49 protein-coding genes, 1 pseudogene and 1 riboswitch (1 of these 51 running past the window's edge) are annotated in these 57,671 nt (G+C 32.3%); of the genes and pseudogenes, 8 read left to right on the forward strand and 42 right to left on the reverse strand.

What is annotated here, in order from left to right:
• Positions 1 to 74 precede the first annotated feature (74 nt).
• The 6 genes from I6U48_RS05715 to I6U48_RS05740 form a co-directional block, all read right to left on the reverse strand.
• Complete coding sequence (locus tag I6U48_RS05715) at positions 75 to 587, reverse strand: GNAT family N-acetyltransferase (RefSeq protein WP_218319448.1); 513 nt, start codon at positions 585 to 587, stop codon at positions 75 to 77.
• A 721-nt stretch (positions 588 to 1,308) separates the two neighbouring features.
• Positions 1,309 to 2,322 (reverse strand): ABC transporter substrate-binding protein, encoded by a 1,014-nt coding sequence (locus I6U48_RS05720; RefSeq protein ID WP_218319449.1) that lies wholly within the window; start codon positions 2,320 to 2,322, stop codon positions 1,309 to 1,311.
• Entirely contained in the window at positions 2,322 to 3,062 is a 741-nt protein-coding gene (locus I6U48_RS05725; RefSeq protein ID WP_218319450.1) for an ABC transporter permease, read from the reverse strand. Before I6U48_RS05725 ends, I6U48_RS05720 begins: the two co-directional genes overlap by 1 nt.
• Complete coding sequence (locus tag I6U48_RS05730; protein ID WP_218319451.1) at positions 3,059 to 3,811, reverse strand: ABC transporter ATP-binding protein; 753 nt, start codon at positions 3,809 to 3,811, stop codon at positions 3,059 to 3,061. The genes I6U48_RS05725 and I6U48_RS05730 overlap by 4 nt, the downstream gene beginning before the upstream one ends.
• A 6-nt stretch (positions 3,812 to 3,817) precedes the next feature.
• Positions 3,818 to 4,477: a thiaminase II gene (gene tenA, locus I6U48_RS05735; RefSeq protein WP_218319452.1), complete on the reverse strand. Its 660-nt coding sequence runs from the start codon at positions 4,475 to 4,477 to the stop codon at positions 3,818 to 3,820.
• Between the two features lie 86 nt (positions 4,478 to 4,563).
• A riboswitch (TPP riboswitch) is annotated at positions 4,564 to 4,672 on the reverse strand.
• A gap of 73 nt (positions 4,673 to 4,745) precedes the next feature.
• The gene (locus I6U48_RS05740) at positions 4,746 to 5,204 is read right to left on the reverse strand and encodes a hypothetical protein (RefSeq protein WP_218319453.1); all 459 of its coding nucleotides are present in this window, start codon (positions 5,202 to 5,204) and stop codon (positions 4,746 to 4,748) included.
• Between the two features lie 62 nt (positions 5,205 to 5,266).
• Here I6U48_RS05740 and I6U48_RS05745 point away from each other — a divergent pair, with 62 nt between their 5' ends.
• The gene (locus tag I6U48_RS05745; RefSeq protein ID WP_218319454.1) at positions 5,267 to 5,566 is read left to right on the forward strand and encodes a hypothetical protein; all 300 of its coding nucleotides are present in this window, start codon (positions 5,267 to 5,269) and stop codon (positions 5,564 to 5,566) included.
• Positions 5,567 to 5,587: 21 nt separating this feature from the next.
• Here the strand turns inward: I6U48_RS05745 and I6U48_RS05750 are convergent, their stop codons facing one another.
• From I6U48_RS05750 to I6U48_RS05800, 11 genes are all read right to left on the reverse strand, one after another.
• The gene (locus I6U48_RS05750; protein WP_218319455.1) at positions 5,588 to 6,985 is read right to left on the reverse strand and encodes a diguanylate cyclase; all 1,398 of its coding nucleotides are present in this window, start codon (positions 6,983 to 6,985) and stop codon (positions 5,588 to 5,590) included.
• Between the two features lie 42 nt (positions 6,986 to 7,027).
• Positions 7,028 to 8,053, reverse strand: a complete 1,026-nt coding sequence (cheB, locus tag I6U48_RS05755; protein WP_218319456.1) for a chemotaxis-specific protein-glutamate methyltransferase CheB — start codon at positions 8,051 to 8,053, stop codon at positions 7,028 to 7,030.
• A 46-nt stretch (positions 8,054 to 8,099) separates the two neighbouring features.
• The gene (locus tag I6U48_RS05760) at positions 8,100 to 10,343 is read right to left on the reverse strand and encodes a hybrid sensor histidine kinase/response regulator (RefSeq protein ID WP_218319457.1); all 2,244 of its coding nucleotides are present in this window, start codon (positions 10,341 to 10,343) and stop codon (positions 8,100 to 8,102) included.
• 17 nt (positions 10,344 to 10,360) lie between these two features.
• Entirely contained in the window at positions 10,361 to 12,409 is a 2,049-nt protein-coding gene (locus tag I6U48_RS05765) for a methyl-accepting chemotaxis protein (protein ID WP_218319458.1), read from the reverse strand.
• An 18-nt stretch (positions 12,410 to 12,427) separates the two neighbouring features.
• The gene (locus I6U48_RS05770; protein ID WP_218319459.1) at positions 12,428 to 12,910 is read right to left on the reverse strand and encodes a chemotaxis protein CheW; all 483 of its coding nucleotides are present in this window, start codon (positions 12,908 to 12,910) and stop codon (positions 12,428 to 12,430) included.
• Positions 12,897 to 14,363 (reverse strand): CheR family methyltransferase, encoded by a 1,467-nt coding sequence (locus tag I6U48_RS05775; protein WP_218319460.1) that lies wholly within the window; start codon positions 14,361 to 14,363, stop codon positions 12,897 to 12,899. The genes I6U48_RS05770 and I6U48_RS05775 overlap by 14 nt, the downstream gene beginning before the upstream one ends.
• Before the next feature lie 206 nt (positions 14,364 to 14,569).
• A complete protein-coding gene (locus I6U48_RS05780; protein ID WP_218319461.1) occupies positions 14,570 to 16,582 on the reverse strand; it encodes a methyl-accepting chemotaxis protein in 2,013 nt (670 codons plus the stop codon).
• Positions 16,583 to 16,766: 184 nt separating this feature from the next.
• Complete coding sequence (locus tag I6U48_RS05785; RefSeq protein ID WP_218319462.1) at positions 16,767 to 17,798, reverse strand: threonine aldolase family protein; 1,032 nt, start codon at positions 17,796 to 17,798, stop codon at positions 16,767 to 16,769.
• Positions 17,799 to 17,924: 126 nt separating this feature from the next.
• Positions 17,925 to 21,131: a carbamoyl-phosphate synthase large subunit gene (gene carB / locus I6U48_RS05790; RefSeq protein ID WP_218319463.1), complete on the reverse strand. Its 3,207-nt coding sequence runs from the start codon at positions 21,129 to 21,131 to the stop codon at positions 17,925 to 17,927.
• Positions 21,132 to 21,143: 12 nt separating this feature from the next.
• A complete protein-coding gene (locus tag I6U48_RS05795; protein ID WP_218319464.1) occupies positions 21,144 to 22,193 on the reverse strand; it encodes a carbamoyl phosphate synthase small subunit in 1,050 nt (349 codons plus the stop codon).
• A gap of 316 nt (positions 22,194 to 22,509) precedes the next feature.
• Positions 22,510 to 22,875 (reverse strand): hypothetical protein, encoded by a 366-nt coding sequence (locus I6U48_RS05800; protein WP_218319465.1) that lies wholly within the window; start codon positions 22,873 to 22,875, stop codon positions 22,510 to 22,512.
• 241 nt (positions 22,876 to 23,116) lie between these two features.
• Here I6U48_RS05800 and I6U48_RS05805 point away from each other — a divergent pair, with 241 nt between their 5' ends.
• The 5 genes from I6U48_RS05805 (at position 23,117) to I6U48_RS05825 (ending at position 29,323) form a co-directional block, all read left to right on the forward strand.
• Entirely contained in the window at positions 23,117 to 23,383 is a 267-nt protein-coding gene (locus I6U48_RS05805) for a hypothetical protein (RefSeq protein WP_218319466.1), read from the forward strand.
• A gap of 258 nt (positions 23,384 to 23,641) precedes the next feature.
• Positions 23,642 to 23,980, forward strand: a complete 339-nt coding sequence (locus I6U48_RS05810; RefSeq protein ID WP_218319467.1) for a hypothetical protein — start codon at positions 23,642 to 23,644, stop codon at positions 23,978 to 23,980.
• Entirely contained in the window at positions 23,973 to 25,190 is a 1,218-nt protein-coding gene (preA, locus tag I6U48_RS05815; protein ID WP_218319468.1) for an NAD-dependent dihydropyrimidine dehydrogenase subunit PreA, read from the forward strand. Before I6U48_RS05810 ends, preA begins: the two co-directional genes overlap by 8 nt.
• 202 nt (positions 25,191 to 25,392) lie before the next feature.
• Positions 25,393 to 26,562: a hypothetical protein gene (locus I6U48_RS05820; protein ID WP_218319469.1), complete on the forward strand. Its 1,170-nt coding sequence runs from the start codon at positions 25,393 to 25,395 to the stop codon at positions 26,560 to 26,562.
• Positions 26,563 to 26,761: 199 nt separating this feature from the next.
• Positions 26,762 to 29,323 (forward strand): winged helix-turn-helix domain-containing protein, encoded by a 2,562-nt coding sequence (locus tag I6U48_RS05825; protein ID WP_218319470.1) that lies wholly within the window; start codon positions 26,762 to 26,764, stop codon positions 29,321 to 29,323.
• Positions 29,324 to 29,560: 237 nt separating this feature from the next.
• On the opposite strand, the gene I6U48_RS05830 is transcribed toward I6U48_RS05825, so the two are convergent.
• The 3 genes and pseudogenes from I6U48_RS05830 to I6U48_RS05840 all read right to left on the reverse strand — a co-directional run bounded on the left by I6U48_RS05830 (position 29,561) and on the right by I6U48_RS05840 (position 33,885).
• Positions 29,561 to 31,120, reverse strand: a complete 1,560-nt coding sequence (locus I6U48_RS05830; protein WP_218319471.1) for an ABC transporter substrate-binding protein/permease — start codon at positions 31,118 to 31,120, stop codon at positions 29,561 to 29,563.
• 418 nt (positions 31,121 to 31,538) lie between these two features.
• Positions 31,539 to 32,255: pseudogene (locus I6U48_RS05835) on the reverse strand (amino acid ABC transporter ATP-binding protein); the annotation flags it as partial.
• 37 nt (positions 32,256 to 32,292) lie between these two features.
• Complete coding sequence (locus tag I6U48_RS05840; RefSeq protein WP_218319473.1) at positions 32,293 to 33,885, reverse strand: ABC transporter substrate-binding protein/permease; 1,593 nt, start codon at positions 33,883 to 33,885, stop codon at positions 32,293 to 32,295.
• A gap of 236 nt (positions 33,886 to 34,121) precedes the next feature.
• Here I6U48_RS05840 and I6U48_RS05845 point away from each other — a divergent pair, with 236 nt between their 5' ends.
• Positions 34,122 to 34,382, forward strand: coding sequence for a hypothetical protein (locus I6U48_RS05845; RefSeq protein ID WP_218319474.1), 261 nt, complete (start codon positions 34,122 to 34,124; stop codon positions 34,380 to 34,382).
• 101 nt (positions 34,383 to 34,483) lie between these two features.
• Here the strand turns inward: I6U48_RS05845 and I6U48_RS05850 are convergent, their stop codons facing one another.
• From I6U48_RS05850 to I6U48_RS05885, 8 genes are all read right to left on the reverse strand, one after another.
• Complete coding sequence (locus I6U48_RS05850) at positions 34,484 to 34,735, reverse strand: hypothetical protein (RefSeq protein ID WP_218319475.1); 252 nt, start codon at positions 34,733 to 34,735, stop codon at positions 34,484 to 34,486.
• A gap of 71 nt (positions 34,736 to 34,806) precedes the next feature.
• The gene (locus I6U48_RS05855) at positions 34,807 to 35,658 is read right to left on the reverse strand and encodes an FAD binding domain-containing protein (protein ID WP_218319476.1); all 852 of its coding nucleotides are present in this window, start codon (positions 35,656 to 35,658) and stop codon (positions 34,807 to 34,809) included.
• Positions 35,658 to 36,131 carry a (2Fe-2S)-binding protein gene (locus I6U48_RS05860; RefSeq protein ID WP_218319477.1) on the reverse strand — a complete coding sequence of 158 codons (474 nt, stop codon included), beginning with the start codon at positions 36,129 to 36,131 and terminating at the stop codon, positions 35,658 to 35,660. Before I6U48_RS05860 ends, I6U48_RS05855 begins: the two co-directional genes overlap by 1 nt.
• Positions 36,128 to 38,485 carry a xanthine dehydrogenase family protein molybdopterin-binding subunit gene (locus I6U48_RS05865; protein ID WP_246615219.1) on the reverse strand — a complete coding sequence of 786 codons (2,358 nt, stop codon included), beginning with the start codon at positions 38,483 to 38,485 and terminating at the stop codon, positions 36,128 to 36,130. Before I6U48_RS05865 ends, I6U48_RS05860 begins: the two co-directional genes overlap by 4 nt.
• The gene (locus I6U48_RS05870) at positions 38,460 to 38,708 is read right to left on the reverse strand and encodes an acyl carrier protein (protein ID WP_218319478.1); all 249 of its coding nucleotides are present in this window, start codon (positions 38,706 to 38,708) and stop codon (positions 38,460 to 38,462) included. The genes I6U48_RS05865 and I6U48_RS05870 overlap by 26 nt, the downstream gene beginning before the upstream one ends.
• A 159-nt stretch (positions 38,709 to 38,867) precedes the next feature.
• Positions 38,868 to 39,890: a GNAT family N-acetyltransferase gene (locus tag I6U48_RS05875; RefSeq protein ID WP_218319479.1), complete on the reverse strand. Its 1,023-nt coding sequence runs from the start codon at positions 39,888 to 39,890 to the stop codon at positions 38,868 to 38,870.
• A 36-nt stretch (positions 39,891 to 39,926) separates the two neighbouring features.
• On the reverse strand, positions 39,927 to 41,039 hold the full coding sequence (gene hisC / locus I6U48_RS05880) for a histidinol-phosphate transaminase (RefSeq protein ID WP_218319480.1): 1,113 nt from the start codon (positions 41,037 to 41,039) through the stop codon (positions 39,927 to 39,929).
• Between the two features lie 2 nt (positions 41,040 to 41,041).
• On the reverse strand, positions 41,042 to 42,322 hold the full coding sequence (locus I6U48_RS05885) for an ATP-binding protein (protein ID WP_218319481.1): 1,281 nt from the start codon (positions 42,320 to 42,322) through the stop codon (positions 41,042 to 41,044).
• A gap of 376 nt (positions 42,323 to 42,698) precedes the next feature.
• Between I6U48_RS05885 and I6U48_RS05890 the strand changes: the two genes are divergently transcribed.
• Positions 42,699 to 42,902, forward strand: a complete 204-nt coding sequence (locus I6U48_RS05890) for a hypothetical protein (protein WP_218319482.1) — start codon at positions 42,699 to 42,701, stop codon at positions 42,900 to 42,902.
• A gap of 84 nt (positions 42,903 to 42,986) precedes the next feature.
• On the opposite strand, the gene I6U48_RS05895 is transcribed toward I6U48_RS05890, so the two are convergent.
• The 14 genes from I6U48_RS05895 to I6U48_RS05960 all read right to left on the reverse strand — a co-directional run.
• Positions 42,987 to 43,289 carry an STAS domain-containing protein gene (locus tag I6U48_RS05895; protein WP_218319483.1) on the reverse strand — a complete coding sequence of 101 codons (303 nt, stop codon included), beginning with the start codon at positions 43,287 to 43,289 and terminating at the stop codon, positions 42,987 to 42,989.
• Positions 43,290 to 43,607: 318 nt separating this feature from the next.
• Complete coding sequence (locus tag I6U48_RS05900) at positions 43,608 to 43,910, reverse strand: STAS domain-containing protein (RefSeq protein WP_218319484.1); 303 nt, start codon at positions 43,908 to 43,910, stop codon at positions 43,608 to 43,610.
• Between the two features lie 41 nt (positions 43,911 to 43,951).
• Positions 43,952 to 44,353 (reverse strand): ATP-binding protein, encoded by a 402-nt coding sequence (locus I6U48_RS05905; RefSeq protein WP_218319485.1) that lies wholly within the window; start codon positions 44,351 to 44,353, stop codon positions 43,952 to 43,954.
• Positions 44,350 to 46,263 carry an MFS transporter gene (locus I6U48_RS05910; RefSeq protein WP_218319486.1) on the reverse strand — a complete coding sequence of 638 codons (1,914 nt, stop codon included), beginning with the start codon at positions 46,261 to 46,263 and terminating at the stop codon, positions 44,350 to 44,352. The genes I6U48_RS05905 and I6U48_RS05910 overlap by 4 nt, the downstream gene beginning before the upstream one ends.
• Positions 46,253 to 48,376: a SpoIIE family protein phosphatase gene (locus tag I6U48_RS05915; RefSeq protein ID WP_218319487.1), complete on the reverse strand. Its 2,124-nt coding sequence runs from the start codon at positions 48,374 to 48,376 to the stop codon at positions 46,253 to 46,255. The genes I6U48_RS05910 and I6U48_RS05915 overlap by 11 nt, the downstream gene beginning before the upstream one ends.
• A 16-nt stretch (positions 48,377 to 48,392) precedes the next feature.
• Positions 48,393 to 49,331 carry a D-alanine--D-alanine ligase family protein gene (locus I6U48_RS05920; protein ID WP_218319488.1) on the reverse strand — a complete coding sequence of 313 codons (939 nt, stop codon included), beginning with the start codon at positions 49,329 to 49,331 and terminating at the stop codon, positions 48,393 to 48,395.
• 90 nt (positions 49,332 to 49,421) lie between these two features.
• Entirely contained in the window at positions 49,422 to 49,931 is a 510-nt protein-coding gene (locus I6U48_RS05925; RefSeq protein ID WP_218319489.1) for an RNA polymerase sigma factor, read from the reverse strand.
• A gap of 390 nt (positions 49,932 to 50,321) precedes the next feature.
• Positions 50,322 to 50,579: a hypothetical protein gene (locus I6U48_RS05930; protein ID WP_218319490.1), complete on the reverse strand. Its 258-nt coding sequence runs from the start codon at positions 50,577 to 50,579 to the stop codon at positions 50,322 to 50,324.
• 101 nt (positions 50,580 to 50,680) lie between these two features.
• Entirely contained in the window at positions 50,681 to 51,634 is a 954-nt protein-coding gene (locus I6U48_RS05935) for a GNAT family N-acetyltransferase (protein ID WP_218319491.1), read from the reverse strand.
• A gap of 79 nt (positions 51,635 to 51,713) precedes the next feature.
• Positions 51,714 to 51,974 (reverse strand): hypothetical protein, encoded by a 261-nt coding sequence (locus tag I6U48_RS05940; protein ID WP_218319492.1) that lies wholly within the window; start codon positions 51,972 to 51,974, stop codon positions 51,714 to 51,716.
• Positions 51,975 to 52,011: 37 nt separating this feature from the next.
• The gene (locus tag I6U48_RS05945; RefSeq protein WP_218319493.1) at positions 52,012 to 54,195 is read right to left on the reverse strand and encodes an NHLP bacteriocin export ABC transporter permease/ATPase subunit; all 2,184 of its coding nucleotides are present in this window, start codon (positions 54,193 to 54,195) and stop codon (positions 52,012 to 52,014) included.
• A gap of 57 nt (positions 54,196 to 54,252) precedes the next feature.
• Positions 54,253 to 56,418, reverse strand: coding sequence for an NHLP family bacteriocin export ABC transporter peptidase/permease/ATPase subunit (locus I6U48_RS05950; RefSeq protein WP_218319494.1), 2,166 nt, complete (start codon positions 56,416 to 56,418; stop codon positions 54,253 to 54,255).
• A gap of 22 nt (positions 56,419 to 56,440) precedes the next feature.
• Entirely contained in the window at positions 56,441 to 57,028 is a 588-nt protein-coding gene (locus I6U48_RS05955; RefSeq protein ID WP_218319495.1) for a hypothetical protein, read from the reverse strand.
• A 134-nt stretch (positions 57,029 to 57,162) separates the two neighbouring features.
• Positions 57,163 to 57,671 carry the 3' end of a stage V sporulation protein D gene (locus I6U48_RS05960; RefSeq protein ID WP_218319496.1) on the reverse strand. 1,252 nt of this gene lie beyond the right edge of the window, so only the last 509 of its 1,761 coding nucleotides appear in the window; the start codon falls outside the window, past its right edge; it ends in the stop codon at positions 57,163 to 57,165.

A 57,671-nucleotide genomic window follows, 5' to 3' on the forward strand; every position in this document is an offset into this window, starting at 1 on the left:
ATTCTATGGTATATATATAAATAATTGAAATTTTTATATATATACCATAGAATTCTTTTTAAAAATTGGTTCCGCTAAAGGATATTGTTGTTAACATATCGCACATCAACTAATTGCTTCTTCATAATTTCACAAGTACATTCGTCATTATTACAAATAAATCCATTAGATTCATAAAAATTTCTTGCGTTAATATTTTCTTTCAACACCCATAAATAACAACTTTTATAACCACTTATTTTCATATCAATTATAGCAGCCTGTAACAATTTTTGTCCGTAGCCTTTTCCAAAATAGCCTGGAAGTAAATAAATAGACACTATTTCTCCCCAATCAGCAAATTTATCATCTCTTGCTTTACCATAGGCAACACATCCTACTGGTAATTCATTTTCACAGATAAGTTGTGCTGTTATTATATTATTTTTTATCCGATTTTCAAAAGATGAGACCCAAAAATCAGATTTCAATTCATCTAAATATTTCTGTGGCACAATACCTTTATAGGCATGCTTCCAACTTAAAGCATATATATTACTAATTGTATTCACATCATTCAAAGTTGCTTTTCTTATTTTTACATCCATTTTTTACCTTATTTCAAGCCTTTTAACATCTTCTATTTCACACTTATTTACAATTATCTATTTGTTAATTATATACCATATAAGTTCATAACTGCAAATATTTCACACAGACTGCTCATCTAGTCCTAAAATCATTTAATCAGATGAACACGTCCAAAGCTTATAAAACAAGCCTACCTTCAATTTTAACGCTCTATATATAAATCGTTAAAATCTATTTAATTCTCTCTATTATAAACATTAATATTCTTAATACATGTTAATCACAAAAACAATAGATTGATATTTAACCAAACTAATGTTTATAGCTAACGATTTATACATGGGCTAATAACAGACACTTGACTTATACGCAGGGAGATATTGACATTCTGGAAGGCACATTTAAATACTTTTGTTATAAGTCTTAGTCCATAGAATAATCAACTATGATTGAAGTATAAGATAGCTTTCTGAAATATAGAGAATGAAACTAGAAAGTTGACCTATCCGCAGAGAGGTGTTAGCAAAACTGAAGGCACATATAAAAACTTTTTAATTAATCTTAGCGAAGTATTTTAGAAAATCTAAGAATCTCTGATGTGTCTGAGGTACGAGTTTATCAGAGATTCTTAGATTTTCAAAATACTGAGCTTTAGATTAATTAAAAGTTTTTATAGTGCTGAAGTTTGCTAACATCTCTCGGAGGATAAGTCAACTTTCGACGGTACTTCTCTATATTTTACTTAGCTTCGTCTAAGTTTACATAGCAGTCTTCTGCTTTAACGTCTCCCTTTAACATTCCTTTGTCTTGAAGCCATTTTATATTATTTTCCCAAACCTTCTTATCTTGATACAAGAAAGCTTCATCCTTTGATTCCATCTTCGGAAGAAGTACATTCATGCTTTGTTTTTCTACAGCTTCTATAAGAGGAAAGTTGTCCTTTTGCTGGTTATTTAATAATATCTTCAAGGATTTGTCTGGATTATTCTTGGTAAATTCAAATCCTTTTTTAGCAGCCTTCATAAACTTCTTAAGAACCTCTGGTTTATCTTTTAAAGTCTTGTCGCTTGTAACGAAGACTTCTTCATAATAGTTAGGTACCCCATATTTAGATGGATCAAAATAGTTCACTGGATGTCCTTCATGCTCTAAAACAGGAACTTCGTGGTTTATAAGTCCTCCTGTAGTTGCATCAACTTTTTTTGTTGTCATTGAAGAAAGTAATTCAAAACCTACATCTATTGATTTGATTGAACTTGGATCTCCTCCATCTGCTTTTATCATACTTTTAACATATTCCATATTTAAAGGATTTCCTGAATATCCAATAGTCTTTCCTGACAGGTCTTTTGGTGTATTAATATTTTTTTCTTTTAAAGCTATAACTACATTCAATGGTGTATGTACTATTGCTCCAATAGATTTTACTGGAACTTTTTCATTAGCTCTTGCCATTACTATGTCTGGTTGATAGTAAATGCCTATAGTTGCTTTGTTTGCAGCTGTTAATGTTAGTGGGTCTGTTGCATTTGAAGGATATTTAATATTTACTTTCAAGCCTTCCTCTTTAAAGTATCCATTTTCAATAGCTGCATATATGAAACTATGTATTGCATTTGGATACCAATCTAATACTAAATCCACCTCTTCTAATTTTTGTGTACTACTGCTAGCTGCTTGTTTACTTGAACAGCCTGTAACAAATAAAAACATAAATACTAGAACTAATGATAAATACTTAAATTTTTTCATTACTCATTCCTCCATTTTATTATTTTATTTTCTAATATATTAATTATGACAACAAGAATTATTGTTACAAAGGACAAAATTACAATTGGAGCAAAAACTGCTGCTCCATCTAATTGAGTCATCATTCTTTTGCTGAAATATCCAAGTCCCGATTGAGCTCCAAGCCATTCACTGATGGCAGCACCTATCACACTAAGAGATACTGTTATTTTTAACGCTGAAAAAAAATATGGCATTGCTGAAGGAAGCTTTAATTTAATAAAAATATCTTTTTTACTTGCCCCATAAGTAATTAAAAGCTCTTCCATCTCTCTTTTAGTAGAACGGAGACCGTCATATACATTTATGGTTATAGGAAAGAAAGTCATAAGTACAGTGGCCAATACTTTGCTCCAAATACTATACCCAAACCATAGTACAAATATTGGAGCTAATGCAGTAATAGGTATAGTTTGAGTTACTACAACAATCGGATATATTGCCTTTTCTATACTTTCACTTAAATTCATTGCTACAGCTAAAGCTACTCCTAAAACTATTGATAGAATAAGTCCTATAAAAGTGACTAGCAATGTGGCTGGAAGATGTATAAGAAATAGGTCTTCCCTTAATATCCAAATCTTTTCCAAAATCTTACTAGGTGATGGAAGTATATACATTGCATCTATATATCTTGCAATTCCCTCCCAAATTATAAAAAATATAATTCCTACTATAATTGATGATTTATATTTTTTCATAGCTCAACCCTCTGTTTCAATTCGCTTACAAGCTCTTCTTTTATATCCAATATTTCACCTTTGCTTAACATATGCCTATCTCTTGGATATCCTAACGGCACTTCCACCTCTTTTAATTTAGTTATAGGCTTCTCAGAAACAACAAATATTTTATTTGATAAAAATAGTGCCTCCTCTACATCATGAGTTATAAACAATATTGTTTTTTTAAGTGAAGACCATTGATCAAGCAGCCATTCCTGCATAGAGATTTTAGTTATAGCATCTAGTGCACTAAAAGGTTCGTCTAAGAGCATAACCTCAGCTCCAGTAAGTAAGGTTCTAATAAAAGACACCCTTTGTTTCATACCTCCAGATAAATCCTTGGGATAACTATTTTTATATTTTTCTAAGCCAAAAATCTTTAAAAATTCTTCTGCTTTATCTTTAGCCTCTTTCTTATTTTTGCTGCTTATCTCCATAGGCAGTGAAGCATTTTCTAATATAGTTCTCCATGGTATTAGCAAATCACTTTGAGGCATATATCCTACACATTTATTTAAACTATTAATATTATCATTGTTAATAAAAATATCTCCACTAGAGACTTGTTCAAGTCTAGAAATCAGTCTAAATATAGTGCTCTTCCCACAACCACTTGGACCTATTATACTTACAAATTCACCTTTATCCACATGAAAGTTTAAATTTTCTATAAGCATTCTAGACTCATTTTTATATTTAAAGTTTACATCACAAAATTTCAACATAAAAAATTACATCCCCTTGTTATAAGACATTTCCCAAAACATATATTCATATTTGCTCGTATTTACAAATACTTCTATTAATTTTTTCTTTTCTTTGTCTGATATATCTTCTCCAAGATTATCCACCAAATCTATAAGCCATTTAGTACATTCCTCATATTCCTTTGAAATATATCCACTTATCCATTCTCCATAAAACTCATGCTCTGTAGCTCCAGGATTTTTGCTTAAATTTCTTCCAATTTCTAAATAGCTCCACATACATGCTAGTAATGAAACTGAAACCTCTGCTAGTCCCCCTATCTGAGAAACTGCAAGCATATAATTAGTATAGGAAATGTTGTCAAGTGAAGCTTTAGTGTTTTTAATTTCTTCTGCAGTGATTCCAAGTCTTTTCATATAAGAACGATGAATACTCATCTCACCATTTAATATACTGTCTACCATACTGGAAAAACCCTGCATAACCTCTTCACTATCTGCTTTAACTATTCCTAAGGCATAGACCTTTGCATAATCTAAAAGATAAATATAATCCTGAATCATATAAAACTTAAACTTATCTACCTCTAAAGTACCGTCACCTATTCCTTTTACGAAAGGATGATTATAATAGGATTCCCAAATATCCTTAACGTTTTCATACAGACTTTCCGAAAATTTCATTTTATTTCCTCCTCAGTGCAAAAATAAAAAGGTACAAACCAACTAGAGGTTTGTACCTATATTTTTTTAAATATATGCACATCAATAAAATGTGCAGAACCTCTTCCTACGCTGGTATTACCCAGATCAGGTTATAGGGTCAAAGAATTGCATTCTTAATCTCAGCTGGTAACACCAGCCCCCCTGGGATAGTATTAAATTTTAAAATGTTATGTTTCTCTACAAGTCCATATTACTACAATACAACAATAACGTCAATAAAATATCATTATATAATTCGCAGCTGAGCTTTTATTGAGTAAGAATCCATCCTTATAATTACAATACTGTAAGAGTAGTTATTTATTATATAATCTAAAGCATCATTATATTTTGAAGCAAGAGTATCTAAACTCTCTCCCTTCTTACTTATAATTCTATATAAATTATTTACTTTTTCTATGTTTAAGTGATCCCATTCTTTAACCTGAAAATTTTTATTGTGTATTTTAAAAATTATTCCTCTAGATTCTACTATCCTTAATAATGAGTTAAGTGATATATTAGCTTCTTCTTCCTCTTCCTTAATCTTTTTCTGCAAACACATGAGTTCATTAAATCTTTCTAATCCCTTTTGTATTTTGACCTGGAGTTCTCTATTTTTATTGTTTAAATCACTTATTTCTTTATTTTTTAAATCATTATATTTATTTGTGAACTTAGATAACAATTCATCTTTTTCGCTCATATTTTCCTCCTTGTCTTAATACATAAAATTAGTATAAAATAATTTCATGGGAGATGTTAGTTATGAATAAAATTTATTTAAACATAATAAGAAACTTAAAAATTCTAAAAAAACTAGTAATATCTATCATAAATTATTTTATTACTTTCTTTAAGAGAAAAAAGACTATAGATAATATGTATAGTAGTATTATAAAAGACAAAGCATTAGAAATCAAAACTTTAGAAGAAGAATTTAAAAATATAAATAACAAAAATGCTTTATTAGAAAAAGAAATTGTAGGCCTTGAAAAATCACTGATTAAAAAGAATTCTCTTATTTTAGGTTTACAGGATTTGCTAACAAAGAGAGTAGACAATTAATTTCATATTAAAAACTTCACACTAAAGAGATTTCTTGTTCTGCAAAATATAATCTTCTCCTCTGGATTTTTGATTTTTATTTTCATACATTAGTCTATCTGCTTTACTCATTAGTTCGTTAATAGTTGTTACACTCTCTGGATGAAAATATGCAGCACCTATACTCATAGATATATTGAATGAATATTTCTTGGTACTATTAAATTCTCTTTGTTTATTTAAAAGCTTGGTGGTGAGTTTTGGTATATCTGCTTCCTCTGCATTCATTGATAAAACTGCAAACTCATCTCCTCCTATTCTTGCAATAACGTCTTGATCATTGAAGGTTTCTCTTAGAATTGTTGAAGCGCCTTCTAAAGTAAGATCGCCCTCATGATGGGATAAGTTATCATTGATATATTTCATACCATCAATATCAATAAAAAACAATAGCATTCCCTTCTTATTGCGTTTTGCAAAATTAAGTTTATATTCAGCTAAATTAAAAAAACCTCTACGGTTATATAGTGCTGTAAGTTCATCAGTTACAGATTGTATTTTTAATCTCTCTCGAAGTTCTGCTTTTTCAGTTATATCTCTGACAGATAGAAGATACGCATCTCTTCCTTCCCAATCTGTATCCGAAATACACACTTCTCCAATAATACTACTGCCATTTGCACAATTTATGACTACCTCTTTAACACACTTTTCTATAGAATTAAAATCGACTATATCAAATATTAAATCCCTATAATTTTCACCAAATAACCTCTTAGCTGCAGAATTCAAATAGAATATTTCTTTATCATAATTAAGTATAACTAAAGCATCCATATTACTCTCTAATGCTGTCCTATAATTTTTTTCAAGTCTCTTTATAGTATCAAAAGCCTTTTTTAATTCATTATTTGCATTTTGAAGTTCCTTTGTTTTCTGTACAGCATTATCAAAAGTTGAGAGAAGCAAGTCCACTATTTGTATCCTTTCCGAATTGATAAAATGCTTTTCTCCTGCAAAAAATACTTCAATACCTATCTCACTTACTTTGCTTTTTCTTAGTTCCATGTTAATGAGCATATGTTGTATTCTTGAAAGTAGAAAACTTTCATTGTATGGCTTGGTTATGAAATTGTCTGCCTTAGCTTTAAGCCCAGTGATAACATCAATAGGATCTGACAATGCGGTTAATAAAATAACCGGAATATGTTTGAACCTGTTATCCTCCTTTATCTTTTTACACAACTGATATCCGTCCATTTTAGGCATAAGTATATCCGTTATTACTAAACCTGGCATAAATCTATCAATATATTCTAAAGCTTGCAAGCCATCATTTGCAATTATTACTTTGTAATTATTACTTTCCAGAGTGAATTTCAGCTTTTCAGCTTGTGTAATACTATCCTCAACAACTAAAATTTTTACATTTTCAAACATCTTGTATTTATCCTCCTCTATATAGGTAACAATCATTCTAAATTATAGTTTTCCAAATAACTCTGCTATTTTATCTGGAGACAAAACATAGGTTGCTGCATTGAGTTTTACTGCTTCCCCTGGCATACCATAGACTACGGAAGTTTCTTTATCCTGCGCTACCGTTATAGCTCCTTTATCTCTTAAAACCTTCAACTCCCTAGCACCATCACTTCCCATACCTGTAAGAAGTATATTCAAGGAGTCTTTACCATAATAATTAGCAATAGATTTAAATAAATATGAAACCGCTGGTTTTAGATTATTTTCTTTTTCAGTATCACTTAAAAATATTTGTCCATTGCTTCTTATACCCATATGAAATCCATCTGGAGCAAAATATATATGTCCTGGTAATGCTTTCTCTCCTTGAGTAGCTACATGTATAGGCTGTTTAGTCGTTTGTGAAAGCCAACTTACAAGTTCATTTATAAATCCAGGTGCCATATGCTGTACAACAAGTATAGGAATATGAATATTCTCAGGAATTTTAGAAAAAATATTCTGAAGTACAGGTGGCCCTCCTGTTGACACTCCTATGGCTGCTATCCTTATATTGGACAAGGTGTTTTTTACTTTATTTAAAGGTTTAGTATTAACATCTTTTGGTCTTAATTTTCTTCTTACAACCTTTACTTCTGACATTATCTTAACCATATTAATAATTTCCTGAGATGACCTTCTAAATCCATCTTCCGTTGCAACAATAGGCTTCTCTATAACAAAAAGTGCACCTGCTTTCATTGCTTGGAAAGTTGTATCCACATCTTTACAATTAAACAGTGCAGTTATTACTATAATAGGTGTGGGATATACTTCCATTATTCTTCTTGTTGCTTCAAAGCCGTTCATTCCAGGCATATTTATATCCATAGTTATAATATCCGGTTTATTTTTCTCTAAGAATTTAACCGCTTTTTCTCCACTATTAACTACTCCAATTACTTGAATATCATTATCAGAATTAAGTATATTAATCATTAATTCCTGAATAAGAGGGGAATCATCAACTACAAGTACTTTAATCATATTTTTCACTCCTGTATAAAGGCTTTATAATAACTAATCCATAATATTATATTAATCTTTTTACAATTTCCAATAAATTACTTTGTTGAAAATCACTTTTTATAATATAAGCGCTTGCCCCAACATCTATACCTCTTTCTTTATCCTCTCTTGATTCAAGAGAGGTAACAAGTATAACAGGTATTTCTGTTGTCTCGTTATCGCCTCTTATTTTTGATGTTAATTGAAATCCATCCATTTTAGGCATTTCTACATCCGTTATAACAAGGTCAAATCTCTCAGATTTTAATAAGTTCCACCCTTGAAGTCCATCTACTGCAGTTTTAACTAAGTATCCTTGAGTTTCTAAAATATTTTTTATTAGAGTTCTTGACGTAATGGAATCTTCTACCACTATAATAGATTTCTTTTCGCCACCATCTTCATTTTTATCTTTAATAATATCTAAAGACTTATTTCCAATTTTAACACAGGTTTTTATTAAATCCTCCACATTCAATATAGGAACAACTTGTCCCGACCCCAAAATAGTTGCTCCAGAGATATTCCTAACTCGTTTTAATTGCTTATTAAATCTTTTTACAAGTATCTCTTGCTCTACTATTATGTCATCTGCACTAAAAGCTATACTCCTTTCAATACCGCCAACTATTAACAGGATTATCTCTTCTTTCGAACTATCCTCATTGCTGTTATCTCTTATCTCTAAGGCATCCTTTAAATTAAAAATAGGTATAATTAATCCATTAAACAATATTGTAGGTCTATTTTCTATTACTCTTATTTCGTCCTTCTTTATTCTAAGAACCTTTTCTACATTACCAGTGGGTATTAAAAAAATTTGCTTTGAAATTCTTATAAGTATTCCCCTATTAGTAGACATCGTTATCGGCAATACTATAGTAAATTTAGTTCCTTTTTGTCTTTCAGTTACTACATCTAAGAACCCTCTAAGCTTTTGTACCTTTTCGTACACTATAGCAAGTCCCAAGCCTCTTCCTGATATGTCAGTTATTATATCACTAGTAGAAAAACTAGATTTAAAAATTAGCATCTTTGCAATTTCATCATCAATATTTCTAGCTTCTTCTTCTGTTAAAAATTTCTTCTTAACAGCCTTCATTTTAATTTCATTAATATCAATTCCTGCTCCATCATCAGAGATTTCAATTTTTACTCTATCACTACTTATTTGAGTAATATTTAAACTTATTTTTCCTTTAGTTTGTTTTCCATGTCTGTGTTCTGGCTTTTCAATTCCATGATCTATACAATTTCTAATTATATGCATAAGCGGATGCTTAATTTCTTCAAGGATACGTCTATCAACTTCTATCTCTATTCCATTAACTACAAATTCTATATCTTTTCCAATTTCCTTAGACAAATCTCTAATCATTTTAGGAAACATTTCTATTATATAGGAAAATGGGAGTAACATAATATCTTTTATATCTTCTATAAAACTATCTGTCATCAATTCTATAGTTTTTGCATCACTTTCTGCACATTTCAACAGAGTATCTACACTATTCTCCAATTCTCTTATGTATTCATTTGCATTTTTCTTTTTCCACAAATCCAGTAATCCTTTTATATTTCTAATCTCCTTAGATCTTTGAAAGGCTGAAAGTTTTGCGTACAATAATTCTTCTCCTTGAATAAGTAATGAATCTAGTTTATCTTTTGGAACCTTTATAACCTTATTATTTTTATCATCTAAAATTTTTATTTCTTTATCTTTATGTACTTGTATGTCATTATTTATATTAAAATTATCGCTTATTACTATATTTTTATCTATTGCTTTTTCATTAAGTTCTTTAGGTATACTAAAATACCTACTTTTATCTTTATTTCTATCAATAATTTCTGTACTGCTATTTTCAGCCTCACTATGTTCTATCTTTTCTAAATTCTCTATGATATTGGAAATATCCTTAATCTCGTAATCAGGCAATGAAAGAATATCTTCTATGGTATTAACCGCATCATTAAATCTATCAAACATTTCTGTATTTAAATTCAATTTTCCTTTTTTTATGCTGGAAAATATACTTTCGAGTTTATGGCAAATTGTTTCTATTTCTCTTAAATTTACTGCCCTAGCTGCTCCTTTTAAACTATGAAATTCTCTATATATAGTTTCAATTATAGCTGTCTGCTCTTCTGTATTATATTTATTCTCTAATTCCAGCAATGATAAGAAAATGCTTTTTAAATGATCATGTGCCTCTATATTGAAAGTTGAACGAAGTCTTTTCAAAAATTCAGCATCATTTGTACTCATTACTATCCTCTCTTTCTTTAAACCTGATATTTTTCAGTTAGTGCCTTAAGCCTATACCCCATATCTTGTAAATTTTTAGCAGCATCCTCCAACTGCTTCATACTATCAACATTTTGAACACTCGCCTCATTTATACCATCCATTGCTATGGCTATCTGATCCATTCCAATTAATTGTTGTTGACTAGATGCCTCTATCTGCATAGCGGCTTGTGCAGACATATTTATATTTTCTGTAAGTTTTCTTATAGCATTTCCTGCTTCTGAGGCCTGTTTCATTCCCATTTCAGCAAGTTTTATTCCTTTTTCTGTTGTCATAACAGCATTACTTGCAGCCTTCTGTATGTCTTTTAGAATATTTCTTACTTGCTTTGTTCCCTGTTTTGACTGCTCAGCTAGATTTCTAATTTCCTGTGCTACTACAGAAAATCCTTTTCCTTGGTCTCCTGCTTTAGCTGCTTCGATTGAAGCATTCACCGCTAAAATACCAGACTGTTCTGAAATGTTGTCTACACTTTCTATAAGTTCACTTATATTCTGACTTTGTTCACTTAAAACTATTATACTTTCTGCAATCGCCTGCATCTGGAAGTTGATAGAATTCATACCTTCTAAAGTTTCCTCTGTAGCCTTATCTCCTGCCTTGGATATCTCAAGAGACTGTCTTGCACTATTCGAAACATTTTTTGTTTTTTCACTTGATACATACACGGTTTGCTTAACTTCTTCTACCGTTGCTGTAGTTTCACTTACTGCCGAAGAAGTCTCCGTAGCTCCTGAAGTAACCTGCGTAAGAGAAGCAGTAATTTGACTTACAGAAGATGCGATTACATTTGCTACATTAATAATTTCTTTCGTTTGTTCCCTAAGGTTATGTATCATATTGCTAATTGTGTTTGTTAAAATTCCAATTTCATCTGAACGCTTTACCTCTGGTAAATCAACATTTAAATCTCCCATAGATATTTCATTGGCAACTTTGGACATCTTTATCATAGGTTTTGCAATATTTGACGCTATGCCAACTGAAACTATGATTATCACTGCTACTGCTGCTATTAATATAAACATCATTGCAATTTTTAATTTATTTACTGGTTCATAAGCTTCAGATTGATTTATTTTAACTAAAACTCCCCATTTAAGACTGTCTATATTTAATGGAGTATATGCTACAATAGACTCAGTATTATGATAGTCGCCATAAGTTTCAACATTAGTCTTACCAGCTAGTACTTCATCTGCACCTTTAGTTCTTATTTCTTTTAAAAGAATAGTAGATTTTGCTGCTTTTATTTTTTCATCGCTTTCCGAACTTAAAAATCTAGTATTACTTCTTGCTTTATAATCTGAACCAATCAGTACTACTTCTCCACTTTCTCCAATATTTAGAGACTCCCATTTATTATTATTGGACACAATTTCATCTATCTTATTTGTTCCTAGTTTAAAAATCAAAACTCCTATATTCTCATTACCTTTAAAAATTGGTGCAGCTATAGATGCAATAGGTTTACTGTTAGATGGGCTGTAAATCTCATAATCCGTAATACATACGAAATTTTTATCGCTGCTATTTCTTGCATTTTCAAAGGCCTTTGCCACATTTGTATTTTTATATGGTCCATTCAAAAGGTTTGTCCCATAATCTGATTCTTTCAATGTTGAGTATAATATATTTCCTGTCTTAGAATCTACAAGTAGTATATCTCCCGCCTCTAACTTGTTAACAAAACCAACAAAGGCAGGGTTATACTTTTGATATATATTATTATAGTTACTATTTTGAATATCCTGAATTTGACTTAACTCGTTCATAGCATCTATAGCCATTGGTTCCTGTGCCATATATGATACTCTGTTTAAACCAGAATTTAAATAATCTTCTACTTCTTTTTTCTTTGTATCTCTTACAAAACTTAAACGCTGAATAGCATCCTGCTGTAAAAATTTTCTTGAATTATTATAACTTAATCCTGCTATAATAAGAGCTGGTATAATAGAAATTACCAAAAAACATATAATTAGCTTTGTTCTTAATCCATTTATAAATTTTAATTTTATCATAGTATATGTATCACTCCCTTAAATTACTTCCTCATCAACAATAATCTTTTCATCCAGCATTATATTTTTTATATCTAAAACAATGCTTCCCGCTCTTGTTATGCCTTTAAAATACTTTGAGTTAAAATTCATTGCTGCTAAAACATTTTTTTGTATCTCACTTAAAGAAATTAAATTACATGCTAAAATGCTGTCTGCTATAATTCCTAATTCTAGGTCATTTACTTTTACTACAATAACTTTTTTTACCTTATCCACTTCTACTAACTTTGTAGTAAAGCCTAGGAAATTTCTAATATCTATAACAGATATTATTTTTCCTCTAAAATTTATTATGCCTATTATAAATGCTGGTGTACAAGGAAGCTTAGTAACACTTTTCACTGAATGTACCTCAACTAAATATGGAATTTCCACCGCATATTTTTCATTACATTCACTGGTATTCACCCCAAATTCTAGAACCTCTATATAATTCTCTTCTATTTTAGCTTTCTCCATATAGACCTCCGCTATAAGATACGTTATCAATAATTTGCTTTAACATTCCCACTGTCATCTCTTCTGAACATGGAACTATATCTTTTTCCTCAAAGTTTTCAAGTAATGCTCGTACATTTTCAAAATTTTTAAATGCTTCCTTAAGCTTTTTCTGTTTTAAGTTTAAGTTTCCAAGGTTAAAATATGCCATAATAAAGCTTGAATCTAAAAAAACCGCTTTTTTTAACGCCTTAACAGCCTCCCCAAAGTTACCTAACTCTTGCTCTATGTTTGCAAGCAATTGATAATAAACAGGATTTATCTTATCTTTATCTATTGCCTTTTTGCACCATTCAAGTGCTTCTAAGAGTTTCCCCTCATTTGCAAATGAGCGACACAAATCTTCAACCTCTCGTGCATTCATATCATTGTCTTTATAAGACTTAATTTCTGAAATTATCGCTGTAGGCTCTAGTGATATATCATTATTTCTATAATCTTTTTTCATCTCATTTTCTACTAATTTCAATAATAAACTATATTTGTTATCTTTTGCATTGTTATATTGCTTTAAGTATAAAGTTTCTAAAGATACATTCTTACTATTATATTCTAGTGATATGGATTGTTTAATATTTTTATTATATAAAAAAGTATTTTCTATGTTTTTTGATGTAAAAGAAGAATTATTAAAATATAAATTCTCAGTGGGTGCTCCTATAAGCCAACCTCCATCTACAGTTATATTGTAAAACCGTTTAATTATTTGGTTTGCTAAGGATTCGCTAAAATACATAAGTACATTCCTACAAAATATAATATCAATATTATTTAGTATCTTATTATCTAATAAATAAGTATCCTTAGCTAAATTCAAATTATAAAACTTCACAAGCTCCATTACATCATCGTTGATCTTATAGTGTTTATCGTCTATGATTTTAAAATACCTATTTTTAAAATTTAAATTCGTGCCTCTAAAAGACCATTCGCTGTATATTCCCTGTCTAGCTTTGTTAAGAAAATTTTCATTTATATCAGTAGCTATTATTTCAATATTCCAGTTCTTATAATCTGGAATAAGTTCTTTTATTAATATAGCTATAGAATAAGGTTCCTCACCTGATGAACAACCAGCACTCCAAATTTTCATGCTTCTACTAAAATTTTCTTTTATCCTTATCATATTTGGAAACAAATTTTCTCTCAATATTCTAAATAGATTTTTATCTCTAAAGAAATAAGTTTCCCCAATAGTAAGACAAGTAGCCAAATTAATAATGTCTTTATTAGATAACTGATTTAGAAGTATCAAATTAATATATTCTTCTAAATCAATATTTTTTTGCTTTGAAGCATTTGCTAAAGCTCTTATAACATCATTGCCTCTTTCTTCTGTGAAATTTAATCCTAGATTTTTTTCTATAAATCTACTTATGATCTTAAGAGTTTTCTCTGAAATATTATTAATCATTTTTACCCTCTATAACTAATTAAACTTTTCTGGTTCTAAAGTTAAAACAACTTTAGTATTAAATAGAACAACTAAATTTATAATCCTATAACACTATATATTATATCTTATGTAAAAATTTATACAAACACATTTTTGTAATAAAATGCTGTCTAAAACACTCTTATGTCGAAACCTAAAAGCGTGGTTACTCACCACGCTTTTACTTAATTCAACTTAAATTTGTCTATTTCTTCTTTTAAATGTTCTGAAAGCTCTTTAAGCCTTACTGCATAATTTAGATAAGATTCTATATTAGCATTTACTTCCTCTACTGAAGCTGAGACTTCTTCTGTCGAAGCTGCGGTTTCTTCACTTACAGCAGATATGTTGTAAATTTGAGCTACTACAGACTGTTTATTGGCATTCATTTCTGTAGTAGAGTTTTTCGTTTCTTTTACCTTATTACTTAGAGAGCCTATGGATAATATTATTTTATTAAACACTTCCTCGGCTTCCTTAACGACTCTTTTCTGACTTTCTACTACCTCTTCTGTTTTATTCATAGCTTCTACAGCTAGTTTGGACTTTCCTTGAATTTCTTTTATTATACTGTCTATCTCCCTTGCCGAATCCATAGATTGTTCTGCAAGCATTCTTATTTCTTCTGCAACAACTGAGAAACCTTTTCCCGCCTCTCCTGCTCTAGCTGCTTCTATGGCTGCATTTAAGGCTAAGAGATTAGTTTGTTCCGTTATCTGTGCTATAGTTTCAGTTATAGAACTAATTTTCTTTGTACTTTCATTAACTGCTCCTACAATTTCACTTACTTGGTCTGTAGCCTTTTCAGTATCCTTAGATTTTACATTTAAAATAGTTATTATATCTAGTCCCTTATTTCCTAAATCATTAGCCTCTATTGATACCTTCTCCATATCTTTAGTAGAATTCGTTATAATACCTATTCTCTCTGCCAATTGGTTTATTTCCTGTGAGCCTTCCTCTGAGCTCTTAGCCTGTTCCAAAGTACCCCTTGCTATTTCTTCAACAGTTAATGCTATTTGACCAATGGCCTGTGCTGTCTGCTCTGTCATATTAGCTAAAGTACCAGCTGAGTCTAAAACTTCTTTTGATGAGTCACCGGCATCTTCAAGTAATCTAGACACATTTTCCTTCATACTATTAAAATCTTCCGCGAGTTCTCCAATTTCATCTTTAGAATCTATGCTAACTCTATCCGAAAAATCTCCTTCAGCAGCCTTTTTAATAGATTCTTTTAATTTCTTTATATTATTAGATATTCTCTTACTAAATAATAGGGATATTATGCTTGCAACCGCAGTTGACAATAACACCATTATTAGGGTTATATTTCTTATTGAATTTGTATCATCGATTAATTCTGACTTAGGGATTATAGCTATTACTTTCCATCTAGTTAGCTCATTAGTAGAAAAAGCTGCATATTTGAGTTCATTGTTATATTTATATTCTGAAAACCCTTCTTTATTTTGAGAAACAGACTTCCATAAATCTAATTTTAGCATTGAATCTGTTCCTATTAAACTTTTGTCTTTATGAGCTATAACTATACCCGAACTGTTTGTAATTGCTATGTATCCTAATTTACCTATTTGTTTGCTAGATATTTTATCTGACATTTTATTCAAATCTATATCTACAGCTACTACTCCTACTATCTGTCCGTTTTTTTCAACAGCTCTAGAAATAGATATTACTGGTTTTTTAGTACCAGTATCTATATAAACCTCACTTACGACACTCTTTCCTTTATTATTTAATGCGTCCTTGTACCATGGTCTAGATGTTGGATCAAAGTCTGCGGGTAATTCAGTTTTAGGGTATAAATAAAATTTTTTGTCACTGGCTCCAAAATAAACTGATTTTAAATCTTCATTGGAGCTTTTTATATTTTCAAGCATATAGTTTAAAAAAGGTGTGTGTTCTGGATTTGTCTGTATATCCGTAAAATTTATGTTAGTAGCCATCATATTTACTTGTCTTTGCATACTATTAAAATAATTATCTATGCTATCATTTAGAAGCAAGTTGCTCTCCATCGAGTCTCTTCGGAACTTGTCCATTAACACATTGTAAGTTTTGTAATAGGATGCTCCACCTAAAGCTGTTAAAGGTATAATTGTAAACAATAAAATCGCAATAAATATCTTAGTCCCTAGGCTTTTCAAACTTATTTGTTTTTTCGACATTTCGCCCATTCTTATTCCTCTTTTCGCTATATTATTCACAATAATGTTATCATCTAGTTAATCAGTTGTAAATACAAATCAGACTAATTTTAGATTTATTTTAACCATAGTTTTTCCAACAGAATAGAGAACTTTTCTCTGATTCTAACACCCAGAAAAAAGTTCTCTATATACAATAAACGTTTAAAAACAACTAATAAATTCCTAATTTTTTCAAATTTTCAACAAACTCTAAAGCATTTTCCTCTTTAGTTGCCCATGAAGTCACCAGGCGAATAGCAGAATTATTTTCATCTACTTTTTCCCAAATAGAGAATAAATATTTTTCTTTAAGTTTTTCAATTATCTCATTTGGAAAAATCGGAAACACCTGATTAGAAGGAGAATATGTTAAAAACTTATATCCAGCTCCACTTATGCCATCCTTTAATAAATCAGCCGTTTTGTTTGCTTGCTTCGCTAAATCAAAATACAAATCATCCTTAAAAAGCTCTAAGAATTGTATTCCTAAAAGTCTTCCTTTTGCGAGTAATGCACCCTTTTGTTTAATATGAAATCTAAAGTCCTCTTTAAGGGAATCTTTGCATATAACAAGAGCCTCTCCAAATAGAGCTCCATTTTTAGTCCCACCAATATAAAAGGCATCCATTAGTCTACCTAAGTCTGAAAGTTCTATATCATTTTCTTTTGCACATAGTGCTGAGCCTAGTCTTGCACCATCCATGAATAATATAAGTTTGTTTTCCATGCAGAATTTACTTAACTGTTCTAATTCACTCTTAGTATAAATAGTACCAATTTCTGTAGAATTAGAAATGTATACAAGCTTAGGTTTTACCATATGCTCATCACTATGTAATTCTAAAACAGGTTTTATATCTTCTGGTCTTAACTTTCCATCCTCAACTTCTATAGAAATTACCTTATGCCCTGTTGCCTCTATAGCTCCTGTTTCATGTACCAGTATGTGTCCAGTATTTGCGGCGATAGCAGCTTCATAAGGTTTTAGGAAAGCTGAAATCACAGTAAGGTTTGTTTGCGTACCTCCAACCAATAAGTGGACATCAATATCCTCTTTCTCTATTCTTTGTTTTAAAACTTCAGCTGCTTTTTTGGTGTAACTATCTTCACCATATCCTACGGTTTGCTCCATATTTGACTGCACCAAAGCATCTAATATTCTTGGATGAGCTCCTTCACTGTAATCATTATTAAAACTGTACATTCTAATAGACCTCCTTTTTAAATAAAAATACCTCTTTACACATAATTTTACCACTCGGCTTTAACTTTGTGTAAAGAGGATTTGTAAATTCTATTATTTAATTATTTTGTATATAAAATCAGTTCACTAATTAGCTAGATCAAATACATCTAACTTTTTGCTCTTTATATTCTTAGCTTTAACATCTATCATAGCTTTAAGGGTATCTAAAGCTGTTATTACCCCTATATTTCTCTCTACTGCAGCTCTTCTTATAAGGAATCCATCTCTTTTAGAGTCATTTCCCTTAGTTGGAGTATTGACTACTAAATCTACTTCCTTATTTTTTACTACGTCTATTATATTAGGATGATCCTCTGCAAGTTTTCTAACTTCTGTAACCTCTATATCTGCATTTCTTAAAAGCTCAGCTGTCTTTGAAGTTGCAATAAATTTAATTCCTAATTTATGAAGCTGTTTTGCCATAGGTAGGAATTCTTGTTTATCATGATCATTTACAGTTGCCAATATAGTAGCTTTTTCTTTATGAGTAAACATATTAGCACCTACAAAACCTTTATATAAGGCTTCTTCTATTGTTTTTCCAACACCCAATACTTCTCCTGTAGATTTCATTTCAGGTCCTAGTGATATTTCAACGTTTGGTAGTTTTTGCGTAGAGAATACAGGCACTTTTACAGATACTAGTTCAGGCTCTTTATAAATATCTATTCCATAGCCTAAATCCTTCAGCTTTTCTCCAAGCATTACTTTAGTTGCTATTTCTACTATCGGAACTTTACTTACCTTACTTATATATGGAACAGTTCTTGAAGCTCTTGGATTAACTTCTATAACATAAAGTTCACCTTTAAACTCTATGAACTGTATATTTATCATTCCTTTTATGCCTATACCTAGTGCAAGCTTTTTAGTATATTCTAATATCTTAGCTTTCATATCAGTACTCACATTTTGACTTGGATACATAGTTATACTGTCTCCTGAATGCACTCCTGCTCTCTCTAAATGTTCCATTATTCCTGGTATTAATACATTTTCTCCGTCACATATAGCATCTACTTCTATTTCTCTTCCCATTAGATATTTGTCAATTAGTATAGGATTCTTCTTATCCTTCTGGAAGGCATTGGATAGGTAATATACAAGTTCTTTTTCATCATAGGTTATTTCCATACCTTGACCTCCAATTACATATGAAGGTCTTACAAGCACTGGAAATCCTAGTTTTTTGGCTTCTTCTAAGCCTTCTTCTATATTCCATACACCTTTACCCTTAGGTCTTGATATACCTAATTTTTCAAGTAATTCATCAAATTTTTCTCTGTCTTCTGCCATATCTATTTGATCTGCAGTAGTTCCAAGCGTTGCTATATTTTTTTCTTTAAGGAATTCGGCAAGCTTAATAGCTGTCTGTCCTCCAAATTGAAGTATTACTCCATCTGGGTTTTCCTTCTCTATTATATTCAATACATCTTCTTCTGTAAGAGGTTCAAAATATAATTTATCTGATATATTAAAGTCTGTACTCACTGTTTCAGGATTGTTATTTACTATTATAGTTTCTACTCCTAATTTTCTAAGAGCTATTACACAGTGTACTGAAGCATAGTCAAATTCTATACCTTGCCCTATTCTTATTGGACCTGAACCTATAACTATAACTTTTTTCTTATCTGAAACCTCTACCTCATCATAAGTTTCATAGGTTGAATAATAGTATGGTGATAATGCTTCGAACTCTCCTCCACAGGTATCAACCATTTTAAAAACAGCTTTTATTCCCCATATGTTTCTAAGCTTATATACATCATCTGGTGATACTTTAAGCATATCTGCTATTCCTTTATCTGAGAAACCTTTTCTTTTTAATTTATATAACCATTCTTTATCTAAATCACCTATCTTACTAAGCTTTAATCTTTGTTCTTCTTCAACTATCCATTTGAACTTGTTTATAAAGAACATATCTATTCCTGTTATTTCGGCAATTTTGTCTAATCTATAATCACGTCTAAGCATTTCTGCTAAGGCAAACATTCTCTCATCATCTGGAGACATAACTCTTTCCTTTAATTCTGACATGCTCAATTCTATGAACTTTTTATGTTCTAGAGAATATTTTCCTATTTCTAAAGATCTTATTCCCTTTAAGAAAGCCGCTTCAAAATTACTTCCTATGGCCATTATTTCTCCTGTAGCCATCATTTTTGTTCCCAGTTCTCTATCTGCTCCCTGGAATTTATCAAAAGGCCACTTTGGAATTTTAACTACCACATAATCCAGTGATGGTTCAAAGCAAGCATAAGTCATTTGTGTAACTGCATTTTTTATTTCATCTAGGCCATAACCTAAAGCTATTTTAGCTGCTACCTTAGCTATTGGGTAACCTGTTGCCTTTGATGCAAGAGCTGAGGAACGGCTAACTCTTGGATTTATTTCTATAACTGCATATTCAAAGGAATGTGGATTTAATGCAAACTGTACATTACATCCTCCTTCTATTCCTACAGCATTTATTATATCTATAGATGCACTTCTAAGCATTTGATATTCTTTATCTGATAGAGTTTGACTTGGTGCAACTACTATACTATCTCCTGTATGAATACCAACTGGATCTATATTTTCCATATTACATACAGTAATACAATTTCCGAAGCTGTCTCTCATTACCTCATACTCTATTTCTTTCCATCCCTTAACACTCTTTTCTAGAAGCACTTGTCCTATAGTACTTAGCTGAAGTCCGGATTCTAATATTTCATTTAATTCTTCCTCATTATCAGCTATTCCGCCCCCTGTTCCCCCTAGAGTATATGCTGGTCTTACTATAACTGGATAACCTATTTTATTTGCAAAAGCTCTACCGCTTTCTATATCAGTTATTATTTCACTTTGTATAACAGGTTGCTCTATTCTATTCATCATATTTCTAAAGAGCTCTCTATCTTCTCCCTCTTTTATAGATTCGATAGAAGTTCCTATAACTTTAACACCATATTTTTGTATTATACCTTTATCATAAAGCTCTACAGCTAAATTTAGTCCAGTTTGTCCTCCCATTCCTGCAAGAAGGCTGTCTGGTCTTTCTTTAGCTATAACTTTTTCTACAAATTCTACAGTTAAAGGCTCCAAATAAACTTTATCTGCTACTTCTTTATCTGTCATTATTGTAGCAGGATTGCTGTTTATAAGTACAACCTCTACGCCTTCTTCCTTTAAAGCCTGACAAGCTTGAGTTCCTGAATAGTCAAACTCCGCAGCTTGACCTATAATTATTGGACCTGAACCTATTACTAAAACCTTTTTTATATTTCTATTTAATGGCATATCCGCTACCTCCTAAAGTGCATATTTCATGAATTTATCAAATATATAATCGCTGTCCTTTGGACCTGGACACGCTTCTGGATGGAATTGTACTGAGAATATAGGCAAGTTTTTGTGCCTCATTCCTTCAATTGTTCCATCATTTAAGCTAACATGAGTAGTTTCCATATCTTCTGGAAGTACATCAACATAATATCCATGATTTTGTGAAGTTATATGAACTATATTTTGTTCTAAATCCTTAACAGGATGGTTGCAGCCTCTATGTCCAAACTTAAGCTTTGCTGTTTTTCCTCCAAGACTTAAAGCTAAGAGTTGGTGACCTAAACAGATTCCTACAATTGGTTTCTTTCCTATTAGTTTTTTTATATTTTCTATAACTTCTGTTAAATCCTCTGGATCTCCTGGGCCATTAGATAAAAATATTAAATCAGGATTTACAGCTAAAACTTCTTCTGCTTTTGTATCAGCTGGAAAAACTGTAACTTTACATTTTCTTCTTAAGAAAGATCTTACTATATTTTGTTTTATACCAAAATCCATAATTGCAACATGTTTTTCTTTGCCTTCTACTACATACTTTTCTTCAGTAGTCACATTTTGAACTGCTTCTTTATTTGAGAAAGCTTTTATTTTACTCTTAATCTCATTATAGGAAACCTCTTCTAATGTAATTATACCTTTCATAGTTCCACTATTTCTTAAAATTTTAGTTAAGGCTCTTGTATCTATTCCCTCTAAACCTATTATCTTATTTTGCTTTAGATAATCTTCTAGTTCTAATTCTGATCTAAAGTTACTTGAAGCATTACATCTTTCTCTAACTATAAAACCTTTTACTTTAGGCGATTTTGACTCCATATCTTCTAAGTTTATACCATAGTTCCCTATAAGAGGATATGTCATTGTAACAATTTGACCATAGTAAGATGGGTCGGTAAGAATTTCTTGATATCCTGTCATTCCAGTATTAAATACCACTTCTCCAACACTGTCTTTTAGGTATCCAAATGCATTCCCTTGAAATGTTGCTCCATTTTCTAATATAAGTTTTGCTTTCATAAATAGACCTCCTTCATTTTCTCTAGTAAAAATACACTTTTATTGAAGGATCTTCTTTATTTAAAAGAAAAGGGTAATAAGAGGATTAAATTCTAGAAATTAATCTCCCTATTACCCATTATATTTATGAATTTTAAATTTTTCTTATAACAAAAAGACTTCATCATAATCATACCTCTTCCTGGCCTCACAGGACCAAATTAAAGTGTATTTTTTACTTTGTATTTATAGACAATTTTAATGCATAACTTGCAAACTGTCAAGTAGCTTTCCTTGGGAAGTTATCTATTAATATAAGAAAACATATCATAGGATTTTACCCCCATCCTGAGAATCTTTTACCCTTTGATTGGTTATTAGAGTCATTTTCAGATATACTGGAAGTAGCTCCAACTCTATTAGTATTTTTACTGTCATTTTTTCTTACTTGTTCAGACCTACGCGGCAATAAACCAACTTTAGAATCGACTAAACCAGCTAAAGCTCCATCTTGATTTGTTTCTCTTGGATTTGCCTGTCTATTGTATCTATAATTATTGTAAGGATTACTTCCACTAATTGCTCCTATTGTCATTCCACCTGTTATCTGTCCAAGTTCATTCTCTTCTAATTTTTCTTCTATAGTCTCTTCATTTAATTCTTCTTCTATAATATCTTCATTTAGATACTTTTCCGTTGACATAATAGATACCTCCTAAAATTTCGTTTCTGTCAGTTTTTACTAATTTTATTTATTATATATAAATTCTACTAAGCTTTTTATATTTATGTATACGAAATACTACAAATAGTAGCTCAAAATTTGATTAAAAATATATATTTATTTAAATTATATTAATATAAATTTTTGAGCTACATTTAAAAGTGCTTCGTATAATAAAATGCAAATAAGATTTTATATATTATAAAGGGGGGAATTTACTATGTCGGAGGAAAAGAATGTCAACATAGGACCTGAAAACGCAAAAAAGCTGGCAGATCATGAATTAGACCAAATAGTTGGAGGCTCAATATATGAAAGAACAGACCTAGGAGAAGATGGTCATTATTATACTTCGGGATGTGACTATCATATGCCAAATGGTTGGTGTTCTCACTATTTGCGTGATCCAAAGAAGGAACCTTATATTTTAGGAGATTACAAATATTATTGTATTGCCTGTCAGCATCTTGTAAAGACAAGACTTTAGACTTAACAAACATTTTATGTATAAAATCTCAGACAGTATTAAAAGGCTGGGCTCTGTTTACATTATTTCAAAGCTTAGCTTTTTAATATATTGTCCATTGTATACGCTTTAACTTTATTATTCAATATTCATAAAAAAACTGTCACATCAAATACTTCCTTAACATCTTCATTGCCATTAATTATTTTCATTAGAAGTATTATTGTTTAATCCGAAAACAGTTTAAATACAAAACTTATAGAAATGGAGACTTGAACTATGGAAAATAAAACAAATTTTAATAAATTAATAATAGATGAGGAAATTTCCAGATGTCTTTTGTGTTATGAAGCTCCCTGCAGCAGCTCTTGTCCAGTTCAAAAGAATACACTGGGTATTATTATGTCCTTGAGATTTAAAAATTATAAGGGCGCTTACTATAAAGCTCATGAATATTTAGATAAGCTTGGTGCCTGTGGAGTTGCTTGTAACAATAAAATGTATTGCCAGAGAAATTGTATAAGAGGTAAGATGGACAGACCTATAAAAATAAGAATGATACAAGAATATTTATGTACTGAAGCATCAAAGATTATGGAGGTGAAAACTATTGAATAAAGATCTTTCTATAGAATTTTGTGGTATAAAATGTGAAAATCCTTTTTTTCTTTCTTCTTCTGTAGTGGCAAGTAATTTTGAAATGTGTGCTAAAGCATTGGAAATGGGATGGGCTGGTGTAGTCTTTAAGACCATAGGTTTTTATTTGCCAGAAGAAGTTTCTCCTCGTTTTGATGTTATAGGCAAGGAAAATACTCCTTTTATAGGTTTTAAAAATTTAGAACAAATTTCTGATCATCCACTTGAAGAAAATTTAAAATGGATGAAAGAATTAAAAGAAAAATACCCTCAAAAAATTCTTGTTGCCTCAATAATGGGAGAAAGTGAAGAGGAATGGACAGAACTTTCAAAATTAGTAACAGAAGCTGGAGCAGATATAATTGAATGTAATTTTTCCTGTCCACAGATGATAAGCGAAACAATGGGAGCAGATGTAGGTCAAAATCCAAAACTCGTAAAAAAGTATTGTGAATCAGTTAGAAAAGGAACTCATATACCAATACTTGCTAAAATGACACCTAATCTTGATAATATGGTTATACCTGCTGCAGCCGCTATTGAAGGTGGTGCAGATGGTATAGCCGCTATAAATACTATAAAAAGCATAACAAGAATAGATTTAGACAGCTTTTCACCTTATCCAATTATAAATGGTAAGTCATCTGTATCTGGATATTCTGGAAAAGCTATAAAACCAATAGCTTTAAGATTCATAAGGGATTTAGCAGAAAGCAAGGAACTTGAAGGTGTACATATAAGCGGAATGGGTGGCATAGAAAATTGGGAAGATGCAGTAGAATTTTTACTTTTAGGAGCCTCTAATCTGCAAATAACTACTGCAGTTATGCAATATGGGTATAGAATAATTAAAGATTTGATAAGTGGACTTAGTTATTATATGGAGGAGAAGGGCTTTAAAAAAGTGGAAGAATTAATTGGCTTAGCACTAAAAAATGTAGTTTCAGCAGACAAATTAGATAGAAATTATGTAATTTATCCTAAGTTTGAAGATCATAGCTGTGTAGGCTGTGGAAGATGTTATATTTCCTGTTATGATGGCGGTCATCAAGCTATAAGATGGGAAAGCACTATTAGAAAACCTGTATTAATTAAAGAAAAATGTGTTGGATGCCATTTATGTGCTAAAGTTTGTCCAGTAAATTCCATAGTAAATGGAGATAAAAAATATAAATTAGCTAAAAGATTATAAAAACATGTTGCCATATCTTAAAAGCCAAATTCTATTTTATCTTAGAATCTGGCTTTTTTAAATTCTTAACAGTTGAAAAATATTACTCTTTATAAACTAATTTTCAATATTAACTAAATTTTGAGCTACTATGCTTATTATTTCGTATATATATACAAAAACAAAATAATCTACAATTTTTTATTGGAAAGAAGTGTTTTTTATGAATAGTAATTTAAAAGAGAACTCTAATAATGAATATATTAGAAATTTAGTTAGAAGCTATATGAAATCCATTAGACTAAATATTACCAAAGGCAAAAGAAATAAGTTTAATTTTTCAAATGAAGTAATTTATACTGAAGCTAGAAAAGGTTTTTTAAATGGAAAATATATTGATAGACTTGCTATATTTATGAGAGGAACCGGATGCAGCCAGGTTAAAGAGGTAGGTGGCTGTACATTTTGCGGTTTTTATAATGCTACTAATCTAGGTGAAAAAATTAGTGATAAGGATTATATAGAACAGATTAAAAATACCATAAGCAATAAAAAAATTAATTTTTCTAAATATGGTATTGTTTGTTTGTATAACGATGGAAGCTTATTATGTGAAAAAGAAATAAATTTTAATGCAGTACTAAGTATTATTGATATATTGAACAATATTGAATCTGTAAAGAAAATTGTTATAGAATCTAGAGTTGAAAATATAACAAAAGAAAAATTAACTAGAATAAGACAATCGACAAATAAAGAGTTTGATATAGCCGTTGGATTCGAATCTGCAAATCCATTAGTTAGAGATTTATGTATAAATAAAAGCTTTGATTCAAGTACCTTTGAAGAAAAAATTATGATTTGCAATGAAAATAATATAAATCTTACACCTTTACTTATGGCGAAACCTCCATTTCTTACTGAAAAAGAAGCTATTGAAGACTTTGTTAACAGTTTACAATACCTCAATCAGTTTAATATAAAAAGAATAGATATGGAACTTCCTACTGTTGAAGAAAATACTTTAACATATAATATGTGGATAAAAAACATGTATACCCCTCTTAAATTATGGTCTGTAGTAGAAATATTAAAAAAGAAAGAAGAATTAGGGTTAAAAATACCTGTTCACATAAGTCCTATGAATTATTCAGTTTCATCAAAGGCAAAAGCGTCGAATTGCGATTATTGTGACAATCATATGCTTAAACTATTTGAGAAATATAATGAACATGGTGATGTTTCTATATTTGATAAAATTAATTGTACTTGTAAACAAGAATGGGAAAAGTTACTTATAACTAAAGCACCTGATGAAAATTTACCACAATATATAGAAAAAGTAGTTCTGAAATTAATGGAAGACGTAAAAGATTTGAAGATTATTGACTGAAAAACTAATTGTACAAATGTATGTGAACATTATCCAAAATTATTTGGATAATGTTAGTTAATTTTCTTGCAAAATAGTGTAATATAAATATATAGAATTTTATATTTTCACTACTCCATAAGAAACATAGTATAATATGAATCATTAAACAATGAGGTTTTCACTCAAATTAAGTCGTTTATTGTAGGAGATGATGTTGATGATAAAAGAATATCCATCTAATGTTGGATTATTAAAAACAAAATATAGTACTCCTAGGACAAATAAGCATCTGCTGCCACGTATGACTATCAATCACAAGCTGGAAGACTCCTTGAGCCACAAGCTCACTATCATAACAGCTCCTGCAGGTTATGGTAAAACTACTGCTGTGCTTAAATGGCTTGAAGGTATTTCTCTGTCCTCTGCCTGGTTTTCTATTGATGAAGGTGACAACGACCCTTTTATATTCTGGAACTATTTCTGTGCTGCACTCAACCACATTTCAGATGGTATTAGCAAAGCTACAGAATATATTTTTACATCCCAGGAGCTTTTTAAAGCAAATGTCCATCTGAGCATTATAATTGATAAATTATCAACTATATCCTCAAATTTTTTATTTATACTGGATGATTTCCATCTAATTACAACCCCTGCTATTCTTGATGGTCTCTCCTACTTTATAACTTATCTGCCTTCAAACATGCACCTTATAATGATAAGCAGGATTAATCCTCCTTTGAAACTGGCAAAACTTGGCTTAAAAGAAGATTTGGTACGAATCCAAGCAAAAGAACTCCGTTTTGAAACTAAAGAAATCTCTAAGTATTATGAATCAAGAGGATATTTTCTGCAAGAAGAAGATATTCATAAAATTGAACGTTATACAGAAGGTTGGGCAGCTGCACTAGTTGCTGTAGCTCTCTCCCTTAAAGATGAAAAGAATAGGCATAATGTCATAAGCAACTTTGGAAACAGTAATTTGTATATAGAAAACTACCTTGTTGAAGATGTTTATAATACATGGACAAGCGAACAACAGGACTTCATGGAAATATCATCTATTTCAGACAAGCTGTGCGCACTTCTTTGCGAAGAAATCACTAGTTATGATGGCAGTAAATTACTAAAAGAACTGTATACTCAGAACAGCTTTCTTGTAGCCCTTGATTATGAAGGTATATGGTTTAGATACCATCCCCTTTTCTTAGATTTTCTAAGAAAAAAGCTGCTGAAAAGGGATGCTGCCTCAATTCAAGCTCTACACCACAAAGCAGGGGAATGGTTCAAAGCACATGGCTTTTTTAACGAAGCAATCGATCACTTTTTAAAAGGATTTTATTACGAAACCGCTCTGCCTCTTATAGAAAAACACAGCCAAAAATCAATAAGAAAAGGAGAATATTCAAAGGTTATTTCATGGGTTGAAAAGCTGCCAGACAAATATGTTGAAAATTCTCTGATGATTCTTCTTGTAAAAGCAACATATCTTGTAGAGACAGATGATTTCACGAAAGCTTGGAAGTGTTTGGAACGAATAGAATTGTTGTTAAGTATGGATAATATATTTTCCAAAGACTTCAATACAATCTATTTTCTAGTTAAATCTAATTTTTTTATACGACAGGGTAATATCGAGAAAATCTTACAACCTATTATGGAAGCTGCTGCCTGTGGTATAAGCAATGTTATGAGTACAGAATATATGGATATTAATCTATTTGATGTTTCTATTTTCCGTGCTCCATATCATTCACTAATAAAAATGTTCAAAAAAAATTTTACTGAATATAATTCATTTGTCTGGAATTATAGAACCCTAATCAGTACAAATCCTGGATATGCACCACTGATTAAAGGTGAATTGTATTATGAAAAGGGTAAACTAAACGAAGCCCTCCCAGAATTGCTTGCATCCATTGACGAAGCTGTAAATGCTCATTGTGCAGGTGCTTTGATTCCTGCAATGATTACCCTAGCAAAAATAAAGCGTGCTCAAGGTGACATACAAGGTGCCCTGGAAGTTACTCATGAATGTGAAAATAAGGTAGCAGAATTCCATAAACCTCACTGGATTTATATGCTTCGGGCCTTTAAAATCCGACTTTATATTGATCTAGATGATACGAAATTGGTAAATAAATGGCTTGATGAAAACAGGCTAAATATTTACCAGAATATTGTGAGGGCACAGGAATATGAACTTATTGTACTTAGTCGAGTTTTGATTTACAAACAGCGTTATAATGATGCCAATATACTGCTAAACCGGCTTTTAAGCTTTGCTAAGGCACAAAAGAAAGATCACAGCATAGTTGAAATGCAAAACCTTCTTGCTATTGCAGCACTAAAAGACATGAAAGAGGAAATTGCTGAAAAGCACTTTAAAAATGCCCTTTCCATAGGAATTAAGGAAGGCTATGTTAGAAGTTTTGTGGATGAGTTTACTCCTATGATTTCTTTACTGGAGATGTATGTCAAAAATAATAACAAGAGAAACAGATTGCTAGTTTATGCAGAAAATATACTCAGCCAGACAAAAGATGCTGTTAGGCATTTTATAGTTCCTACAAATTCAGATGCAATAGAAAATCTTCTAACTACTATGGAAAAGAAAGTTCTTCGTCTGATAATAAATGCCTATACCAACAAAGAAATTGCAGAAAATCTAGGAATAACCCTCAGAACAGTAAAAGCTCATACCAGTAATATATATGCAAAATTGGGAGTAAAAAACCGTATGCAGTGTATAAAAAAAGTAAAAGAATCATCTGTGTGAATGATGTAGATAAACACGCTAGACACTTAACTTATACTATAAGAGTTATTAGCAATATTGGAAAGAAGCAAATATGTTTTTAGAGGACAATGAAGGTCAGTTTTCTTCTTCACGTCAGAAAAGTAAGAGTTTTTTAAATTAAAGATTTTTCGCAGTGTATCGGATAAAAATCCTCCTTCAATGTCCTCTGTCAATTCTCAACTGTTATATTGGTTCTTTGGATTTTGACTAAAATTTCTAATATATAATCTTATTCTTATTCTTAAATCGTTTTCTCGACCTTGGATCTATTTTCCTCCCCATATAATCAAGTAGAACTGTAAGTAGCCAGGAAATAACAAAGTATATTATTGCAACCATTATTAGTGGAAAGAAGGCATCAAAGGTACGACTTCTTATAATATCACCTGCTTTTGTTAAATCTTGCACTGCAATATATCCAACAATAGAGGTGCTCTTTAAAACAGAAATTACTTCTCCTTTGTAAACTGGGAGCACTTGCTTTATCGCTTGTGGCATAATAATATATAAAAAGGTTTCTATTTTTGTAAATCCTGCAGCAATGCCGGCCTCTTGCTGCCCTTTATCTATACTCAATATAGCAGTCCTAAACATCTCTGATGCATAGGCTGCAAAGTTCATACCAAAAGCAATAACAGCAGCAAGCACAGGATCTATATTTACTGATGCAAAAAACACATAAAAAATCAACATCAAGAATACAAGCATTGGCGTGCCACGTAAAATTGCTATATAGACCGATGCAATATTGCTTAGAAAGCTATTACCTGACATTCTCATAAAACAAATTAACATTCCAAGAATAGTACCAAATATGACAGCAAGGCTTGCTATAATAATAGTAATCTTAAGACCATCTATTATAAGCATGTACCTGTTTTCCAATATTATATTATTATAAAAACTATCTCCTATGCTTTTGATAAAGGACTGCTTGCCCACCTCTTGTTTAGTCTCAGCATCATACTTTGCAAGGTTCTCTTTTAGCACCACAATCCCAGCACCTAGTTTATAATAGGAATCCGAAAAATTTATCTTCTTTTTTCTTTCCTCAGTTATCACAAGCGTACTTGTTATCATATCAATTTTATTAGCAGAAACAGCCGCAATCAAACTGCCAAATTCCATATCCGAAAACACAAGTTTTTTTCCGAGTTCTGCTGCAAAACGCTGTGCCATCTCAACATCAAAGCCAACCATTTTTCCATCTTTTACTGTTGTAAAAGGTAGCCCTTTATCACTGACAATTCCAATCACTAAAGTTCCGTTATTTTCTTTATTTACTATTTTCGGCATACTTTGTGAACCATCAGTTATCCATCTTTTTACCATATCATCATAAACACCATTGCTCTTAATCTTTTTTAAAAAACCATTAAAATCTTCTAGAAGCTTTGTATTATTTTTATTAAAACCCATTCCAATGGGGTTTTCATATATATTTTTTTCTAAAAACTCCATGCTTTTATCATTTCTAAGTATTTCCATCATAGTCTCACGTGTATAAAATGCAGCGTCTATCTTTTTTGACTTTAATGCAACTACAACATCCGATACACTTTTATATTGTAAAATCGTTGCATTAGGATAGTGTTTCATAGCATAATCATCCTGAACAGATCCTAGTAGTACCCCTATACGCTTGTTTTTTATATCTTCCGCTGTAGTAAATTTTTGTGAGTTATCTACTTGTGCCCCATAAACCTTTACTCTGTAGCTTATAAAGACAATAAAACATAACAAACCACAAAGTATACCTGCTAAAATTTTTTTCATAATAATTAATCTCTCCTTTCCTACATATTAGTGCAATACCTGTCCAAATTGAATATTTTCATTATATACTTTTAATCTCCATCGATATGCTATTTTTACCATTTATACACTCTTCCTTAATATTTTCTGTGAAATTATTAATAATTGCGCGGCTTATATCATCCACTCCTAGTTTATCTTCCAAAGGACTAGGTAACTCATTAATGCTGGTAACTTTTATAATTAATTTATCAATTTTTTCAAAATAATCAAAATCGAGTTCCATTGGTGGTTTATAAATGGCAATAAGCTCCTCAGTAAGCAGAAGAATTTTTTGTACTAGCTTTGGTGATAAATATTTTTCACAGAAGCTTTTAATTTCACCATTCATACCATAAAAGTCAAAACTATCACTATTGATATCATAATGGAAGCTTCTTATTCTATTAATAAAGGTTTTTGTTTTTTCTTTTTGCGGATTTTGAAATATTTCCTCTGGCGAACCCTCTTCATATATAACGCCTTCATCCATATAAAAAATCCTGTTTGAAACATTCCTTGCAAATTCCATTTCATGAGTTACAATAGCCATAGTCATGCCATCCTTGGCCAACCTCCTAATTACAGATAAAACTTCACTTACCATTGTAGGATCAAGGGCTGAAGTTGGCTCATCAAATAGTATTATCTCCGGTTCCATAGCAAGGCATCTTGCAATAGCAATTCTTTGTTTCTGTCCCCCTGAAAGCTCATCAGGATAACTGTCCGCTTTTTCTTCAAGCCCTACCATTTTGAGTAATTCAAAACCTCTCCTTTTTGCCTCATCCTTGCTTTTGCCAAGCAATTTAATAGGTCCCAAGGTAAGGTTATTAAGAACAGAAAGATGTTCGTATAGATTAAAGCTTTGAAAAACCATACCCATTTTCTGTCTTAGTTTAGGTACATTTGCTTCCTTAGAAAGAATATCAACTCCATCAATCTCAATACTACCACCAGCTGGTACCTCCAGTAAGTTAAGACACCTCAAAAATGTACTTTTTCCTGTTCCTGAAGGGCCAATGATTGATATAACCTCACCTTTTCTTATCTGACAGTTAACGTCCTTTAAAACCTCTAAATCTCCATATTTTTTCGACATATGTGATACATTTATCATATTACTCACCGCACCTCTCTTACTTATTTCTATATACTTACGTAGTAAAATTACTTTCTTTTACTGTAAACTTAATCTTAGACTTTGATTGTTTTCTTGCTCTTGGATCTATCTTCCTTCCCATATAATCAAGCAGCATTGTAAGTAACCAAGATAGAATAAAGTATATTGTTGCTACCATTATTAGTGGAAAGAAGGCATCAAATGTACGGCTTCTTATAATATCTCCTGCTTTTGTTAAATCTTGTACTGCAATATATCCAACGATAGAAGTATTCTTTAAAAGAGAAATGACTTCTCCTTTATAAACTGGAAGCACCTGCTTTATTGCTTGTGGCATAATAATGTATAAAAAAGTCTGTACTTTTGTAAACCCTGTTGCAATGCCAGCTTCCTGTTGCCCTTTATCTATACCCAATATAGCAGTCCTAAACATCTCTGAGACATAGGCTGCAAAATTCATACCAAAGGCAATAATAGCAGCAAACACAGGATCTATATTTACCGATGCAAAAAACACATAAAAAATTAACATTAAAAATACAAGTATTGGCGTACCACGTAAAATTGCTATATAACCCGATGCAACATTGATTAGAAGCCTATTCCTTGACATTCTCATAAAACAAATTAACATTCCAAGGATAGTGCCAAATACGGCAGCAAGACCTGCTACAATAATAGTAAGCTTAAGACCATTTACTATAAGCATATATCTATTTTCAAGTATTATGTTATTATAAAAACTATCACCTATGCTTTTGATGAAGGAAGATTCAGTCTTATCGTGATTAGTTTCAGAAGCATAGCTTGCAAGATTCTCTTTAAGCACCAAAACCCCAGTACCTAGTTTATAATAGGGATCTGAAAAATTTATCTTCTTTTTTCTTTCCTCAGTTATAGCAAGTGCACTTGTTATCATATCAACTTTATTGGTAGAAACAGCCGCAATCAAACTACCAAATTCCATATCCGAAAACACAAGTTTTTTTCCAAGTTCTGCTGCAAAACGCGTTTCAATCTCAACGTCAAATCCAACTAGTTTTCCATCTTTTACTGTTGTAAAAGGCAGTCCATCATCACTGACACCTCCAACCACCAAAGTTCCGTTATCTTCCTTATTAGGTATTTGCGGCATGCTCTGTGAGCCATCAATCATCCATCTTTTTACCATATCATCATAAACACCATTACTTTTAATTTTTTTCAAAAAACTATTAAATTCTTCTGAAAGCTTTGTGTTATTTTTATTAAAGCCTACTCCAACAGGTACTTCATACAAATTTCCCCCTAAAAACCCCATACTTTTATCAGCTTTAAGTATCTCCATCATGGTTTCACGGACATTAAGTATAGCGTCTACCTTTTTTGACTTTAACGCAACTAAGGCATCTGATGAACTTTTATATTGCAAAACAGTTGCATTAGGATAGTTTTTTAATGCATACTCAGCCTGAAGAGATCCTAGTAATACTCCAATCCGTTTATTTTTTATGTCTTCCACTGTAGTAAATTTTTGTAAATCACCTTTTTTATTAGATCCTTGTGACCCATAAACATTTACTCTGTACTCTATAAAAAAAGTAAAACATAATAAGATACAAATTATACCTGTTAAGATTTTTTTCATAATAATTAGTTCCCCTTCCCTTTCTATAATTTATAAATTCTTTAATTGAGCTCGTCATGTTATTTATACGAAACACTTTTAAAAGTAGCTCAAAAATAAGAAAAGAGTTAGAAAAAATTCTTTGTTTATTATCGCGAATATATTTTTGCATTTTCATATTTTTATGAGCTACTATTTTATTTCCTTCGTATAAATAAAATAACAAAAGAAATAAAAATTTAGGAGGATATTTTGCTATGATAAAGGAAAAAGAAAAATTTTCTAACTCAAACAATCAAGATTTTGATAAGTTGTCAGATGATACTCTAAATTTTGCGACTGGTGGAACTACTTATTGGCTCTGCGGAAATGATGGATATAGCGATGGCTGTCTAAACTGTGAATGGTTTTATCTAGATGATACAACTGATGTTAATAAGATTTTTTACTACTGTATTTCCACAACACCCAATACATTATTAAAAGAGGAGTTAAAAACAAGTCCAAGAAAATATTAAAAGTAAAATCATTGTTGTAAACTGTCAAGCCGAATCGATTCTTCTTCAAATTTGATGGGGCTGCCCTAAAACTAAGTTAGTTTTAGGGCAGCCCTTAAATATTAGAGTTTTTCAGCAGGGCCACTATGACAATCTGGATACTTACACTTATAATATCTATACCAAGTAGTCCCTTTTAGATGTTCTTCGTGACTCAATGCTCCACAAAGTGAACATTTTTTTGTCGCTATTTTACTGCAACTTGTAGTACCATGATAATCCGAGTTTCCTGGATTTCCGTCTTCTTGCCCTCCAGTAATTTTTTCAAGCTGATTATCTGAAAGCAAATTTTCTTTTGAATCTTGTGATTTCATAATTTAATTTCACTCCTTCATAATGTTGTAGTTATCTATTAATACGGAAAACTTAAAAAAGCAGCTCATAATTAGTTAAGTCTAAAGTCACTTTCGCTGCAAAGACGAAATAGTAAATTAGCAGCTAAACACCTCCTATATTCAGAACTTGCTCGAATATCATCAATAGGTGAAACCCCTAAAGCAGCCATTTTTCCTGCTTGAGAGAGTGTTGTATCGGATAAAACCTTCCCTTTAAGAAAGTTTTCTACTTCTGGTAGTATCATTACAGCAGGACCAACGCTGCCCCAGGCCAATTTAATCTTTTCTACAGTTCCATTGGAATTTAGCTGAAGCATCACAGCTAAACTGGCAATAGCAATGGCTAGCGCCTTACGTTTGCCAACCTTGTAATAAGCAGAAAAAGTATTAGATTCTAAAAACGGAATATAAATACCTGTTACAAATTCTCCCTGTTTCAGTATTGTTTTGCCTGAATCTTTAATAAACTCAGCAATGGGCACACAGCGTTTTTCAACTTGACCATAAATCTCAATCTTTGCATCAAGAACATAAAGTGATGGTAAAGTATCTCCTGCTGGAGATGCAGTACACAAATTTCCACCTAAGGTTCCACTGTGACGAATAAGTGGTGAACCAAGTACGGACAATGCATCATGCATCCCTTTGAAACGCTGCTTGATAATCGGTAGTTCTAGAAGCTGCTGATGAGTCACACCAGCACCAATAAAAATATTATTTTTACCCTCCTCTACTTGCTGTAATTCACTTAAATGCTCTATAGAAAATAACGCAGATGGTTTATCGCCATGTTTTCGAAGTTTAACTAAAAGATCAGTACCACCTGCTAATATTCGTCCATCAGAGTAAATCTCAAACAATTCTCTTAGCTCCCTAAAAGTACGAGGGAAAAAAACTTCCATTACTCACACCCACCCTTCAACAAGTCAGCTGCAGCCAAAGTTGCTTCCACAATTTTTTGGTAACCTGTGCAACGACATAAATTACCGCTTAACCCCTCTCTAATTTCCTGACGAGTTGGCTTAGGATTGCGATGCAGCAAATCAAGCACGGATAATATCATACCTGGAGTACAGAAACCACATTGTACTGCACCATGATTAATAAATGCTTGCTGCACTATATGGAAGCCGCCCTCAGGTGCTACCCCTTCGATTGTAGTTACTTTTCTGCCTTCAAGCTGAGATGCTAGAAGCAAACAAGAAAGACGGCTTATTCCATCAAGGAGTATGGTGCAGGCACCACATTCACCAGCACCACAGCACTCTTTTACTCCAATTAATCCAAAATCTTCTCTTAGAAGGTCAACTACTCGTCTATCAGGCTGAGTATCTACTACTGTTTCCTTATCATTAAGTATAAAACTTATTCTCATCGAACAGCCTCCCTTCCAGTTTGACGAAGAGCTAATAATATTTTTTCCCCAGACAGCGTCCCCTCTGTAATACGCTTTCCTATAATGGATGCAAGTCCATTAGCAACAGCTGGTAAAATGCCATCTATACCAATTTCACCTGCACCTTTCATACCATATGGTCCATCATACTCTGCCAAGGATACAGTAATTATTTCCATATCAGGTATATCCATAGCTGTTGGTATAATATAAGTAGAAAAATCATTTGTCCTTATTTTTCCATATTTTAGAGAAAAATCTTCAAACATAGCATATCCAATTCCCTGAGCAGCACCACCTTGAATTTGCTGTTCAAAAACCTCAGGATTTAATACGCAACCAGCATCAATACAGTTCAGCAACTCACATATTGATGTTTCACCAGTTAAAGTGTCCAGCTCCACCCTAACTAACTGCACACCATAGGAAAAAACTCTATGAGGATATCCATGACATCTTAGATTTTTACCTGTCTTCATTACTTGTTTGTTTACTGGAGTTGTATAGCTGTAGGTAGTTGCCCTTTCGCTGACATCCATAGATCCTGCAACCATTTTTAGAGGAAGCTCCATACCAGAAGGCTGATGTAAAATTCGCCCAGGTAGCAACACTAAATCATCAATATTCAATTGCTCTAACATCTGAAAAGAAAATAACAGCAATGCCCTTTCCAAAATTCGTTTTTTAAGTATATTCGCCGCCTCTCTTACTGCATTTCCATAGGTAAAGGTTGTACGACTACTAGAAGATGAAGCTGAAGGTAGGGTCTTTGCTGTATCTGTCATAACTATTTCCATATTATCATAGCCTTGAAACAAAACATGTCCTGCAATTTGCAGATAAGTTGAGGCGTTACCCTGCCCCATATCTCCCACACCAATATAAACAATAATACGACCATCATAAGAGAGTTCTAACTTGGCATTTGCATAATCTGCAATAACGGGACCAAAACCAATGCCATGATAACAAGCTGCTATGCCGACACCTCTTCGTTTAAAAGCTGGAGCACTATCTATCCATGACTGACGCTCCTGCCACAGCCTATGCTTTGATACCTTTTCCAAACATTCTTCCATACCTACAGTTTGGGTAAGCAATACTCCTGCCGGCGTAACACTACCCCGTCGGACAGCATTTTTAATTCTAAACTCCATTGGATCAATTCCTGCTGCCTTAGCTAGTTCATCTATTACCTGCTCCATTCCTGCTGCTGCCTGTGGTACTCCAAAGCCACGAAAGGCACTAGCAACTGGGTTATTAGTATAAACAACAGTTCCTCTAATTTGCGTATGTGCAATGCAATAGGGACCACCAGCATGTTCCATTGCCAGCTCAAGAACTTCTCCACCAAGGGCTGCATATGCACCTGTATCCATTAAAATGCTGCAATCAAGAGCTTGCAAAATACCTTCCTCATTACATCCTAATTTATATTCCATAACAGCAGGATGTCTCTTTGTTCCTGCTAAAAATCTCTCTTCTCTTGAATACCACATTTTTACTGGTCTTCCACCTGAATTAAGTGCTGCAAGAGCTAAAAATCCCTGTACTGTAATGCCATCTTTGCCGCCAAAAGCACCTCCTAAATAAGGTGCCATAATTCTAAATTTGTTTGGAGGTATTTTCAAGGCCCCTGCCAGCTCCAGCCGATCCCTAAAAGGAGTCTGAGTTGAAGCAATAATAGCTATACTACCATCCTCCTCCAACCACGCTACTCCACATTCTGTTTCAAGACAAGCATGGTCCTGCCAATTTACCGAAACTAATACTTCTGCAGTGTATGCACAGTCCACTAAAGCCTCTGCACCCTTGCCACAGCTGATTTCGGAACTGAGCAGCACATTACCGCAAGCTCTATTTGGATGAAGGATTACCGAGTCTTCTTTTAGAGCTTCCTTAGGATCAAACACAGCGGGCAGTGGCTCATATTCGACTAAAATAGCAGCTATTGCCTTCTCCAGTATATCTTTCGTCTCAGCAGTCACTAATGAAACAGCCTCGCCATAATGACGAACTATACCATCTGCTAGTATAGGCTGATCCTTTTCAAAAATTCCCAGCCTATTACTTCCCAGTACATCTTCACCTGTCAATACTGAAATAACACCAGCCATGTTTTTCGCCTGTGAACTATCAATACTTATAATCTTAGCATGAGGATATGCAGACCGCTTAATACCTGCCCACAAGTAATTTTGAGGATAATAATCCGCCGCATACTTTTCTTCGCCTGTCACTTTAGTCAAAGCATCAAATCTAATTGCAGATCTTCCAATGACAGGAGATTCACAGGTTATAGGACGATTAATCTGACACATGGTTTTCCACATAATCAATAATACTTCCTAGTGTCTTTAGCTTTATCACAGCTGCACCATCCACAATAAAATCAAAGGTATCCTCAATGTCAGCAAGCAGCCAGCTAAATCCTAGCGAATCTAATCCAAGTAGTGTTAATTCCGTGTCCATTTCAATTGTCTCCGGAGTAATATTTTCTTCTACACGTTTAACAATCATTTCCCTCAAGTGATTTTCAATTTCTTTTCTATTCATCTTTACATCTCCTTGTATACATTTATTCACTTTATCTTCTCTTCCTCATCAATAGCTTTGGCTGTAGCCTCTGGCATATTATAATACCCTTTCATTTGAGAAGGGCTTTTAATGCAAAGAACCCTTCCTTTCACTACATCAATGGACAACAGTTAATTATTAAAGATCTCCCCTTACTTCTTGCCAATCATTTTTAATAAACTCCATAATTTTCTTAGATCTCTTACTATAAAGTTTTACACCTTGAAAATTAGGTAGACCTACTATTTTTTGCATAAAGAAACCATCATCATCAAACCATCGAGGCAGTGCTCCCCCAAAAAAGTAACCTCTCTTACGCAAAATATCAACTGCCGCACCAGTACACGGACGGGTAAGTCTCATAAACACTTGTGTAACCACGATACCTGCTGCTTTTGTCTTAACTTCTAAGTTGTTTAAATAAACTTCAAAATCACTACCTATTTCATCAATAGTAATCCTTGCCACCCCTGCATTGTTAAATATCTGTAGTTCTCCCACCGTTGAAATTTCCCCTGGCAGCACACCCTCCGATGTAACAAAGCAATGTCCACAATCCGCTGCTTCATAGATTTCTTTCAATATCTCTTCATAAACCTTAGGAAGATAGATGGTCTGCAGTTTATTTTTAAAGTTATAAAAAACAACTAATGTGGAAACACGGCCATTGGCTGCTTGTGAATTAGCTTGACTATAGGATTCAGCAGGTATCAAATCCACCTCTAGTCCCGTTTCATAACCTCCATGTCTCACAGCTGATTGCTGGGTAAATAAATGATTACATACCGCTTCGCCCCATACCTGCTCTAATCCATAACGTTGCGGAATTTTTTTTAAAGACTCACCGATCAACTTCATAGCTATCCATGACTTTCTATAATCATGCCTTACCATCAATTGTCCGTATTCGTATAACCTTTTATTTGGAGGTGATGATTGATATAAAGCAGCTTGTCCAACTACCTCTCCATCCTCAGTACGGGCAACCATTCGATAGGTTTCACCTGCATTGCTCTGACGTACGAGTTCCTTTGTGTCATACACTTCTTTTCTTGGATAATCATCTCCGTAAATTGCCCGATACAAATCCACTACACCCTGAGCATCCTCTGAAGTAAAAAAATCAATTCTCCATGGCTTTATTGCTGACTCTCCATACATATCTATATCTCCTTCTTTATTATAATCTTGGATAGCTTAAATAATCTTTCTCAGTGCTCTAACAAAGCCTTCCATCACAGACAGACTGTTCAGTGTCACTCTGATATAATTAGGATATCGAAAACCAGTCATGGTACGTACCATGTAACCTAAATTCATGAGTTTACGATATGCCAGCGTATCGCTGAAGGGTAAACGAATCATTATATAATTACCTTCACCCGAGACATAATGCAGTCCCATTGACTCTAATTCCTTTTTTAAATATTCCTTAGATTCTTTTATTAATGCCTTAGTCCTTTTAATATGACCGCCATCATCCTCTAAGGCTGCAATAGCCGCTTCCTGTGCCAGAACATTTACTGAGTATACAATACATGTACGACGAATTACATCTACAATATCAAGGTTTCCTGCTAAGTATCCAATACGAAGCGCCGCCAATGCATACATTTTAGAAAAAGTACGAAAGACAACCAAATTAGGATATTCATCAATTAATTGCATTGCATTTGGAAAATCCTCTGCCTCGGCAAATTCAGCATAAGCTTCATCTACTACTACAATCTGGCGCCCATTTACCCTATCAAGAAAAGCCCTTAACTTTTCTTCATTCCAGTAACTTCCTGTAGGATTATTTGGATTGCATACAAAAATAATTTTCGTCCTTTTATCTACTGCTGCTAGCATAGCTTCATCATCAAAGCCATAGTCCTTTAGAGGCACCAATCGACTTTCAAAACCTGAAAAGTCCGCCACCCACTCATAAACAGCAAAAGTTTTATCTGCAGTTATAATATTGTCTCCTTGCTGACAGAATGCCTTTATTACAAAAGCAATAACTTCGTTAGCACCGTTACCTACTATAAAGGAATCCGGTGAAAGCCCGTAAATTTCACCTAGCCGCTGCCTCAAATGATAAGCATCACCACTGGGATAAATAGCCGCTCTCTCTGGCAAAAAACTTCTGATTGCTTCTAAGGCCTTAGGTGGAGGACCAAGTACATTTTCATTATTGTTCATTCGGTATAAAAAGGAACAATTATACATTTGTTTTAATATATCATCAGGTTTACTAGGAATATACGGCTCAATTTTATTAATATAAGCTGGTACTAGCTCTTTAAGGGGAGGAAACTTGCTTGGCATATTTATTCGCCTCCCTCATATTCAAATACAACAATATCGCCCTGTCCACCACATGGTAACAGGAAGGAAGGCTCAAATCCCACAGTCTTAAGATCTACTGCTAAAATAGATTCTAGTTCTTTTCCAGTATCCAGTTCAAAAAATATATCTTTAAATCCCTGTTTTTTTAAAGAAAAAATATATTCTTTTAATACGTTCTGTGCATCTTCCCCAACCACCAAAGTTGAAAGAACAGCCTGTTTTTGATTTTTATCCACTGACACTGAAAATACAGAATAAGCTTCTCTTTTTTCACCTGCCGCTTTAACAGAAATGATACTGCGTGGCAGAAGAAGACGTTCATAGGATTTCTCTACAAAATCCTTTAATGAAGAATCAACAAAAACCACCATCCCTGTATCCTCTTCTAGTTGACGATACATAGCAGTATTATTTTGAGCTTGTACTTTTTTAAATACAGGCATACCTAACTCTTCAAAATAGCCCTTAGGAGTTTCCTTTGTTGGTTTTCTAATAACTATGCCACTAACACTGGAACGAGCTAATTTTTCAAGAACTTTCTCCACTAGATCTGCTGCTAATCCCTCTTTAAAAACATATGGACCATATGCTTCAGCCAGCTTGCCGCTGACCTTCCACAGCATACCGCCGCCTACATTACCTTTATCATCAACAGCCACTACTGTCTCATATTCACTGCTATCTACCATATCAACAACCTTGCCAGGAAATCGGAAGAAATCTGGAGCTTCTGTGTCATAAAAATTGATTACCTGCTGAGCAAACTGTTTTAAATTCTCATGTCCACCACTATTAATCTTATAGTTTGCCTCAGGAGGCATTGACAATTTGTTCACCATTTCAGGGTATTGTTTTTCAACTAAAAAATATAAGCCCATTTCCTTATCCTGCTCCATTACAAGCTTAAAGCAATCCACCATTCGGGCTGTCAATAATATACCCATCTCCTCTAGGAATTTCTCATCTTCAACATTAGCTGCAGCGGTTCTATTCATGACTCTTGTTGGCAGTGAATGAGGTGAAATAAAGCAAGCAATTTCCACATAATATCCACCTGACCTGGCAGTCAAACGCATAGTTTCTCCTTCTTTTGCCTGTGCCGCAATAAATACAAAAAGCTCTTCGACCGCTAACCCAAGTCGCTTACTTCTCATGTCATCTAATCCAAATGCTTTAGCCGCACTTTCAGCAAAACCTGTGGCCAAAGGCAGCATTTCCATTACAAGTAATGTTCTAAGTTCAACCTCTTTATGCTCTTTCATACCAACTCTCCTTTATCTTTGATTATTAATTCATAGTTTATCTCCTTGATATATGAATGGTTTCAGTAATTGCAAGCATTTAAATCCTTTAACATAATAAACAGTTTGAATTACATTTATAAAAATTATGTAATTTCATAAATTGCTTTCTTAATTTTTATATACGACACACTTTTAAATGTAGCTCAAAAATAAAAAGAGAGTTAGAAAAAATTTCTTTCTCTCTTTTTATTTTTAATCTATATCAGAAATAGCAATTCTATAATACTTATATTTCAAAAGATATTCAAATATTTTTATTTTTAATATTTTATGAGCTATTATTCTACTCCTTTCGTATATACAAATAGAGTTAAAATTGTAGGAGGTATCTAATATGTCAATAGAAAATAAAAAGTTAACTGAAAATGCAAAGGAAATGAAGCTTTCAGATGAGCAGTTAGAACACATAGCTGCAGGAAAAAAGCATAAACACCCTTACGATGGTCATCCTCACATTGAGGAATATGGTTATGTTTTTTACTGCACAGCACCTGGAATTGCAATATGGAACTTCTTTCAAAGTGATATGAAATCTTAGACAATACAAAAAAGCTAGGCTATAATTACATTATTTTAAAGCCTAGCTTTTTATATCTTGTCCATCATATAATATTCAAATTTTTTACTCAATGTTCAATATTCCTGAAAAACCTGTCACCTCAAATACTTCCTTGACAGTTTCATTTGCATTAATTATTTTCATTGTTGCAGCAAGTGCATTTATTTTCTTTTGTGCTATAAGAAGCACCCTAAGACCTGCACTGCTTATATAGTCTAATGCCTCAAAATCAAATACAAGGTTTATTTTTCCCTCCTGAAATACTTTTTCAAGCTCTTCTCCAAGTTTACTACTAGTTATTGTATCAAGTCTTCCAGAAAGTGCTAGGGTTACTACATCTTCGTTTTTAATTTGTTTTATCTCCATAAATAATCCTCCATCCTTTTTTGATTAAGTTTTATTAAGGCTTTTTGCTTATTTAGAATTTTTATACCAATTAATTCCTCTTTCTTCCTCATATAATTATAATATATAAATTATTTACCTACAAGGTAATTGTATTGTTATAGAGTTTAAGAGTCTCTCACCCTAATTTATACTCAGGTATATGCTGTCCAAAAGGAATAAAACTTTCAGAAGAACAATTGGGTTAAATGAGCCTAACACTTTTAATGTAAATAAACAGAACATATGCTGGATTGCTATGCATATGTTCTGTTTTCATTTTTGTGCTCTATAACTTTCTTATTCAATGTTCAATATTCCTGAAAAACCTGTTACATCAAATACTTCCTTAACAGTTTCATTTGCATTGATTATTTTCATTGTTGCAGCAAGTGCATTTATTTTCTTTTGTGCTATAAGAAGCACCCTAAGTCCTGCACTACTTATATAATCTAATGCCTCAAAATCAAATACAAGATTTATTTTTCCATCCTGAAATACTTTTTCAAGCTCTTCTCCAAGCTTACTGCTTGTTACAGTATCAAGTCTTCCAGAAAGTTTTAAGGTTACTGCATCTTCGTTTTTGGTTTGTTTTATCTCCATAATAATTCTCCATTCTTTTTGATTAAATTAAATATATACACCTACTCAATTCCCTTCCGTATAATCAAAATGTTCTTATTATCAACGTTCTTATATTCAACACTATCCATAATTTTTTTTACCATAAAGATACCTAGTCCCCCAATCTCTCTTTCCTCTATAGACTTTGTAATATCGGGGTCTATCTTTTCAATAGGATTATACGGTGTTCCTTTATCTTCAAATTCAATTATAACTTCATTATCCACTGCCACACGAATAGTAACTGGTCCAACTTCAGGTTTATATGCATAACTTGATATATTCACAAAAATTTCTTCAATGGCAATATCTATTTGAGTCTGCACCTTCATGCTGCAGTCATAAGTTTCCAGTTCAGAATTCACAAAATCCATTACCATATCCAAGTTATCAATAACTGCATCTACAAACAATTCTTTCATGAGCTTTCCCTCCATCTAAATAATTTTCCTGATTTACTTATTAAAACATAAATTACTACAGCTAATGCAAATGTAATTCCCAGTATAGCTACACCTCTAAAGTCTCCACCCATAAAGGATAATCCAAAAGCTATAGGGCCTAACATTGCAGCAAATTTCTTTATAATACTTATATAAGATAATGCTCGGCTTTCACCTAACTGCTTCACAATTCTAAGATTTAAAAAATAATTATTTTGTGCTACAAAGCCAAAGCTATCAGCAACTCCTAAAGCCATTACTGCAAGCATTGCTGGAACAAATCCTCCCACTAATCCAAATAATATTAGTGCTAGGGAAAATATGACATTATAGGCTATATTCCATCTAAATAAATTTGGATATTTATTTAAAAACCTTACAATATAAGGCCCAACATACACAATTATTAATCCATATATAAGCTGTGAACGTCCAATATCCGAAGTCATTTTTCCTATATTGGTAAAGTATATAGGCACATAATAGTCAATATATGAACCTAGAATACAAGAAGGCACAATCATGAGTATAATGAAAAATGTTATATTTACAACACCCTTAAGGTCATATTTTTCACTAATCGAATTTCCAACTTCTTGTTTTTCCAGCTCTTGTCTTTGATAAGTTGCATTTTCAAGTCCTAATACTGCTGCAGTACACACTAATGTAAGAGCCGAAGCAGTTATAAGCACTGGTACATATCCTATTATATCTGCCAGAATAGAACCAAAAACTGCTCCACAATTAATTCCTGCATAAATCCCTGCATTTAGCATTGCAAAACAAATACTTTTATCATTATCATTGCTAGTAAAAAGAGCAAAGTTTCGAAGAGTCATCCAACAAAAGCCATATCCAAATCCCACAATTCCTCGAGAAATAATAAATAATGCTATATTAGTAGAAAATGCACTCATAAGCGTTCCTAGAGCCACTACAAATAAGCCACCAACAAAGGAAAGTTTCCAACCCTTTTTTTCAATGATTATTGATGTAGCAAAAATCGCTACGCAAGTTAATAAAAGTTCAGCAGATTGAGGTATTCCAGCTAGTACATTGCCTTTAAAACCAAAAAAACTTCCACCTAAATTTTTTGCCATAATTGTTATAAAGGTTATTGCCATTCGAGAAGAAAAGTAGAATAAAAAAGCTATTTGCCTTACATACCTTACCATTTTATAAGAACTTTTTCTCCCCTTTACCTCTTTATCTTCAAATTTATCTTCAATAAATTTAATTATAAAAATAACAAGTTCAAAAGTTAAGATAACAGAAGCTATAAGCACAGTTAGTAAATCCAAAAGAATTTTTCTAACCATCTTTTTTTGGTATTCCTCAGAGATATCCATAACAACGGTTAAATTTCCGTTGGGGAACCGATAGGATTTCAATGGATCAACCTCTATGTTTTTCCCAATTTGGGCTTTGTCCGTGGAATTCTGCACAATATTTTTTTCATTAATAATATAAACTGAGCTTATTTCATCAGAAGTTTTCACCTTTTTAATGTCAAAGTTATCTGCAGGCATTTGGGATTTCATATTAAGAAAAATTCCTTTTGCTTTCTGAAGTGATTCATTCTCAAAATCCAGCTGTTTAAAAGAATATGTAGCAAAAGCAAGAGTTATTTGAATAATACAAATAACAGTTGTTAACATTAAAATTATCTGATTTTTTTGCATGCTGCCATCTTCATTAAAAATCTCTCCAAAGAAGATAAATAACATAAGAGCAACAACCGCAAAACCACTTAAAATTACAAGTGTTATATTAAGTGTAACTTGTGTTTTTATTGGTTGTCCTTTATTAGTTATCCATAAAAATAGCACTATAATTAAAATAACACCTAAAGTAAGAACTGCAAGACACTTTCGCTTTTTAGTCTCCATAATTTACACTACCTTTTTTAATTTTCAATGCAAGCATTGTAATATCGTCTGCTTGCTCTGCCCCCTCTGCAAATTTATCAATTTCATCTTTTATATACATTAACAGTTCATTTAAGGTACACTCTTTGCATTTATTGATATCTGAAAGTAACTTTTTATCGCTAAACAAGTCATTATTTCTATTTACCGCTTCTGTTACACCATCGGTATACATATATAAAAGATCGCCCTGCTCTAAAATAATCTTATCCTCTTTATAGGCTATATCCTCCATACCTGCTAAAACAAAACCAGGTTTAGTTTTTAACCATTGAAATTCCCCATTGGCTTTTTTAATTAGTGGTGGATTATGACCTGCATTTACATAAGTAAATTCTCCTGTACTAACCTCAAAAACACCCATAAAGGCAGTTACAAACATTGCTGCCGCATTATTTTCACAAAGCTGATTATTAACTGTTTCAAATACATACTTTGGAGTTTTAGCGTTCTGTGCATTGTTTTTAATAAGTGTTTTTGCAATCACCATAAATAAAGCAGCTGGTACTCCTTTACCAGATACATCAGCAATAACCACTGCTAAATGATCCTCATCTATAAGAAAGAAATCATAAAAATCTCCACCAACTTCTTTTGCCGGAAGCATAGTTGCATAAATTTCAAATTCCTCTCTATCTGGAAATGCAGGAAAAATACACGGTAACATACTTCCTTGAATTTTTGTTGCTACATCAAGTTCTGCACCTATTCTCTCTTTTTCAGCTGTTATTTTTGAAATATTTGCTATATATGTCTTCAAATCAATGGTCATTTTATTAAAGGCTGAGCCTAATTCTGCTATCTCATCTTTTCCCATAATGTCAATTTTAGTATCAAGCTCTCCTTCACCAATTTTTACAACCTTTGAAAGCAATAATTTTATAGGATTGGTAATGGTTTTTGATAGAAGATAAGAAAACACTAAAATAACCATGGCGGAAACTGCTAATATAATAACTAAGCGAACTAAAACATTACTAAGGGTTTTAGTAATATATGCTTGTGCCTGCGCTGTATATTGATCTATTTTCTTTTGAGTATCCACTGCTGGTTTAATAATTTCATCAGTCTCAACAACAACAGCCAAAGACCACTTTGTTGTTGGAAGTTTATAATATGCTATATAACAAAGCTTACCATCTACATGTGCAGTTGTTAAGCCTTCAGTACCATTTATAATTTCACTAAGGGCTTTAGAATAGTCCCCTGTGGCATCTTTTATTGACTTTGTCGTGTCAATCTTCTTATTATTAGGATGAGCTATAATATTACCTTTGTTATCAAGTAAAAATGCATATCCTGTTTCACCAATTTTCATTGATATTATATCATCCTGCATACTTTTAAGGGTAATATCAGTAGCTAAAACTCCTCGCAGTTTTCCATTTTCATCATAAAAGCTTTTAGCATTAGTAACACAAATTGTACCAAAAGAGTCTAAATACGTATCTACCCATATAGGCTCCCCATTACTTTCCATTGCACTTTTATACCATCCACGCTCTCTTGGATCATAATTAGGATCATATGTATTGTATTTTGAATACCGGTAGGAAATACCTGTATTTGTACCTAAATATACATTATCTAAAATAGAACTGTTCTTAAATATAGGCGCAATCATATATTCAGCGTTACTTATAAGAGATAGTTCTTTGTCAAGCTCAGGTGTATGTAAAACTCCAGGTGGCAGCATATATTTTGAGCTTTCCACTCCCATAACTGTGTCAGAAACCATTGGTAATTTTCTACCTATAAAGTTGTTTTCATTTTTATAAAGAGCTGTCATATACTCAGACATAGAAGTAGTCTCACTTTGCACTTTAGATAGTACTGCGTCTGACTTTAACGCTTGTTCTTTTACAATTTTAGTAATATACTCCTCAGCTTGCTTTTTAAGTGCTTCTTTTGACCTATCAGAAGAATTTATTCCAAGCTGTGTATTTGCATCTGTTGAATATTTCGTTAAATTCAGCATCTCTGTATATGAAACAACTGCAATGAAAAACAGTGAAGAAAGAGACACAATTAAAATAATGACAAGTATTTTAGTTCCAATTTTAAGATTCCGCATGGTTTATGCACCCCCTTTACAACTCATTTTCAACAATTATCTCTACTAAGTTATTAAGGGATATGCCATATTTTTCAGCAGCCTGAGGAAAAAAACTGTCATCAGGCGTTAACCCTGGTACTGCGTTTATTTCAATAAAATAAGGAATTTTTGTTTTCTCCTCAAGCATATAATCAATTCGCGCATAATTTTTTGCATTAAAAATTTTAAATACATCAATTGAAACTTTTTCAAGTTCCTTTTTTAATTGAGCTGATATTTCTGCTTCTTTTGCAGTGACTCTTTTATTACACAAAACAAGTTCCTCTTGCTCGCCAATTAAATTTTCACATAATAAGGTTGGTAGTGCTGTTGGTACTTTTTCTATTTCTAGTATTGAAGTTGTTACAAATTTTCCCTTTATAAAACGTTCAATTATTATTTCATCGTCAAACTTAAAGGTTTGTGCTATTTTTTCGTAATCCTCTCTTGACTGTATATATTCAATTCCATAACTTCCACCTTGGGTTATAGCTTTTGCCACAACTGGATAAGGCATAACTTTTTCTATTTCTTCTAATAATTCCTCTTTTGAAGTGGAAAAAAACTCCTGTTTATTCACATAAATAAACTCAGGTGTTCTGATACCATGGCAAGCACAAACTTTTTTACATATACATTTATCGTTAATTATAGCTGCAGCTGTAGCCTTAGAACCAGTGTAAGGCAACCTTAAATGCTCACAAATAGATTGCATGGTTCCATCACCATGATATTTGCCCTGTACCGCTATAAAAACTAATTGCGGCCTACTTTTTTGTAAGTTCGTGTATATGCTTTCATCGAATTCTAGTAAACTTACAACATGTCCATTTTCCTCAAGCGACTTTGCTATATACCCTGCATTTTGTGTAGAAATAGCACTTTCACTTGAAGTTCCTCCATGTACTACTGCAATATTCATCTTTCTATTCATTTCTTATTAACCCTCTTTTCTAACTACTAATTTCACTTTAATAATATATACGAATAGTTTTTAAAAGTAGCTCAATAATTTAAAATTATTTTATGCAGCTATAATCTCTCGAAGTTTTTTTAATCCTCTTATGTAAATTGAAGAAACAGTACTTTCGTTTATATCCATTCGTTTTGATATCTCACGGTTAGTAAGGCCTTCAAAATGTTTTAATACAATAATAAGTCTTGTCCTATTATCAATTTTAGTTAATGCCTTATATAATTCTTTTAGCATTTCATCCTCAATAAGCTTACACTGCTCCTCAAAATCTATTGAAGGATCTACATTATTTTCTTCATCATCTATTGATATATGTATTTTTCTTAACCTATAATAATCAATTAATGTATTTCTAACAATAGTAAATATCCATGTATTAAAATTTGCTTTTTTTGCATCAAAGCGAAATACATTCTCAGCAACCTTCAGAAAAATATCACTTACAATATCTTCAGTCTGTTCTTTACTTAATATACGATAAAATACATAATTATACACTCTGGGAAAATAATACTCATATATATTTTCAAGATTGTCTGAGTGAGAAAATTCATTCATATTTTATCCTCCTTTATTTCACTAGTGTTTAATCAACTGCAAATACTTTTACTTATATTTATTTATAGTAATTTATATAAGTTTCAAAAACGACCCATAATTTTCTAATAAATAACATTTAGAATTAATTGTAGCAATTTATTTAAATAATGTATATTGTACTTTGGTACAATATACATACTCTCATTACTCATAATAATTTATTTCTAACTTTGAAAAATAGAGACTGTATTATCTAAGTGTGTTTAATTTCAAAATATTTGTTAAAACAAAAAGAGATGTTTATAGCAATTTTTTAATTTACTATACGCACCTCTTTTTTGTTTTATAATAAATGTTGATTAGAACTTTATATCTTTTATTAAATCTATGCTTGTCTAGAGTTTAGTTTTATACTATTACGTCCATATCCCAACACGACGGACCTTTGTCACTTCCTCCAGAAACTGCATCAAGCTCATCATCTGATAGTGCACCACTTTTCGGTTGTAGTTTAGCAAATATTTCTTTAGCTTCCTCTTCGCTAATTGACATATTATTTCTACTTGCAAGAACTAAAATTTCTTCAACACTTTTACACTTTACAGCTTCCTTTACAATACTTTCTTTGTTTTCACCTAAATTTTCTAATAATTTTTGAATTTCCATATTATTACCTCCTGCTTTTTAATAATAAACTTTTAATCTAATTTTCCTAGACACTTATTTATACGAAGCACTTTTAATAGTAGCTCAAATTTTTATAAATTTTACTTAATCTCAAGCATATAAAAATTTTGTGTTTTTTTACTTTCAATAAATGGATTTAAAAATCCATTTACAAGACTAATCATTTCCTTATTTACATCAAGCACCATATAAGAAATCTTCTTATAAATATTTTGTAAAAAGAATTGTTCCATAAATTCCTGAAATGGAAGTAGAAATACACCTGTTCTCTTATATTTCAAAGCCACTGATAGCTGTTGAAACACTACTGTCTTTCCATCACTTGTTGTAACAATACAATAGGCAATCGGAATATCATTTTTTACAGCTATAAAACTTAATTCTGGTACAAGCCTATCGACTGGATTGTCTATATAATGTTTAAGATTTAATTCTTTTGGAAACTCTTCTTCTATTCTTTCCTTCAAATTATCTATAAGTCTCCCAGCCTTTGCAAATGAAACTGCACTAAAACCATGTCTTTCACTTCTAGCTATAAGCTTTTCTCCTTTTTTCTCCATAAACTCATGCCATATATTCTTAGTTTTTTCATCCCTAGTACACCTAAGAATTTTAGAAGTTGTTTTAATTTTAAAGCCACAATTAACCAACAATTTTTCTGCAATTATACTCTCCCTACTGCCCGCTTCAACTAAGTCTTCCTTTTCTTTATCATTAATTACAATTCGAGCCAATATACCTAAATCCCCTTGTTTCTTTGCATAATTAATAGCAGCTACTAATAATTCTTTACCAATACCCTTTCCGCGTTCTTCCTCTCTAACTAATAAATAATCAAGTTTAATATATTTAGCCTCACTTTTATTTAGAACACAAAAACCTAGTATATCACTATCTTCACCATCGGTATAAGCAGCAAGTAAACTTGTACCATTTATGCTCACTGCATTTCGCACATGATAATCCGAAAGAAGTGTTGAAAAAGTCCTGCATTTTAACATATACGTTAAAAATGATATTTCTTTTATTTCCATGCTTATCTCCACTCCTATTTAAACTCTACAATGCCTTAATATAATCCTATTTATTTAATTCCTTTTTTATTTTACTTCATCAAGAATTTTTTGTGTAATTAATTCTACAGCAATTTGTTTTACTATTACTCTCAATATAATTTTCACACTTTTTACACTTTCTATCGATAAATGGACATATTTCAGGTTTATTAGCTGCTGCAGATATTGAATCTAAATCGTCATCTGACAATTCTATTACTTCTCTCTTAGATTTTTCATATGCATACTTCATTTTCAGAAAAAGTTTATCCTTGAATTTAGCTTCCTTAGAAAAATCACATTTTATAAATCCAAACATTTTTTTACCTCCTTACAAGGTCTTGTATTATAAATTCTTAATCCACCGTTTGTCTAACTGCCATCTCATAAAACAATCCCTTTTTCTCCATCAGCTTATCATAGTCTCCTTCCTCTACAACTTTCCCATTTTTCAGAACTATTATTCTATTACAATGCCTTATAGTTGAAAGTCTATGCGCTATAACAAGTCTTGTACATTTCAATTCCGAAATACTATCTGATACCTTCTTCTGAGTAATATTATCAAGAGCTGATGTAGCTTCATCAAAAAACAGTATTTTAGGTTTTGATACAATGGCTCTTGCTATTAAAAGCCTTTGTTTTTGCCCTCCAGATATACCTCCGCTTCCTTCACTTAGCATGGTATGCATCCCCATAGGCATAGCTTTAATATCTTCCTCCATACCGGCCATTCTTGCTGCTTCCCAGGCATCATCAAGTGTTTTCCAAGGTGCGGTTACAATAATATTAGAAAAAATATCTCCTGAAAAAAGTTTTCCATTTTGAAGATCAACCCCTATACATTGCCTAACTGAACGTACATCTAGTTTCTCTATATCTTGTCCATCATAATAAATAGCTCCTGTTTCAGCTTTTTCAAAACCAAGCAGTAACCTCATTAACGTAGACTTACCACATCCAGTTTTTCCAACTACCGCCACATATTCCCCTGGACGAATCTTAAGACTTAGATTATCAATTATAGCTGGTCCATCTTTGTCATATCTAAAAGTAAGATTATTTATTTCTATACTCCCTGAAAGTGCTGTTACAATCTTTCTACTCTCAGTTAGCTCTGGAACAGTATCAAGTATTGGTTTAACCATCTCAATAATAGGTTTTATTGTGGCAGCAGTTAAAGCTACTCCTGAAAGTGACATTATAGCACCACTGACAGACCCATAAGCAGTATTAAAGGCTATATAATCAGCTACTGAAAGCTTATTTACTACTGCAGAGTAATATAAAAATATACTTCCACCAAAACTAATTGCTCCAGAAATTGTAGCATTAAGTCTTAAAAGCATAGGTGGAGAATATCTTAATCTTCCTTCCTGTTTATATACTTCAGCCCATTTTGCAAAAGCTCTTTTCTCAGCTCCTGCAAGCTTTATTTTTTGTATTCCGCTAAATAATGCAAAGACCATTCCTGATAATTTTGCTGATATCTTCATTTGATTTCTTGAAACCTTAAGCTGCACAAAGGTAGTTAGAACAGAGAAAATCAAGGAAATTAATATTATTAACATGCCCGGTGCTACAAGTGCTGGTGCAAAGCTTGCCATTTGAGCAATATAAACTAGTGAAAAAACAGCTGTCAATCCTGTTGTAAGTACTGCATCTGAAATTGTGTTGCAGAGTGAATTTATGTTCATTAAACGGTTGCTAAGTTCTCCAGCAGAGTAATCTCTAAAAAATGTTGCTGGTAATGAAAATAATCTCATCATAGCTGCAGATTCAATAGACATATTTAGCTTATCTCTAAATTTCCCAAGCACTATACTTTTTATTACTCCAAATAAAGTGCTAGCTATAACTGCACCCATTAACAGTGCTGCCACAGGAAATACATCACTCTTTGTACCCGAAGGTATTACACTTTCATAAATTTGCTTATTCATGTAAGGCAAAAATAATCCTAGTAATGAAACTAAAAGACTGCTTCCTAAAATAAGCACTATATCAGATAAATTTATACTTTTTAGCATGTAAATCCCCAAATCAACAATAGACAGTTTCTTAGCTGGAAATGGTCTATAAAATACAAATGCATCTGTATTTATATCTTTTGCTGTTTTTTTATTTACTTTAACTACCTTATTTGTTTTTGGGTCAGTATACTCATAACCCAAAATTTTTGATGGTTTAAGTACTATTGTTTTACCATCAATTGTGCTTCCAAGCATTATACCAATTGCATCCTTCCACCAAAAGCCAACAAGTTCCACTCTTCTTCGCATCACTCCAGATGGACGAAGCATGTACTCCATTTGTGCATTTATATCTTTAATGCTCTCTGGAACTTCTGGTATAACAGCTCCAAGTAATTTTAATACCTCTGAAATAGCAACTTTTGCTTCTTCTTCACTAACAGCATCACTAGTGCTATGTGACTTCTGTTTAATTATATCTGATAGGTGGCAGAAGGCACCTTCGAATAACTCCTGATCCATCTCTCGTCGTTGTTTTATTTGGTCATCAAAAATGTTAAAACTCATTTAGACACCACCATTTTCCTTATTATATATTTTTTAAATCTTTGTAATTTTAAACTCTTATTCACTGCACACCAACTCTTTATACAACCCATTATTTGCATAAAGCTCATCATGAGTACCACGCTCTTGCACTTCTCCATTTTTAAGTACTACAATCTCATCACAATCACGAATAGTAGAAAGTCTATGAGCAATAACAATACAGGTTGCACCGATATTACGGATGTTTTTCATAACCTGCTCCTCAGTTTTCGCATCTAATGCTGATGTAGCTTCATCAAGAATAATAATAGTAGGTTCCTGAGATAATACCCTTGCTATTTCAAAACGCTGGCGCTGTCCTCCGGAAAAATTCTTACCGCCTTCTTTAATCTGATGATTGTAACCCCCAGCTCTAGATACAATTGTTTCATGTATATCTGCATCTCTAGCAGCCATAATTACTGCAAAATCTTCAATGGAATTATCCCACATTCGAATATTGCTTGCAACAGTATCTTCAAATAAAGTTATATCCTGATCCACCATAGCAACTGAACTTTTATAAGTATACTCATCAATTTGCTCTTTTTTCTTACCATCAAATAGAATCTCTCCCTCCCATACAGGATAAAGTCCAGTAATAAGCTTTGCTAAAGTGGATTTACCACTACCACTGCTTCCTACAAAGGCCACCGTAGAACCTGGTTTAATAGTTATTGAAAAATCCTTGATAAGTGGTTTATCAAGTTTACTATATCCAAAGGTAACATTTTTTATTTCAAGCAAACCTGATAATTTACCTGACTCATCAGCTTCTTTTAATTGCTGCTTCTCTTGATTACAAACATCAGCTTCAAAGCTTTCTGTTTTATAATTCATAACATCTTCTACACGTTCCATGGATGAACGCATCATTATAAAGGATTGATTTACCGACATAAGCTGATTCACTGGTGATAAAAAAGATCCTAAAAAACCTTGAAAAGCAATAAGCATACCAATAGTAAATTTACCATCCAGTATCATATAAACTCCTGCCATTAGTACTAGTATATTGCTGCATTGCTGTAATACACTAGGAATGGTACCAACATAATAGTTAAATTTGGATATTTGAGTCTGTGCATTTTGTTGATTAGCATAGAAACCCGCCCAACGCTCAAAAAAACCATTTTCTGCACCACTTGCTTTAATAGTCTCTATCATCTCAATTCCTGCCATAGTTGCAGCTGTGAGCTTTCCACCATCTCTCATTGCAGCTCTGCTAAAGTTCATTTGCTTTTTGCTTGAATATCTCATAACAAAAAGATTTACAAATGCAGTTAAAACTCCAATAATAGTAAGCATCAAGCTATAGTTAATCATTATGGTTAAGTAAAATATAAGTAAGCATATATTCATAAATACTGGTGCCAGCTTACGAATTAAGGAGCTTGCTATTTGCTCGTTTGAATATTGTCTTGATACTATATCTCCTGCATATCGCTGGGAAAAAAATTCTATTGGTAACCTAAGCACATGCCACATAAATTCTGCGTTGGCAACAATTGCAAACTTTCCCTCAATCTTAAGCCAGCATATACCTTCAATTGCTGAAACAATAGCTGAGACAATTAGTGTAATTATCATTGCTATAATAAAAGAAATAAACCACTCTGGATTTTTACCTGTTATAATGTTATCCATAAATATTTTAGAATATAAAGGTGTTACAATTCCAACTACGGACACTAAAATTCCTGTCAAAACAACGAAAATAAATTGTGGTAATGTACCCTTCAGTCTTTTTTTAGCAAATTCCCATACACTTTTAGGCTTGCCTTCAGAAACAAATTCACTAGTTTTTTCGAATTTTAAAACAATTCCCGTAAAAGCCTTATCAAACTCATCATTAGAAACCTCTACTATTCCTCTTGCAGGATCATTAAGTACTACCTTATCCTTTTTAAAACCACTAAGCACAACAAAGTGATTAAAATTCCAATGTATAATTGCTGGCAGTGTGATATTTTTAAGTGCTTCTGGCTCCATGCGGTAGCCTTCTGCTTTAAGGCCATAGGATCTTGCTGCCATTACTACATTTTTAGCACTAGAACCATCACGTGATACTCCACAATCAGAACGAACCTGCTCAAGTGGCAACCATTTACCATGATATGCGAGAATCATACATAATGAAGCTGCTCCACATTCTAAAGCCTCCATTTGCATAACAACAGGCACTTTTGCTATTTTTCCCATTCTTTAACTCTCTCCCCTCTAATTATGAATCTTTATTTATCAGCAATTCATAGGGCTTCCTCTCTTTTGTTATGATTAGCACATTACATCTTGAACCACTTGTCAAAAGTACTTTTTCACCCTTTATATTGGACCACTTCAAGGATTTTCCATTTTTACCAAGCACCATTTTAACTTCTATCACATTTCCATCTGGAATAATTCCTTGTAAATATTTCAAACTTCCAAAAGTCTGGATTATTTGATTTTCTGTTACAGGAACCTTGCCAATGCTCTCAATCTTGCCATATATATATCCATATTCAGACCTTGATGCATAGTCTGGTGATACCTGCACCTCCATACCCTCTTCAAGTCTTTTGGATGTTCCAAGTGGTACGTAACAATAAACTTTATCTGCATTACTTGCAGCTGAATAAGCTACCCCACTTATTTTCACCGTTTCAGGAATACTTCCAGTAAATGCCCATATCATAACTCCAAATAATAATGCAAAAAGTGCTCCTAATATGCACCATACACTTATATTTGTGACTTTTAAATAATCATTCAACTGCTCTGGCGAAGAAATACGTTCAATCGAGCTCTTTCTAAACAAATTATTCTCCATTTTAAAACCTCCCTTAATTTTATAGTCTTTTATGTTTAATACGAAAGATTGCAAAAAGTAGCTCAGTAATTTTAAATATTTTTGCAATAAAAAGCTGTTACACTAATTTCTTAGCGCAACAGCTTTTTATTATACTAATTACCTAGTACATTTCCCTCACCCTTAATAGTAATATAATTAAATATTTGTTTAAACAAATCTCTTGCTACCGGAGCAGAAACATCTCCCGCATAGTAGCTTCCACTGCTTGGTTCATCTATACTTACTAAAAGTGTCACTTTAGGATCACTCGCTGGTGCCATTCCCGCAAAAGATGACATATATTTGCCCTCCGCATATCTACCAGTAGCAGGGTCTATTACCTGAGCAGTACCTGTTTTTCCTCCAACATTTAATCCATCTACAAAAGCGTTTTTACCAACACCTTCTGTAACTACCTTTTCTAAGTCCGATCTCAATGTTGCAGATAACCCTGTATCAAAAACTTTTTTCTTATTATAATCGCTAAAATTCTTATCTACAATAATTTTACCACTTTCATCTGTATGAACTATATTCTTCATAATATGAGGCTTTATCCATGTTCCGCCATTAGCTATGGTATTAAAGGCTGCCATATATTGAACTTGAGTAACCCCGAGAC

The organism is Clostridium thailandense (assembly GCF_019207025.1).
GTDB lineage: Bacteria > Bacillota > Clostridia > Clostridiales > Clostridiaceae > Clostridium_AM > Clostridium_AM thailandense.

What these genes read in the sequence shown, in the direction of transcription:
- I6U48_RS05715 (WP_218319448.1), bottom strand. Translation starts at nt 587, where the DNA reads ATGGATGTAAAAATAAGAAAAGCAACTTTGAATGATGTGAATACAATT.
- I6U48_RS05720 (WP_218319449.1), bottom strand. Translation starts at nt 2,322, where the DNA reads ATGAAAAAATTTAAGTATTTATCATTAGTTCTAGTATTTATGTTTTTA.
- I6U48_RS05725 (WP_218319450.1), bottom strand. Translation starts at nt 3,062, where the DNA reads ATGAAAAAATATAAATCATCAATTATAGTAGGAATTATATTTTTTATA.
- I6U48_RS05730 (WP_218319451.1), bottom strand. Translation starts at nt 3,811, where the DNA reads ATGTTGAAATTTTGTGATGTAAACTTTAAATATAAAAATGAGTCTAGA.
- tenA (WP_218319452.1), bottom strand. Translation starts at nt 4,477, where the DNA reads ATGAAATTTTCGGAAAGTCTGTATGAAAACGTTAAGGATATTTGGGAA.
- I6U48_RS05740 (WP_218319453.1), bottom strand. Translation starts at nt 5,204, where the DNA reads ATGAGCGAAAAAGATGAATTGTTATCTAAGTTCACAAATAAATATAAT.
- I6U48_RS05745 (WP_218319454.1), top strand. Translation starts at nt 5,267, where the DNA reads ATGAATAAAATTTATTTAAACATAATAAGAAACTTAAAAATTCTAAAA.
- I6U48_RS05750 (WP_218319455.1), bottom strand. Translation starts at nt 6,985, where the DNA reads ATGTTTGAAAATGTAAAAATTTTAGTTGTTGAGGATAGTATTACACAA.
- cheB (WP_218319456.1), bottom strand. Translation starts at nt 8,053, where the DNA reads ATGATTAAAGTACTTGTAGTTGATGATTCCCCTCTTATTCAGGAATTA.
- I6U48_RS05760 (WP_218319457.1), bottom strand. Translation starts at nt 10,343, where the DNA reads ATGAGTACAAATGATGCTGAATTTTTGAAAAGACTTCGTTCAACTTTC.
- I6U48_RS05765 (WP_218319458.1), bottom strand. Translation starts at nt 12,409, where the DNA reads ATGATAAAATTAAAATTTATAAATGGATTAAGAACAAAGCTAATTATA.
- I6U48_RS05770 (WP_218319459.1), bottom strand. Translation starts at nt 12,910, where the DNA reads ATGGAGAAAGCTAAAATAGAAGAGAATTATATAGAGGTTCTAGAATTT.
- I6U48_RS05775 (WP_218319460.1), bottom strand. Translation starts at nt 14,363, where the DNA reads ATGATTAATAATATTTCAGAGAAAACTCTTAAGATCATAAGTAGATTT.
- I6U48_RS05780 (WP_218319461.1), bottom strand. Translation starts at nt 16,582, where the DNA reads ATGGGCGAAATGTCGAAAAAACAAATAAGTTTGAAAAGCCTAGGGACT.
- I6U48_RS05785 (WP_218319462.1), bottom strand. Translation starts at nt 17,798, where the DNA reads ATGTACAGTTTTAATAATGATTACAGTGAAGGAGCTCATCCAAGAATA.
- carB (WP_218319463.1), bottom strand. Translation starts at nt 21,131, where the DNA reads ATGCCATTAAATAGAAATATAAAAAAGGTTTTAGTAATAGGTTCAGGT.
- I6U48_RS05795 (WP_218319464.1), bottom strand. Translation starts at nt 22,193, where the DNA reads ATGAAAGCAAAACTTATATTAGAAAATGGAGCAACATTTCAAGGGAAT.
- I6U48_RS05800 (WP_218319465.1), bottom strand. Translation starts at nt 22,875, where the DNA reads ATGTCAACGGAAAAGTATCTAAATGAAGATATTATAGAAGAAGAATTA.
- I6U48_RS05805 (WP_218319466.1), top strand. Translation starts at nt 23,117, where the DNA reads ATGTCGGAGGAAAAGAATGTCAACATAGGACCTGAAAACGCAAAAAAG.
- I6U48_RS05810 (WP_218319467.1), top strand. Translation starts at nt 23,642, where the DNA reads ATGGAAAATAAAACAAATTTTAATAAATTAATAATAGATGAGGAAATT.
- I6U48_RS05820 (WP_218319469.1), top strand. Translation starts at nt 25,393, where the DNA reads ATGAATAGTAATTTAAAAGAGAACTCTAATAATGAATATATTAGAAAT.
- I6U48_RS05825 (WP_218319470.1), top strand. Translation starts at nt 26,762, where the DNA reads ATGATAAAAGAATATCCATCTAATGTTGGATTATTAAAAACAAAATAT.
- I6U48_RS05830 (WP_218319471.1), bottom strand. Translation starts at nt 31,120, where the DNA reads ATGAAAAAAATTTTAGCAGGTATACTTTGTGGTTTGTTATGTTTTATT.
- I6U48_RS05840 (WP_218319473.1), bottom strand. Translation starts at nt 33,885, where the DNA reads ATGAAAAAAATCTTAACAGGTATAATTTGTATCTTATTATGTTTTACT.
- I6U48_RS05845 (WP_218319474.1), top strand. Translation starts at nt 34,122, where the DNA reads ATGATAAAGGAAAAAGAAAAATTTTCTAACTCAAACAATCAAGATTTT.
- I6U48_RS05850 (WP_218319475.1), bottom strand. Translation starts at nt 34,735, where the DNA reads ATGAAATCACAAGATTCAAAAGAAAATTTGCTTTCAGATAATCAGCTT.
- I6U48_RS05855 (WP_218319476.1), bottom strand. Translation starts at nt 35,658, where the DNA reads ATGGAAGTTTTTTTCCCTCGTACTTTTAGGGAGCTAAGAGAATTGTTT.
- I6U48_RS05860 (WP_218319477.1), bottom strand. Translation starts at nt 36,131, where the DNA reads ATGAGAATAAGTTTTATACTTAATGATAAGGAAACAGTAGTAGATACT.
- I6U48_RS05865 (WP_246615219.1), bottom strand. Translation starts at nt 38,485, where the DNA reads ATGTGGAAAACCATGTGTCAGATTAATCGTCCTATAACCTGTGAATCT.
- I6U48_RS05870 (WP_218319478.1), bottom strand. Translation starts at nt 38,708, where the DNA reads ATGAATAGAAAAGAAATTGAAAATCACTTGAGGGAAATGATTGTTAAA.
- I6U48_RS05875 (WP_218319479.1), bottom strand. Translation starts at nt 39,890, where the DNA reads ATGTATGGAGAGTCAGCAATAAAGCCATGGAGAATTGATTTTTTTACT.
- hisC (WP_218319480.1), bottom strand. Translation starts at nt 41,039, where the DNA reads ATGCCAAGCAAGTTTCCTCCCCTTAAAGAGCTAGTACCAGCTTATATT.
- I6U48_RS05885 (WP_218319481.1), bottom strand. Translation starts at nt 42,322, where the DNA reads ATGAAAGAGCATAAAGAGGTTGAACTTAGAACATTACTTGTAATGGAA.
- I6U48_RS05890 (WP_218319482.1), top strand. Translation starts at nt 42,699, where the DNA reads ATGTCAATAGAAAATAAAAAGTTAACTGAAAATGCAAAGGAAATGAAG.
- I6U48_RS05895 (WP_218319483.1), bottom strand. Translation starts at nt 43,289, where the DNA reads ATGGAGATAAAACAAATTAAAAACGAAGATGTAGTAACCCTAGCACTT.
- I6U48_RS05900 (WP_218319484.1), bottom strand. Translation starts at nt 43,910, where the DNA reads ATGGAGATAAAACAAACCAAAAACGAAGATGCAGTAACCTTAAAACTT.
- I6U48_RS05905 (WP_218319485.1), bottom strand. Translation starts at nt 44,353, where the DNA reads ATGAAAGAATTGTTTGTAGATGCAGTTATTGATAACTTGGATATGGTA.
- I6U48_RS05910 (WP_218319486.1), bottom strand. Translation starts at nt 46,263, where the DNA reads ATGGAGACTAAAAAGCGAAAGTGTCTTGCAGTTCTTACTTTAGGTGTT.
- I6U48_RS05915 (WP_218319487.1), bottom strand. Translation starts at nt 48,376, where the DNA reads ATGCGGAATCTTAAAATTGGAACTAAAATACTTGTCATTATTTTAATT.
- I6U48_RS05920 (WP_218319488.1), bottom strand. Translation starts at nt 49,331, where the DNA reads ATGAATAGAAAGATGAATATTGCAGTAGTACATGGAGGAACTTCAAGT.
- I6U48_RS05925 (WP_218319489.1), bottom strand. Translation starts at nt 49,931, where the DNA reads ATGAATGAATTTTCTCACTCAGACAATCTTGAAAATATATATGAGTAT.
- I6U48_RS05930 (WP_218319490.1), bottom strand. Translation starts at nt 50,579, where the DNA reads ATGGAAATTCAAAAATTATTAGAAAATTTAGGTGAAAACAAAGAAAGT.
- I6U48_RS05935 (WP_218319491.1), bottom strand. Translation starts at nt 51,634, where the DNA reads ATGGAAATAAAAGAAATATCATTTTTAACGTATATGTTAAAATGCAGG.
- I6U48_RS05940 (WP_218319492.1), bottom strand. Translation starts at nt 51,974, where the DNA reads ATGTTTGGATTTATAAAATGTGATTTTTCTAAGGAAGCTAAATTCAAG.
- I6U48_RS05945 (WP_218319493.1), bottom strand. Translation starts at nt 54,195, where the DNA reads ATGAGTTTTAACATTTTTGATGACCAAATAAAACAACGACGAGAGATG.
- I6U48_RS05950 (WP_218319494.1), bottom strand. Translation starts at nt 56,418, where the DNA reads ATGGGAAAAATAGCAAAAGTGCCTGTTGTTATGCAAATGGAGGCTTTA.
- I6U48_RS05955 (WP_218319495.1), bottom strand. Translation starts at nt 57,028, where the DNA reads ATGGAGAATAATTTGTTTAGAAAGAGCTCGATTGAACGTATTTCTTCG.